Source organism: Alsobacter sp. (genome assembly GCF_059501845.1).
On record NZ_JCACDK010000001.1, the window covers coordinates 799,631 to 855,256 of the forward strand.

Consider the following 55,626-nt stretch of genomic DNA (forward strand, 5'->3'; position numbering starts at 1 on the left):
CGGCATGCGGAACATCGCCGTGGTCGAGCGGGGCTGGCTCGGCGGCGGCAATACCGGGCGCAACACGACGATCATCCGCTCCAACTATCTCTGGGAAGAGTCGGAGGGTCTCTACGAGCACGCCGTGAAGCTGTGGGAGACGCTCTCCCAAGAGCTGAACTACAACGTCATGTACTCCGCCCGGGGCGTGATGATGCTCGCCCACAATGTGCACGACGTGCAGGTCTTCAAGCGCCACGTGCACGCCAATCGCCTCGCCGGCATCGACAATGAGTGGCTGACCCCGGAGCAGGCCCGGGAATTCTGCCCGATCCTGAACATCGACAGGGGCATCCGCTACCCCATCGTCGGCGCAGCCCTGCAGCGGCGCGGCGGCGTTGCGCGGCACGACGCCGTGGCGTGGGGCTATGCCCGCGGCGCCTCGGCCATGGGCGTCGACATCATCCAGAACTGCGAGGTGACCGGCATCGACCGCGACGCGTCCGGCGCGGTATCGGGGCTGCAGACCTCGCGGGGGGTGATCAAGACGAAGCGCGTCGGCGTCGTCGCGGCCGGCCACACCTCCATGGTGATGGCCATGGCGGGCGTCCGCATGCCGCTGGAGAGCTACCCGCTGCAGGCGCTCGTCTCCGAGCCGATCAAGCCGATCATGCCCTGCGTGGTGATGTCGAACACGATCCACGCCTATATGAGCCAGTCCGACAAGGGCGAACTCGTCATCGGCGCCGGCACAGACGCCTACACGTCCTACTCGCAGACCGGCGGGCTTCACATCTCGTCCCACACGCTGGACGCCATCTGCGAGCTGTTTCCGGTGGTGCGCCGCATGCGGATGCTGCGCAACTGGGGCGGCATCGTCGACGTCACGCCGGACCGCTCGCCGATCATCGGCAAGACGCCTGTGCCGGGGCTGTTCGTGAACTGCGGCTGGGGTACGGGCGGGTTCAAGGCGACGCCGGGCTCGGGCCACGTCTTCGCGCACACGGTGGCGCGCGGCGAGCCGCACCCCATCAACGCCGGCTTCACGCTGGACCGTTTCCGCACGGGACGCCTCATCGACGAGGCGGCCGCCGCCGCCGTCGCGCACTGATCCGGGACATCCGAGATGCTGCTGATCCATTGTCCCTACTGCGACGCCGAGCGCCCGGAGCTCGAGTTCCGCTACGGCGGAGAGGCGCACATCGCCCGCCCTCTCGAGCCGGCGACGAAGTCCGACGAGGAATGGGCGGAGTACCTTTACTTCCGCACCAACCCGAAGGGCTGGCACTTCGAGCGCTGGCGCCATGCGTCCGGCTGCGGTCGGTATTTCAACGCGGTGCGGCACACGGTCACCGACAGGTTCCTCACCACCTACAAGGCCGGCGAGCCAAGACCCGACATCGATGCGATGATTGCGGAGAGGGAGGCGGGACGATGAGGTCTCCTCTCGCTCTCACGCTGTCATCCCCGGCCGGAGCGGCTGAGCCGCGCCCGGCGCTGCGTGCCACCGAGGGCGACAAGGCGAGCGGAGGCCGTTCATGACCGCCTCTTTCCGCACCGCGAGCGGCGGGCGCATCGACCGCTCGCGCGTCGTCGGCTTCTCTTTCGATGGCAAGCCGTACTCGGGCCATCCCGGCGATACTCTGGCCTCGGCTCTGCTCGCCAATGGCGTCCACCTGATGGGCCGCTCGTTCAAGTATCACCGCCCGCGCGGCGTGCTGGGCGCCGGAGCCGAGGAGCCCAATGCGCTGGTCGGCGTCGGGCAGGGCGGCGGGCGCTATACGCCGAACCTTCGCGCCACGCAGGTCGAGATCTACGAGGGGCTGCGGGCGGAAAGCCAGAACCGCTGGCCTTCGCTGGAGGTTGATGTCGGCGAGGTCAACGACCTCGTTCCCGGCGTTATTGGCGCCGGCTTTTACTACAAGACGTTCATGGCGCCGTCGGGGGCGTGGAAGTCGCTCTACGAGCCTGTGATCCGCAAGGCCGCGGGGCTCGGCGTCGCTCCGAGGCAACCCGACCCGGATCACTACACGCAACGCTACGCGTTCTGCGACGTGCTGGTGGTGGGAGGCGGCGCGGCCGGCCTCGCCGCGGCGAAGGCGGCGGCGGAAGCCGGCGCTCGGGTGATGCTCTGTGACGAGCAGAACGAGCCCGGTGGCGGGCTCCTGTCCGAGCGCGCCACCATGATCGACGGCATGCCCGCCGCAGACTGGGCCGCGAGGACAGCAGCGGATCTCGCCGCCCGCGACAACGTCACGATCCTGACGCGCACCCAGGCCTTCGGCTACTACGCCCAGAACTTCATCGGTCTCGCACAGCGCCTGACCGATCACCTCGCCAGTGCCGATCATCGCGCCCCGCGCGAGCGGCTCTGGAAAGTGCGTACGAAGCGCGTGGTGCTGGCGACCGGCGCCATCGAGCGGCCCCTGGTGTTTCCCGAGAACGACCGGCCGGGCGTCATGCTGGCCTCGGCCGCCCGGACCTATGCCAACCGCTACGGCGTCAGGCCCGGGACGCGGGCGGTCGTCTTCACCGCCGACGACAGCGGCTATGCCGCCGCGCTCGACCTGGCGGCGGCTGGTGTCACCATCGTCGCCGTGGCGGACCTTCGTGAAGACGCCGACGGCCCGGCTCTTGCCGCGGCTCGGGCCGGCGGGCTCTCGATCCGCCCGCGCGCGGTGCTGACCGGCGTCAGCGGCCGCCTGCGCGTCACCGGCGCCCAGCTCGGCACGCTGACTGCCGAGGGCAGAGTGCGCTCCGGCGAGACGCTCGCCTGCGACCTCGTCCTGATGGCGGGCGGGTGGACACCCTCCGTCCACCTGTTCTCACAGGCGCGCGGGAAGCTGCGTTTCGACGAGGCGCGCCAGATCTTCGTCCCGGGCATCTCCGCCCAGGCGGAGCGATCGGCAGGCTCGTGCAACGGCACGTTCGGCATCGCGGAAGCGATCGAAGAGGGGTACGAGGCCGGCGAGGAGGCTGCGGCAAAGGCTAGCCCAGGCGACGCGGCCAGCGGCACCGCCTTGCGGGAGAGGGTTTTGCCGGACGTGTCGGGCGAAATCGTCGCCTCGGGCGGCTGGCACGGGGCCGTGCCGCATCACCGCAACCCTGCGAAGGTGAAGGCCTTCGTCGATTTCCAGAACGACGTCACAGCCAAGGACATCAAGCTCGCGGTGCGCGAGGGCTTCCGTTCGATTGAGCACGTGAAGCGCTACACGACCAACGGCATGGCGACCGACCAGGGCAAGACGTCCAACATGAACGGTCTCGCCATCGCTGCGGGCGCGCTCGGCAAGGCGATCCCCGAGGTGGGCCTGACGACGTTCCGCGCCCCTTACACCCCCGTGACCTTCGGCACGTTCGCCGGCCACTCGCGCGGGCAGCTCTTCGATCCCGTGCGGCAGACGCCGACCCACGCCTGGGCCGTGTCCCAGGCGGCGGTGTTCGAGGATGTCGGGATGTGGAAGCGTGCCTGGTACTTCCCCAAGGCCGGGGAGGACATGCACGCCGCCGTCAACCGCGAGTGCAAGGCGGTGCGCAGCTCCGTCGGGATCTTCGATGCCTCGACACTCGGCAAGATCGAGGTCGTCGGCCCCGACGCGGCCGAGTTCATGAACAGGCTCTACACCAACCCCTGGGCGAAGCTGGAGCCCGGGCGCTGCCGCTACGGCCTCATGCTCAACGAGGCGGGCTTCGTCATGGACGACGGCGTCGTCGGACGGCTCTCGCCCGACCGCTTCCACGTGACCACCACGACCGGTGGAGCACCGCGCGTGCTCGCCCATATGGAGGACTACCTCCAGACCGAGTTCACCGACCTCAAGGTGTGGCTGACGTCGACCACGGAGCAGTGGGCGGTGGTCGCCGTGCAGGGGCCCAACGCCCGCAAGGTGCTGGAGCCGCTGGTGGAGGGCATCGACATGTCCGGGGCCGCCATGCCGCACATGAGTGTGCGCGAGGGGCGGATCTGCGGCGTGCCGACGCGGCTTTTCCGCATGAGCTTCACCGGCGAGCTCGGCTTCGAGGTCAACGTGCCGGCCGACTACGGGCAGGCTGTTTGGGAGGCCGTTTGGGCGGAGGGCCAGAAGCACGGCATGGTGCCCTACGGCACCGAGTCCATGCACGTCCTACGCGCCGAGAAGGGCTACATCATCGTCGGCCAGGAGACGGACGGCACGGTGACGCCGAACGACCTCGGCCTCGACTGGGCCATCGGCAAGCTGAAGCCCGACTTCGTCGGCAAGCGCTCCCTGGCCCGGCCCGACCTGCAGAAGGCAGACCGCAAGCAGCTCGTCGGGCTGTTCACCACCGATCCCGCGACCGTGCTGGAGGAAGGCGCCCAGATCACCACCGAGGCGGCGCCCGTAAAGGGAACGCCGGCGCTCGGCCACGTCACCTCCGCCTACTGGAGCGAGGCCGCGGGCCGCTCCATCGCGCTCGCCATGGTGGCGGGCGGCCGGGGCCGCATGGGCTCGACGCTCTACGTGCCGATGCCGACGGGCGCCATTGCCGTGCAGGTGGTCGAGCCGATGTTCTACGACAAGGACGGGAGCCGCCTCGATGCATGACGCGACCTCCATGGCCCGCCGGATCGGGTCGCTCGACGGCGCCATTTCGGCGGATGATGTGGGTGGGGTGACCCTCGCCGCCGCGCCTCCGGCCGCGCGGTTCATACTGCGCGGGTCCGCCGCCGTGGCCGAAGCGGTTTCCGCACCCTTCGGAGCCCCGCTGCCACACGCCATCAACACGGCGTCCACTGGCAGCGATGGCCGTGCGGCCTTCAAGATCGGCCCCGACGAGTGGCTCCTCGTGGCGCCCGGCGGTGACGCCGGCGACCTCTTCGCCGCCATCGAGGGGGCAGGCGCAGAACCTCATTCCCTGGTCGACGTGTCGCACCGCCAGACCGCGATCCTGGTCGAAGGGCCGCGTGCCGCGGACACGCTCAACGCAGCGGTTCCGCTGGACCTGTCTCCTGAGGCCTTCCCTGTCGGCATGGCGACGCGGACCATCTTCGAAAAAGCGGAGATCGTGCTCTGGCGCCCGGGGCCGCAGGTGTTCCGGATCGAGGTCTGGCGCTCGTTCTCCCCGTATGTTCTCGGCCTCATCGAGGAAGTGCGGCAGGAGAACGCGGGAGAAGCTGCGTTGAGTTGACGTGATATGCTTAACGAAGCGTCGAATTACGTCTAGCCTCCCCGGAAAGGGGCATCCTGCCCCGCCACAGGGGAGGCCGACATGGGGCTGTTCAAGTTCATCAAATCCGCCGGCGAGAAGCTGTTCGGCGCGAGCGAGGCGAAAGCCGCCGAGCCGGATGCGCTGAAGCAGGAAGCGGCCAAGCACGGCCTCGACGTCGGCGGCGTGCAGGTTCACGTCGACGGCGACCAGGTGAAGGTCTCGGGGACCGCCAAGTCCACCGAGGAGGCGGAGAAGATCATTCTCGCTATGGGCAACACGCTCGGCGTCGACCAGATCCAGAGCGATCTCATCGTCAACAAGGAGGCCCCGGCCGCTACCTTCGTGACGGTTCAGAAGGGTGACACGCTCTGGGCCATCTCGGAGAAGGCGTACGGCAAGGGCCACGGCAAGGACTTCAACAAAATCTTCGAGGCCAACCGCCCGATGCTGACCCATCCCGACAAGATCTACCCCGGCCAGGTTCTGCGCGTGCCGCCGCTCTCGTAGGCCCGTTATGCGCGGGCGCGGCCCTGCACCCTCTCGCCAAGCTTCGAGAATGCGCTAATGTCCTCGCACGACGCCCGTCAGAGGCGTGCCGCAAGAGGAAGAGTGCATGACGGAGCCCGGTCGCGCCCCGCAGGTCGAGAACCTCGACATCGACGCCATCCGGCAGGGTCTCGCTGAGGACTCGATCGTCCTCGTCGACGTCCGCGAGCCCAACGAGTTCGAAGCCGGGCACATTCCCGGCTCGCTGCTCCAGCCGCTCTCGACCTTCGATCCCGCGGAACTCCCGCAGGAGCCGGGAAAGCGGATCGTGCTCTCCTGCCGGTCGGGCAACAGGTCGCTGAAGGCGGCGGCCCTGGCCCACGCCGCCGGCATTCCCGTGGACGCGCACTACGCCGGCGGCTTCCTCGACTGGGTCGCTCAGGGCGCCCCTGTCGAAACCGGCCCCGGCTGAGCGCATCCTTCCACCAGAGTTACTTCCCGATCGCGCGTGTCCCTGCGTCCGGGCTCCCCTCCAGTTCCACTCACTCCCATTCGAGGTTCCCATGTCCGTGAAGAAGTTCGGGATCGGCCAGCCCATCCGCCGGGTCGAGGACCAGCGCCTGCTTACCGGTGGTGGTCAGTACACGTCCGACTACACGCCCGAGCGCTGCCTGGAATCGGTGGTCCTGCGCAGCCCGCACGCGCACGCGAAGTTCAAGGTCACCGACATTTCCGCGGCGATGGCCATCAAGGGCGTGAAACTGATTCTCACCGCCGAGGACCTCACAGAACTCGGCGACGTGCCCTGCCAGGCCGCCATGCCCAACGACGACGGCTCCCAGAACCACGTCGCCCACATCCCGCTGCTCGCCAAGGGCGAAGTGAAGCACGTCGGTGATGCCGTCGCTTTCGTCGTGGCCGAGACGGCCAATGCCGCGCGCGACGCCGCCGAGGCGATCGTGGTCGACTACACCACGTTGCCTGCCGCCGTCGGCCTGCGCGAGGCCATCAAGGCCGGCGCACCGTCCGTATGGCAGCAGCAGAAGGACAACGTCGCATACGACACGTCCATGGGCGACAAGGCCAAGACCGACGCGGCCTTCGCCAAGGCCGAGAAGGTCGTGCGGCTGGAAATCGAGAACAACCGGCTGATCACCAACTACATGGAGACGCGTGGCGTCGTGGCCGAGTACGAGGCCAAGACGAAGAGCTTCCGCGTCACTCTTTCCAGCCAGGGCGTGCACGGCATCCGCGATACCCTGGCCAAGGCGGTCCTGAAGGTGAAGCCGGAGAAGGTGCGCGTGCTGACCGGTGACGTCGGCGGCGGCTTCGGCACGAAGTCCTTCATGTACCGCGAGTACGCGTTGGCAGCCGAAGCGGCCCGCCGGTTGAAGCGCCCGGTGAAGTGGGTGGCCGAGCGTGGCGATCACTTCGTCGGCGACGCGCAGGGGCGCGACAACTTCGCCGTCGCGGAAGTGGCGATGGACCGCAGCGGCCGCTTCCTCGGCATGCGATTCGACATCCTCGGCGACCTCGGGGCCTATGCCTCGCAGTTCGGCCCCTACATCCCCTATCTCGGCGCGACCATGATGACGGGTGTTTACAAGACGCCCGCCATCCATGTCCGCGTTCGCGGCGTCTACACCAACACCGTTCCGGTCGACGCCTATCGCGGCGCCGGCCGTCCAGAAGCGGCGTACCTGCTCGAGAGGCTCGTCGACCGCGCGGCACGCGAGACGGGCATCAAGCCGGACGTCATCCGCCGCCGCAACTTCATCCCGACGGAGGCGATGCCCTACACCACGCCGATCGGTGACCGCACCTACGACACCGGCAATTTCGAGCAGCATCTCGACCGCGCGCTCGAGGCGGCTGGCTACGAGTCGTTCAAGGATCGCCTGAAGACGGCCCGCAAGGACGGCAAGATCCGCGGCCTCGGCATCGCGACCTACATCGAGTGCACGGCGTGGGGCGCGGGCGAGGACGTCGTCGTGCGCCTGGAGAATGACGGGACGGCCACGGTCTATTCGGGCACGCAGTCGAACGGGCAGGGGCACGCCACCGCCTATGCGCAGTTCGCCTCGCAGCAACTGGACCTGCCGCTCGACAAGATCACGGTCGTGCAGGGTGATACGGAACGTGTCGCAACCGGCAACGGCACGGGCGGCTCGCGCTCGATCCCCGTCGGCGGCATCTCCGTGTTCGCTGCCTCGCAGAACCTCGCAGGCAAGCTGAAGGAGCTCGCCTCCGAGGCGCTCGAGGCCTCGGCCGGCGACCTCGAGATCTCCGACGGCAGCGTGCGCGTCGTCGGCACGGACAAGCGCATCAGCTACGCCGACCTGGCGAAGCTGCCGGGCGCGACGCCCGACGCTCTCACGGGCCATGGCGACTTCGTGCCGCCGGCCGCCACCTACCCGAACGGCACGCATGTCGCCGAGGTCGAGATCGACCCGGAGACCGGCGTGACGTCGATCGTGAAGTACACGATCTGCGACGATTTCGGGGTGGCCGTGAATCCGATGCTGCTGGCCGGCCAGGTACATGGCGGAGTGGCACAGGGCATCGGGCAGGCCCTGCTGGAGCGCACGGTCTATGACAGCGACGGCCAGTTGGTCACCGCGAGCTTCATGGACTACACGATGCCGCGCGCCGATGACCTGCCGTTCTTCCACTTCGAGACGAAGAACGTGCCCTCGACGACCAACCCGCTCGGCATCAAGGGCGCCGGCGAGGCCGGCTCGATCGGCTCCTGCCCGGCGATCATGAACGCCGTCGTCGACGCGCTCGACCGCGCCTATGGCGTGCGCGACATCGACATGCCGGCGACGCCGGCGCGGGTGTTCTCGATCATCAAGCAGGCGGCAGCCAAGGCCGCCTGAGGCCCTGGACCGGCTGGTCCAGCCGCTTGACACACGACCGGCGCCACCACCGTGGCGCCGGTCCTTCCTTTTGGAAGGGCGGCGCTGATTTCACAGTCGTGGCAAGTGGTTGATCACGTCATCTTGAGGCGCATGTGAAGCTGCCCAGGGTTTCCTGTTGCGCAATCCTGATATCAGCTTCCTGTCAGCGAAGGCCGGCTAGGGAACTGCATCCGGAAGTCGATGCCGGGGTCGCGAGGGAGAAACGGAATGCTGAAAAAGGGTCTGGCCGCGCTCGCGGCCGTCGTCGTGCTCACGGCCGGAGTGGCCGCCGCGAACGTCATCGAGCAGCGCCAGAACACCATGGAGGGCGTTGGCGACGCCACGAAGCCTATCGGCGCCATGCTGAAGGGCTCTGCCCCGTTCGATCTTGCCAAGGTGCAGGCCGCGTTGAAGACCTACGAGGCCGCCGCCAAGAAGATGCCGGAGCTCTTCCCCGAGAACTCGAAGACCGGCAACAAGACAACGGCCGCTCCCAAGATCTGGGAGGACATGAACGGCTTCAAGGCGTCCTTCGACAAGTTCGGCAAGGACTCGGCGGCCGCGATGGAGACCATCAAGGACGAGGCGAGCTTCAAGGCGACCTTCCCGGGCGTGCTGAAGAACTGCGGCAGCTGCCACGAGCAGTACCGCGTGAAGCAGGGCTGACGACGCCGGCCGGCGCCTCCCGCGCCGGCCTTTTCACGTCAGGGAAGGGCGCATGAAGTTTATCTCGGGCCTTGCCGCCCTTGCCGTCGCCGGGGTGGCCGCTTTCTGGTTCCTCACTGCACCACTCACCTGGGAATTCGTCCGCGGCACGTCCGCCTTGGCCGCCACCGGCCAGCCCAACCTCGAGAACGGCAAGATGCTGTTTCAGGTCGGCGGCTGCGCTTCGTGCCACGCCACGCCCGGCCAGGACGAACGGACGCTGCTCGGCGGCGGGCATGCGCTTAAGACGAACTTCGGCACGTTCCATGTGCCCAACATTTCGTCTGACCCGCAGGACGGCATCGGCTCGTGGTCTGAGGCAGATTTTGCCCGCGCCATGAAGGAGGGGGTCTCGCCATCCGGCGAGCACTACTATCCCGCCTTCCCCTACACGTCGTACCAGCGCATGACGCCGCAGGATGTGGGCGACCTCTTCGCCTACCTGAAGACGCTGCCGGCCGCGAAGGGCAAGGCGCCGCCCCACGAACTCGCCTTTCCCTATTCGCTTCGCCGGGGGCTCGGGCTGTGGAAGCTGGCCTTCCTCGACGGCAAGCCTCTGGCCGAGGATGCCGCGAAGGGACCCGAGTGGAACAGGGGGCACTACCTCGTCGAGGGGCCGGGCCACTGCGCCGAGTGCCACTCGCCGCGCGCCTTCACCGGGGCCATCGAGAGCGGCAAGCGCTTCGCGGGCGGCATGGACGCGGAAGGGAAGGGCTGGGTGCCGAACCTCACCCCGGCCCCCGACGGCCTGGCCGACTGGTCGGCCGGCGACATCGCCGAGCTCCTGAAGACGGGCTTCACCCCCTCCTACGACTCCGTCGGGGGCAGCATGACGGACGTCGTGCGCAACACGTCCCAGCTCTCCGATGCTGACCGGGCCGCCATGGCCGGGTACCTGAAGTCACTCGCGCCGGTCGCCAATCCGAGGCCGAAGAAGCCGTCGGAAGGCTAGGCGCGTTACAGGCGAGAGGCTTCCTGTCTCCCGCCCCTTGCCTCAGTCCATCACCGCCGCCTTGAGGATGCACACCATGGTCGCGTGCGCGGGCTTGTCGGAGACGTTGCGGACGATGTGGGGCCGGTCGCAGCGGTAGCGCAGGGTCTCGCCGGCGCGGGCCTTCTGCACGGTGCCGCCGACCTCGACCTCGAACTCGCCGTCCATCACCGAGAGGCACTCGATCGAGCCGCGCTGGTGCGCGTCAGATTCCAGCACGCCGCCGGGTTCAGCGTGGACGTCGTACCACTGCAGCCACTCGACGGTCTTGATCCACCCGAAGATGTCGAGCCTGACCTTGCCGTCGTCGGAAAAGAGGACGGGCGTGTCGCCGCGGGTCGTCTTCTCAATGAAGGGCTCCTCGTCGCCAGCCGAGAGCACGCGCTCGATGGAGACATCGAGGGCCTGGGAGAGGCGCCAGATGGTGGCGAGCGTCGGATTTGTCTCGTTGCGCTCGATCTGGCTGATGATCGACTTGGCGACGCCAGATTGCTCGGCGAGTTCCGACAGCGAGAGATTGTAGGCCTTGCGGAGACGCTGGATGGTTTTGCCCAGCTGGCCCGACAGCGCGTGAACGCCCATGTCGATCGCCTTGACGCGGTCGCGGCCCTCGATGCCCATCGTCTCACCTGCCCGGATTTCGTGCGGCCCAACGAACGGCCCGCACCGGAGACCACTTTCGCACACCCCGGTTCTCCGCCGCAAGACCGGTACGGCGAAAGCTGAAGTTGCTTATTCATCAGGCAGTTGGACGCAGACAGCAAAGCGCGCGGGCTTCCCGAGGCCACATTGGGCGCGTTGGTCCAGCGTTCGTTATGCCGGACCGCGCCCACCTTGAACAGCCGGGGCGTTGCGCCTGCGAGCGCCGTGCTCGCGCAGCGTGACGAACAGGCCGGCGCAGACCACGACGGCGGCTCCCGCGAAAACATGCAGGGCGGGAAGATCTGCGAACAGGAAGAAGCCCAGCGCGGTCGCCCAGATCAGCGTTGCGTAGTCGAACGGTGCGATCACCGAGGCGGGTGCGAACCGGTATGACGAGGTGAGCAGGATCTGCCCGATGCCGCCCAGGATCCCGGCAGTTACGAGCAGGCCGAGGTCGGTGGGGGAGGGCATTCGCCAGCCCAGGACCGACGTGGCCAGCCCGAGGGTGCTGGCCGTCATCAGGAAGTAGAAGACGATCACGCCGGTCGGCTCCTGCTGGGCCAGCCGCCTGACCTCGATGGACGCAAGGCCGGAACAGCACGCGCCCGCCAGTCCAAACAGGATGCCGACGGGGTCGAGATGACCCTGCGCCCCCGTCAGGCTCGCCAGCAGCGCAGGGCCGAGCATGATCAGCATGCCGCCGAAGCCCGCGGTCACCGCGCCCCAGCGATGCGGAAGCACGACCTCCTTGAGGAGGAACGCGGCCAGCGCCGTGGTGAGGAGCGGTGTCGCGTAGCCGATGGCTGTCGCCGTCGCGAGCGGCAGGGTGGCGAGCGCCGCGAAGCCACAGAACATGGCGGCGGATCCGGCGATGCTACGGCGCAAATGAGCCAGCGGGCGGCTGGTTCGCGCGATGCCGCCCAGATCGCCCCGCCATGCCAGCCAGACGACCAGGGGAGCGATGGCGAAGAAGGCCCGGAAGAAGACGATTTGACCGGTCGGATAGTCCTGCGCGGCTACCTTCACGATGGCGGACATGAAGATGAAGACGATCGTGGAGGCGAGTTTCAGGCCGATGCCGGCGAGGGGGTTCATCGGCCGACCCCGCCGGCGCCGCTCAGAAGGAGGAGCGGAACGACCCGCCGTCGATGAGGATCGACTGGCCCGTGATGTATCCGGCCTGGGCGCTCGCCAGGAACGCGCAGAGCTCCCCGAACTCGCGCGGCGAGCCGAGGCGCCTCGCGGGGATCCCGGCGATCCGTTCGTTGCGCAGGTCGGCAGGGTCGACGTTTCGCATCTTGGCGACGCTGCGGATGTTGTCGTTGATCCGGTCCGTGTCGAACATGCCGGGCAGGATGCTGTTGATCGTGACGTTGTGGTGGGCCACCTCGCGCGCCACGCCGGCGAGAAATGCCGTGAGGCCTGCCCGGGCGCCGGAGGAGAGGTCGAGGCCGGTCAGCGGCGTCTTCACCGAGGCCGAGGTGATGTTGACGATGCGGCCGAACCCCCGCGCAATCATGCCGTCGATGACCCGCTGCACGAGCTCGATCGGCGTGACCATGTTCTGCACCACGCCGTTCAGCATGGCCTCGCGGCCGATCTCCCGGAACGGGCGTGCTGGCGGGCCGCCATTGTTGTTGACGAGGATATCTGGCTCCGGACAGGCGGCCAGCAGGGCGTCCTGCCCCTCGCGGGTGCCGACGTCGGCCGCGACCTGGCGGACCTCGACGCCCGTCGCGCGCGCAATCTCGTCGGCCGTCCGGGCCAGCACATCCGCGTCGCGGCCGTTGAGCACGACCGAGCAGCCGGCCTCGGCTAGGGACGTGGCGCAGGCGCGCCCGAGGCCGCGCGACGAAGCGCAGACGATGGCCTTGCGGCCGGTGATATCGAGATCCATGGCGATGCTCCGCGTCAGGCGAACAGGGACAGCCGCTGCTCCGGAGACAATGCGTCGACGGCGGCAAAGGGTGCGAGCCGCGGATCGACTTCCACGGGCCGCCGCGAGGGCGGCAGCGGTTCAGGGGCGGGCGGCACGGCTCTCGGTGGGGGAGCTGATGCCGGAAGCTGCAGCGACGGCTCAGCGGCACGGGGCGCGAAGTCATCCGTCGCGATGGGCGCGAACACGATGTCGTCGTGGAAGCCGCCGTCCGGGGCACTGATGATTGAATCGGCACGCAACTGGGCCGGTATTTCGTTCGATGGCTCGTCGCCGACGAAGGCGAGCCGGGCGGACCAGCTCGTCACGAGATGCGTCATCCGGGAATCGAGGAAGCGCGTGATGGTGATCAGCGCCCGCAGACGCTGGGTCGTCAGCGCATGCTGGTTGGAGGCGCGGTAGATCTCGGCGGCCTGGCGGTCGAGTTCGGAGGTTGCGCGCGCAATGTCCTGCGTCTCGCGCAGCGCCCACGCGATCTCCTGCACGTGCTCGGCTGCGTTGAATGTGTCCCGGTCCGCCTTCTCGGCGGCGGCGAGCAGGTCGTCCAGCGCCTTCTCCGTCTCCAGGCGGCGGACACCGCGCTCTTCCGCGAGGCTCGACGCGATCTCCCGCTTGGCCCGCTGAACGGCGTCACACATGTCCGCGACCTCGCGGCGAAGGCCGATGTCTTCCGCCGCGATGTGGGAGGACTGGCTGCCCACCATGCGCTCCAGCCGCGCGATGGCTTCCAGCAGCACGGCGGTCTCGGCGTGCCGGTTGCGGCGGGCATGCTCGGCGAGGAACCACCGGCCACGCGCTGTTTCCAGCACGGCACCGAGGATGGCGTCGTAATCCTCGGGCGAGAGAGGCGGCTTCCCTGTGTCGGTCATCGGCGGCGCGCTCGTCCTTGCCAGGGGCTCCGTCACGGATCCGGGTCGCGGCGGAGCTCGCGCTTGATCGCCGCTGACGCCCGTCTACAACGGCCACACCTTCCTTCCTCGCGGACCAGATGTCACCTGATTCGTCCACCGCCCTGCGCCTCGCGGCCCTCTACGCGGCCACGTTCCTGGGACTGGGCGTCCAGCTGCCTTTTCTCCCGGTATGGCTGGCCGGGCGCGGCATCGGGGCGGACGCGATCGCCATGGTGCTGGCGATCCCCATGGTGGTGCGCCTGGTCGTGACCCCCTGGACGGCCGGCCTCGCGGATGGCCGGGTCGGCCCGGTGAGGGTGCTCGCGGCCGCGCAGCTCATCGTCGCCGCGGCCATGCTGGCGTTGCCGGCCGCACGAGAACTCGCTCCCGTCGCGATTCTGGTCGCCGTCTGCGCCATCGCCCAGTCGCCGACGATGCCATTGTGTGACGTGCTCACCATCGCCGCCGTGAAACGGCATCCTCGCCTGCATTACGGACGCATCCGGCTCTGGGGATCGATCGCCTACCTCGCCGCAAATCTCGGAGCGGGGGTGCTGATCGGGATCTGGGGGGCGGGCTCGGTGCCGTTCGCCATCGCCGCATCGGCAGTCCTCGCCCTTGCCGCGGCCCTCTTCGCGCCGAAGTCCCCGCGTGAAAAGCCTGCAGAGCCGGGTCCGGCTTCGCGGCAGAGCCGCCGCATCCCGGCGGTGCTGATGTTCGTCATCGCCGGGGCAGCCATGGTGCAGGCCAGCCACGCCATGATCTACGCCTTCGGCTCGATCAGCTTCGAGGCTGCCGGCTTTCCGCCCTCGGCTGTCGGGGCGCTCTGGGCCGTCGGCGTCTTGGCGGAAATCCTGCTCTTCGCGGCTTTCGGCGGCGCGGTAGGCACCGGTTTCCCCGCCTTCGCGTTCCTCGCCGTCGGGGCGGCCAGCGCGGCAGTTCGCTGGGGGCTCATGGCGGCGGGGCCCTCCGCCTGGCTACTGCCCGTCCTGATGGCCATGCACGGGCTCAGCTTCGGGGCGACGCATCTCGGCACCATCGGTGCTTTCGCGAACTACGCCCCAGAGCTGTCGCGGGCACGCTCGCAGGGCGTGTTCGTCTCGGCCACGGCGCTGGCGACGGGTCTGGCGACGCTGGCGAGCGGGCCGCTCTACCGCGCCTTCGGAGCCGCGGGCTTTGCCGGCATGGCGCCGCTCGGGCTCGCGGGTCTCGCCTGCGTCGCGCTGGCGGTGCGCTTTTCGCGCGGCGCGCCTCAGCCCCAAAGCGCTGGCGACGGAGGCCGGACGACACTGCCTTCGTAGGCGAGGCCGGGCTCGCGGTCCTTTGCCAGAAGAAGCGGCCCGTCAAGGTCGACGAACCTGGCGAAGGGCGTCAGCAGCATGGCGGGCGCCATCGCCAGCGACGTGCCGACCATGCATCCCACCATGATGCCGAGCCCGCGCGCGCTCGCCTCCCGGGCCAGGTCGAGCGCGCCTGTCAGCCCGCCGGCCTTGTCGAGCTTCAGGTTGACGGCGTCGTACCGCTCGGCGACCGAATCGAGCCCTTCCAGCCCGTGCATGCTTTCGTCGGCGCAGACGGGCACGGGCCGGAAGACGCCGGCCAGCATGCCGTCGGACGCGGCCGGCAGGGGCTGTTCCACCATCAGCACGCCGTGCTCGGCGCAACCGGCGAGGAAACGCTCCAGCTGGTCGGGCCGCCATCCCTCATTGGCGTCGACGACGAGGTCGGCGTCCGGCGCCCCTTCGCGAACGGCGGCGAGCCGCTCCATGTCGCCGTCGCCAGCCCCGAGCTTCACCTTGAGGATAGGCCTGTGAGCGGCAGCGCGGGCTGCCTCGCGCATGGCGTCCGGCTCGCCCAGGCTCAGCGTGAAGCAGGTGGTCACGGGAGACAGCCGGTCGAAGCCGGCCAGAACATGGGCGGGAACGCCGGCGCGCTTCGCTTCGAGATCCCACAGCGCGCAGTCCAGCGCGTTGCGGGCGGCCCCGGCAGGAAGGAGCGCGGCGAGGTCCTGCCGGGTCAATCCCGCCGTGATCTTGTCCCGCAGACCGACAAGGGTATCGGCCACCCCCTCGACGGTCTCGCCGTAGCGCGGATACGGCACGCACTCGCCTCGTCCGCGCAGGTGCCCCTCCACGATCTCGGCCACGACGACGACCGCCTCCGTGCGGGATCCTCGCGCGATGGTGAAGGTTCCCGCTATGGGCCAATGCTCGACGGCAACGCTAAGGGTGAGGGACATGTGGGGATCAGGGGACAGGTGCGGCCGAATTTGGCCTGTTGCCAGGGCGAGGGTTGATCGCCAGACGGCGAACCCTCACGATAGTCCTCGCACGAATCCGGCTCAACCGCGCCGGTCGGGAGAACGAACAACACCGCATGGACCCGAGACCGGAGTTTGCGATCGAGCGGCACGGGTCCGACGCCCACGTCATCCTGACCGGGGAGTGGACGTCCCGCGACGCCGAGCGCGTTGAGGCAGAGGCTGCCCGCCTGCCTGAGGAAGCCAAGGGCTATTCGCGCGTGTGGCTTGACATGTCCGGCATTCACCGGCTGGACACGATGGGCGCCTGGGTGCTCGACCGAACGCGCCACGACCTCGAGACCGCCGGTATTCCTGCCCAGTATCACGGGCTGTCGGAAGCCCAGCAGATCCTGCTGCGCGAGACGGCGTGGCATGATCTGGACGGCGGGACGCCTCGCCGGCGCTCGCCGGTCGTCGACATGCTCGCCGATGTCGGTTCGACAGTGGTGGGCGCAGGCAGGGACGTCGGTGGCGGCGTCAGCTTCCTCGGCGCCGTCGTTGCCGCGCTCGGGCGGGTGATCCTCAACCCCCGGCGCTTCCGGTTCACCTCCCTGGTGTTCCAGCTGGAGCAGGTGGGCCTGCGCAGCGTGCCCATCATCTGCCTGATCTCGTTCCTGGTCGGCTGCATCGTCGCCCAGCAGACCATCTTCCAGCTCCGCCGGTTCGGGGCGACGGCCTTCGTCGTCGACCTCATCGGCATCCTCACCCTGCGTGAACTCGGCGTGCTGCTGACCTCGATCATGGTCGCGGGCCGCTCCGGCTCCGCCTTCACGGCCGAAATCGGCTCGATGAAAATGCGCGAGGAAATCGACGCCCTGCGGGTGATGGGCCTCGATCCCATCGAGGTGCTGGTGGTACCGCGCATCCTCGCGCTCATGATCGCGCTGCCGATGCTGACCTTTCTCGCCGACCTCGCCGGCATCTTCGGTGGCGGGCTGGTGTCCTGGATCTACGGCAGCATCAGCCAGGACGTGTTCCTGGAAAGGCTGCGTGCCTCCATCGGGATGAACACGTTTCTCGTCGGGCTCATCAAGGCGCCGTTCATGGCGCTCGTCGTCGGCCTCATCGCCTGCGTCGAGGGTCTCGCCGTCGAGGGCTCGGCCGAGTCGCTGGGACGGCAGGTCACATCGTCGGTGGTGAAGTCGATCTTCATGGTGATTGTCGTGGACGGCATGTTCGCCATGTTCTTCGCGGCGATCCGGTACTGATGGCGATGGCAGGCAACGGAACGACCAACGGCAAGGACGCGGCGAACGGCCGGGAGGCCATTATCTCGGTGCGGGGGCTCGTCGTCAGCTTTGGTGGCGGCCGGCCCGTGATGAACGGGCTCGACATCGACATTTACCGCGGCGAGATCCTGGGCTTCGTCGGTGCCTCGGGGGCGGGCAAGTCGGTCCTCACCCGCACCATCCTGGGCCTCGTGCGCAAGCAGGCAGGCACCATCAAGGTCTTCGGCGAGGACATGGACGAGATGACGCCGGTACGGCGGCAGCAGATCGAGCGGCGCTGGGGCGTTCTGTTCCAGCAGGGGGCATTGTTCTCCTCGCTCAGCGTGCGACAGAACGTGCAGGTGCCCATGCGCGAGTACCTCAAGTTGTCGCAACGGCTGATGGACGAACTCGCCATCCTGAAGCTCGAGATGGTGGGGTTGAAACCCGACGTTGCGGAGAAAAACCCCTCGGAGCTCTCGGGCGGCATGATCAAGCGCGTGGCGCTTGCCCGTGCGCTAGCGCTCGATCCCGAGATCGTCTTCCTCGACGAGCCCACATCGGGACTTGATCCGATCGGTGCGCAGGACTTCGACGAGTTGATTTCGACGCTGCAGAAGACTTTGGGGCTCACGGTTTTCATGGTAACGCACGACTTGGGCAGTCTCTATTCTGTCTGCGATCGAATCGCCGCGCTGGGCCAGGGGCGGGTCATAGCGGCCGGCCCGATCGAAACCATGCTCGCCTCCGACGACCCCTGGCTCCGCTCCTATTTCCACGGGAAGCGGGCCGAGGCGCTCGTCGGTTCCGAGCAGCAGCGGTGAAGGCATGGAAACGCGCGCCAACTACGCCCTGATCGGCCTCTTCACCCTCGCGGTACTCGCCGCCGGGTTCGGATTCGTCCTCTGGTTTTCCGGGAAGGATGCAGGCGCCAAGCTCAACCAGTACCGGATCGTCTTCAACGGCTCGGTTTCCGGCCTCTCGCGGGGCAGCTCGGTGCTTTACAACGGCCTGCGCGTCGGCGAGGTCGTGTCGATCCAGCTCATGCCCGAGGATCCCAGCAAGGTGGTGGCGCGCGTCGACGTGGACGCCACCACGCCGGTCAACGTGGACACCAAGGCGCGCCTCGAGTTCCAGGGCCTGACCGGCGTCGCCTCGATCCAGCTGTCGGGCGGCAAGCCGGGCAGTCAGCCGCTCACGGCGTCGAATGGCCAGCCACCGGTGATCGTGGCCGACCGGTCTGACTTTCAGGATTTGCTGGAAAGCGTGCAGAGCCTGTCGCGCAAGGCCGACGACGTGCTGGGGCAGGCCAGCAAGCTCTTTGCCGACAACACGGACTCCATCAACCGGACCGCGAAGAACATCGAGCAGTTCTCTGGAGCGCTGGCGTCGAACTCCGACGGCGTGTCGAAATTCCTGTCCTCGACGGGCACGGCTGCCGACCGCATCGCCGAACTGTCGGTTGACCTGCGCAAGCTCTCCGACAACGTCGACCAGGTCGTGAAGGCCATCAAGCCGGAGGACGTCAGCCAGATCGTCTCGAACGTGAAGGACGTGACGCAGTCCGTGGCTGAGGACAGGGAGCAGATCAACGCGGCCCTGCGGGATGCCGCCTCCCTGATGTCGCGCCTCAACGAGAGCTCGGGCAAGCTTGACGGGGCCATCGCCGACGCGAGCAGCGCATTGAAGAGCGTCAACAACGCCCTCAAGGACGTCGACGGCGCCAAGGTGGCGCGCACCGTGGACAATATCGACCGCTTCTCGACGGCGCTCGGCAACAATGCCGACCGCTTCGACCAAGCCGTCAAGGACGCGACCGAATTCGCAGGCAAGTTGAACAAGGCGTCCGACCGCGTCGACGGAGTCCTCGCCGGCGCCGACACCGCGCTGAAGACCGTCAATGATGCGCTCAAGGGCGTCGACGGCGCCAAGGTGGCCCGGACGGTCGACAACATCGACAGGTTCTCCACGGCACTCGCCGACAATTCGGCCCGTTTCGACAGCGTGCTGAAGAATGCCGACGAGCTGACCGCGAAGCTGAACAAGGCCTCCGATCGCGTTGACACCGTGCTGGCCGACGCCAGCGGTGCGCTGAAGTCGGTGAACAACACCCTCAAGGAGGTCGACGGCTCCAAGGTGGCGCGGACGGTGGAGAACATCGACAAGTTCACTACCGCGCTCGGCGCCAATACGGGCCGCATCGACCAGGTGTTCCGCGACGCGGCCGAGATCTCGGGCAAGCTGAACGGCACGGCGGACAAGCTCGACACGCTGATTGCCAGCGCCCAGAACGTCATCGGCAACAACGAGACACAGGGCACCCTGAACGAGATCTCGGAGGCCGCGAAATCCGTTCGCCGCCTCGCCGACAATCTCGACAAGCGCACGGCCGAGATCACCGCCGGCTTGAACAAGGCGACCGGGCCGGCACTGCGCGACGTCGAATCCTTCGCCACGGACGGCAAGCGCACGCTGAACGAGCTCAACCGCACGCTGCGCAGCTTCCAGAGCAATCCACAGCAGCTCCTCTTCGGGAGCAAGCCGTCCATCCCCGAATACAGCGGAACGCGATGAGAGCCCTGACCTCGCACGCCGCCGGAGCGGCCTTCCCGTCGGCCTGGCCCCGCAGGGCAGGGGGCCTGTTTGTCGGGGCTCTCTTACTGGGGCTTGCCGCCTGCAGCGGCAGCGCGCCGCCGACCACCTTCGACCTCACTGCGCCGGCCGGCGCGGTCCGCCAGAGCCCCGGCGCACGCCAGCTCGTGGTGGCCGAGCCGACGGCGCTGCAGGCGCTGGACAGCGACCGCATCGTCGTGCGTGGCGCTGACGGGACGATCTCGTTCCTGCCCGGCGCGCAATGGTCGGACCGGCTGCCGCGGCTGATGCAGAACCGACTGATCGAAAGCTTCGAGAATACCGGCCGCGCTGTGTCGCGTGCGGGTGGCAGCGTTTCGGGGGATGCGGGGCTTGTCTGGGACGTGCGCTTCTTCGGCGTCGACACGACCGGCCCGGCGCAGGCGCGGGTGGAGGTGTCCGTGCGGCTCGTCGATGCCACATCCGGCCGCATCGCCCGCGCGAGGGTCTTCCGGGGCGCAGAGCCGCTCGGTGCTGTCGACGGCAAGTCGGCGGCGACGGCGCTGGACCAGGTGAGCGGCCGCGTCTTTGCCGAGATCGTGCGCTGGTCCGCCGGCCCGGTCTCGGCCCCCGCGCCGGTTCCCGCCGCTCCGGCCGCTCCACCGCCGGACGGCCGCGCCGAGGCCCCTGCCGAGAAGCCCGCCGGAACGCTGTAGCGCCCGAGGACGCCGCGGCGCTCGCCCCGCCATCTTTCGACATTGCTCTCGCGGGTTTCCCCGTGAGCGGATCGAAGGCGTGATGACCAGCTTGAAATTTTAGGACGGCGCTGCGGCAGCTTGCCTGAGAGCAGATGAGCCCTTGTCCCGGCCGGCGGAAGAAGGGCTCGTGCTGGCGTCCAGGTTGCCGCGAGGAGGCGCGGCTAGCGGTTACTCGAACCGGCCGCTGGCGTGGGCGAGGATCGTATAGACCTTGCCCTCGTCGGAGGTGAGGATCGAGCGCTGCAGGGCGGCGCCTCGGTCGTTCGGAGAGACCTCGCGCAGGAGTTCCTCGAACTTGTCGACATAGGCGTCGACCGTGTCGCGGAAGTCGGTGTCGCGGCGGTAGCGGCGGCGGAATTCGTCGAACCGCTCCTGGCCCTGCGGCGTGTAGAGCCGCCGGCTGAACACGTCGCGCTCGCCGCGCATGTAGCGGTCCCACACATCCACCGCCGCGTCGTGGTCCACCATGCGGGCGATGTCGGTGGACAGGCTGCCGAGCGAGTCCTCTGCCGCAGGAGAGTTCGCCGGAGCGGCCGGAGCTTCGGGCCGGCGGGCCTCGGGAGCAGGCTTCTTCGGCTCGTCGTCGTCCCGTGAGGCACGGGCCAGCAGCTCGGAGAGCCAGCCGCCCTTGCCGGTCGGGGCAGGCTCACGTGCTGCGGGAGCCTCGGGGGCGGGCCGCTGCGCTGCCGGAGCCGCCGGCGGCGGAGCCGGAGGTTCGCGGCGCTGGGGCTGCGCCGGAGGAGCCGGCGGAGGCGGGGGCGGCGTCACCAGAACGGTCGGGCGCACCGGCGCGGCGGGGCGCGGCGGCGGGGCGACGGGGGCTGGCGGCTCCGGCGCACGGGCGCGGGGAGCCTCGGCCGCGGGACGCACGGCCGGGGCAGGGGGCGCAGGCGGCACGTCGGCCACCGCCGCGGCGGCCCGGCGCGGCGCCTCGTCGGCCCCGGCGCGGGCGATGTCCAGGCCGCGGTCGGAGCGCGCGGCCAGCGCCGAGAGCTCGTTCAGGGCCTTGATCTGGTCGGCCACGACACGGCGCATGGCAGCGGTCGATTCCTGCGTCTCGCGGGGCAGTTCCATGATTCCGCGGCGCAGTTCCGAGCGTGTGTCGTCGAGCTCCTGCTGGATCTGCGAGGCGAGCCCGCGCATCTCTTCCGTGGTCTGGCGGAAGCGGTCCGTCGCGCCGGCGAGCGCACGGCCCATGTCGGACATCGCCTCCTCATAGGCCGAGCGCAACGTGGCTGCGGCACGCTCGCGCTCCTGCGCCGTGGAGGTGCGCAGGCGGTCGAACTGCTCGTCCAACGCATCCGTGCCGGCCTGGGAGGCCTGCGCGATGACACCGCCGATGTCCCGGGCCCGGGTCTCCGCGGCGCGCAGGCTGTCCTCGACGAGCGAGGTGAAGGAGCGGGTGATCGACTGGACGTCGTCGGTCTTCGTGGCAATCGCCTCCAGCATCCCGTCGAGCGCGGAACGCCGCTCCTCGAGGGTGGAAGCAACGCGCTTTTCGACGTCGTCGAGGAGACGCGTGGCACGCAGCAGGGCACCGGCATGGGCCTGCGTGGCTTCCGCGACGGAGCGGCCCTGGGTGTCGAGCTTTTCGAAGAGCTCGGCCGCCTCGCGCAGCGCGCCGTCGGAAATGGCCCGCAGGGCCTCGACCTGGTCTGTCGCCCGGACCGCCGTCGTGTTGGTCTCGTGGGCGACGGTGGACAGCAGCTCCTGCAGCGAAGCGAGACGCTGGCCGAACTCGCCTTCGAGGGCTCCCAGGCTCTGGCCCGCGCCGGCGACGAGGTTTTCGAGCTGCCGGTTGGCGCGCGAGACGCGGTCGAGCGTGTCGCCCATCTCGCCCTTCAGGCGCTCGCTCGCGGCGCCCAGTGCCTCGATCGAGCGTGTGACGCCGCCCTCGATGGTCTCGTGCAGCGTGGCTGCGGAGCCGTCGAGCGTGGTCGCCAGCATGCGGCTGCGGTCCCGCAGCATGTCCAAGATTGCAGTGCTGCGGCCGTCCAGGTTGCGCAGCACGGCGTCGCCGACACCCGCGATCTCCCGGGCCGAATCCTCGGCCACGGCCGCGATGCGTTCGGCCGCCTCGTTGCCGCGGCTCGACACGGTCTCGACGATGGACGTGCCCTGCTCGTCGAAGAGCGAGCGCAGGGCGTCCGCCTGGGAGCTGAACACCTGCGTGAACGTCTGTGTGCCCGTCGCGAAGCGCTCGGCTGCTTCCGCAGTCCGCCGCACGATCTCGTCCACGATCCGCGGGGCGCGCTCCCCGAAGAGACCGGCAAGCGTTCCGCTGTGGCGCTCGAACTCCTGCGTGAAGACGCGCGTCTCGGTGGCGATGCGGTCCGCCTGCTCGGACGCGCGGTTGCCGAGTTCCGCGACGAGCCGGGAGCCGCGCTCGTCGAACAGCGAGACGAGTTCCGCCGACTGGCGGTCGAGGGCCTGGCGGAACACCTCGGTGCCGGTCTCCATGCGGCTCGACACGTCCGTCGTGCGCTGCTCGAGCTCGCCCAGGAAGGCGAGGCTGCGCTCGCCGAACAGGCTGGCGAGCTCGGCGGACTGGCGTTCGAACCTCGTGTTGAAGTCGCGCGTGGTGATGGCGAGGCGGTCGGCGATGCCGGCCGTCCTCTGCTCGACAGCCCCGAGCAGGGTGGCGCCATGCTCGCCGAACGTGTCGGCCAGCATCGCGGCCTGGCGCTCCAGGCGGTCGACAAACTGCTGGGTCGTCGTGTCGATCTTCTCGGCAGCAGCCTCACCTGTCTGGCCGATGCTGCGAACCAGCTGCTGGCCGCGCTCGTCGAAGAGGCGCGAGAGCGAGTTGGAATTGTCCCCGAAGGCCGCGGCGACGGCATCCACGCCGGCCCCGAGCGTCTGGCTGAGCGTTCCCGTCGAGGACGTGAACAGCGTGGACAGTTCTCCCGTCCGCAGCGACAGGGCGGCGGCGACCGACTGGGCACCGTCCGCCAGCGTGTCGTTGAGGGAGCGTGCGCGCTCGTCCAGCGTCGCGGAGACGCTGTCGAGACGGTTCACAACCCGCTCCTCGAAGCGGGTCACGCGGCCGTCGAGCGTCTCGGCGATCGCTGCGGCCTGGTTGCCGAGCGTGGCGTTGATGTCCTCGGCCTTGGAGGAGAGCAGGGACGCCGCATTCTCGGCGCGGCCGGTGATCGACTGCTCGAACTCGGCGATCCGCGTCTCCAGCGCGCCGGAGATCGAACGGCCGCCGCTGCCGAGCGCTTCGGCCAGCTCCAGCGTCCGGCTCGCCAGCGTCTCGGTGAGCAGCCGGGCGCGCGCGTCCAGCCCCTGGTCGATGCGCACGAAGATCGAGTCGAGCGTCTTGGCGACCTGCTCGCCGGACTTGAGCGAGCGCACCTCGAAACCGCGGATATGATCCTCGACGGCCTCGGCTGCGGCGCGGGCCTGCTCGCCGATCTTGTCGGCGAGCGCCTCGCCGTTCTCGCCGAGCAGCGTCTGCAGCTGCCCGAGCCGTGCCTCGACCGCGTTGGTGAAGGCGCGCGTGTCCACGGCGATGCGGTCGACCAGGGCGCCACCGCGGTCGAGCACTGCTTCCTCGAAGGCTTCCAGGCGCGCCGTGAGCGAGGTGGTGAGATCCGCACCCTTGCCCAGAACCTTGCTTTCGAACCCGTCCATGGCACCGGTCAGGGCCACTTCGAGATCCGCGGTGCGGGCACCGAAGGTGGAGGAGAACGCTTCCGCGCGGGTGGCGAGGGTGTCTTCCAGCCGGCGTGAGAGGCCGTCCACGAGCCCGGCGATTTCACCGGCGCGGGCGCCAAGCGCGGAATCGATGGTGGCCGCGCGCTCATCGAGCGCGCCGACGAGCGTCTGCGAGCGGGTCTCGACGATGTCGCCGAAGCGTCCCATGCGCGCCTCGATGGCGGCCGCCGCGGCTTCAGCGCGCCGATCCAGCGTCTGCTCGAACAGACCCGTGCGCTCGTCGAGCGTGCCGGCCAGCAGCTTCGCGCTGCCTTCGACGATCTCGCCGATGCGGCCGACACGGTTCTCGATGGCCTCGGCGGTGGTGCGGGCGCGCTCGTCGAGTGTCTTTTCGAGACGGCTCGTGCGTTCGCCCATGGCGAGGTCGATTGCGTCGGTCCGCTCGGACAGGATGGCGTGAAGGCGGGCCGTCCGCTCGTCCAGGGCCGCTTCGATGATGCCTGCCGTGGAGGCGAGAGTGTCGCCCAGCTGGGCCGAGCGGGTTTCAAGGGCCGTCTGGATGGCCGCGGCGCGGGCGCCCAGAGTCGTGTCGATCACGTCGGCATGGCGGGTCAGCGCCAGCTCGAGGTCTCCCGTGCGCTGCGACAGAGCCGTCTCGACGAACCCCGCATGGTTTTCCAGCGCGCGCTGGATGGCGCCTGAATTGCCGCCCAGCAGGCTCTCCATCCGCTGCGTGTGCTGCTCTAGCGTCTCGCCGAGATGGCCGGAGCGCTGGCCGATCACGTCGGCGATGCGGGTCGTGCGGGATTCGAGAAGGGCTTCGAACTCCTTGATGCGGTCGAGGAAGCCTTGTTCCAGGCGTCCGCCGCCGGAGTGCAGGGTATCCTCCAGGCTCGCAAGCCGGGTGGCGAGCGAACGGTCGAGTTCGGCGCCGCGGCCGAGCACGGACTGCTCGAAGGCGGCGATGGTCTCGGCCACCGTCCGGGTGAGTTCCGCGCCACGGCCGGCAACCGCCTCGGCGAGCCGGTCTGCACTGCCCGTCAGGGTCTCGTGGACGCGCGACGCCTCGTTCGACAAAACGGCGACGGCATCGCGAACGGCGGTGGAGAAGGAGGACTTCACATCCTCGTTGTGGGCGGCGAAGGCGGTCTGCACCTCGGCCGTGCGCGACGCGAGCAGCTCGGCCACCTCGCGCGCGCCCATCTCGAAGGTCGAGCGTGCGCCCTCGACGCGGGTGTCGAGAATGGTGCCGATTCGGGTGGCCGCACCCTCCAGGCCGCGCTCCAGCTCGGCGTTGCGGGTCGCGACGCTCTCCTCGAGTTTTGAGCCGGCCTCCTCGAGGCGGGCCGTCAGGCTCTCGCCATGGTTGGTGATGGTGTCGGCAATGCGCGAGCCCGTGGTCTCGATGCGGGACGCGACCTCCTCGCCGCGCGTGCCGAGGTCGGCAACGAGCCTCTCGCCGGTCGTGCGCAGCGTGTCGTTGACTTCGATGGCGCGGGTGGCGATGGCCTCGGCCACCCCGGCTCCGGTCTCCGTGATCACGCGCGTGACGCGCTCCGAGCCTTCGTTGAGGCTGCGGGTCAGCACCTCGCTGGTCTGCTTCAGCGTCTCGCTGACATGCGCGCCGCGGCCGGCGATCTCGTCGGCGAGGCGTGCGCCTGTACCGGTCAGAAGCTCGGTGATCTCCCGCGCCTTGTCGCCCATCGTCTCGGTGACGGTGACACTCGCGTGGGAAAGGCGGCCGCTGATGTCGTCGCTCGTCGCTCCGAGGCGGTTGATGAGGTCACCGCCGCGGGTGGCGATCTCCTCGATCATATTGTCGCCGGTGCGCGAGAGGGCGCCGGTGATCTCCTCGGCCTTGGCGCCGAGCGTCTGGGTGACGCGCACCCCGGCCTCGCTCACCGCATCGGCGATGCGGCCGGAAGCGGAATTCAGGTCTTCGCGCAAGCTCTCGTGCGAGCTGGAGATGGACAGGCGGACGCGTTCGGCATTGGCGAGGATCGCCTCGCGCTGCGTCACGAGTTCGTCGATGAGGGCGCGGATGCGAATCTCGTTCTCGCCGTACGCCCGTTCGAGCGTGGCGATCTCGGAGTGCACCAGGGTTTCCAGCTCGCCGGCGCGGGCCACGGCGCGCTCGATGCCGTCGCCCATGGCCGCGACTTCGCGGCGGATGGCCTGCGACAGGCTGAGCACAGCGCCCGAGCCGACGTCCTCCGGTTCCGCCAGCCGCAGGGCGACCTGGGTCATGGAGCGGGCGACGAGGCGCATTTCCTGCGCGCGTGTGTAGAGGAGCGCGAGGACGAAGAAGAGGACCACCGGGCCGAACGCCGCAAAAGCGAGCAGGCCGGCCTCCGGCGTCAGCAGCAGCGTGGAAAGAGAGTCTCCGCCGGCCACTGTCTCGCCCCAGCGGGACCACGCATACGCTCCGACGGCGCCGAGCCAGGCGAGCGAAGCGATGAAGGCGAGAACGTTTGGCATGCGCGACGGGCGCACCTGCAGGGTTTGCAGGATCTCGCCGACCGCGCGGCGGTCGTCATTGGCGGGCCTGCCCGGGGAGGGACGGCGCGGCTCCGGTGCCTGCGGCTGGGCCGAGGGCAGCGGCTCGCCCGAGACGCGCACGGAGCGCTCGCGTGAACGCGGCGCGGCGGCGGGGCTCGCAACTTCGGCCCTGGCCTCCGCGAACAGCGGGGAGTCGTCGACTTCCGGCAGGCGCGGCGTCGCGGCCGGTGCCGATGACGAAGGGCCTATCGGCTCCATTGGGGCCGATGGCGGCCGCGTCTCGGGCGTGCGATCGCTGCCGAGATTCAGGGCCTCCTCGATGGCCGACAACGCCGCTTCCGCGGGATCGGTAATCTTGGACTGGGTCGCCATCGTACGCCTCGCATCGGTACGCGTTACTCGGGTCCGCCGTCGGTCGGAATCGCACATCCGCGTTACGGATGTTGAAAGAATCCGGCCGGGGCCTCCGGCGGGAGAGCCGCGGGGCAAGTTAACCAAAATTCAGTGTAAACAAGGGTGAACCCCTTGGGAACCCACGCATCCTCCGCTTTCTCAAACGTCGTTAACGCCTTTTTCACCATGTCGCGTAACGGCTTGGTAACCCTTCCCCGAGCGCGTGCCGGACATGCGCCGGAGGGAAGCCCTTCCTCGACGAACGGCTGATAGCGTGTGTGCACTGCAACCACGAAGGTGCCTCATTCGCACGGTCTCGTTCTTGCAGACGGGATCGCTGGCGAAAGTTGCGAAATTGATCATGAGAGGGCCCGGCGCCGTGTCTGCACCCGAAGAACGGTCGGAAATCCTTGATCTCGCGCATCTTTCCCGCCAGACGATGGGGGACGAAGAGGTTCAGCGCGAGGTCGCTGGCCTGTTCATGGACCAGACCGCCTCGGTGCTGAAGGTGTTGCGGGAAGCGGCGCATGCTCCGCAGCGCGTTGATGCGGCGCACCAGCTGAAGGGATCCGCTCGCGCCGTCGGGGCCTGGCGGGTAGCCGCCGCGGCCGAGATCGTCGAACGGCTGGGGCCCGATGCATCGGACGACCAGCTGATGGAAGCCATGGCCGGGCTGCACGCCAGCGTGGCCGAGGCACGCGCAGCGATTGCCGCCATCATAGGCACTCCGGCAGCCGGCAGCCTCTAGGCCGGCGGCCCTCGCCAAGGCGCGGTCTCTGTCCTAAGTAAGGCGCCGGCCCTGCAAGCGGCCGGTTTCAAGCGGGCGACCCATGACCACCATCACTTTCGTCGACTACCAGGGTACGGCGCGGACCGTCGAGGCCGAGAACGGCTCGACGGTGATGGAAAATGCCGTCCGCAACTCCATTCCGGGGATCGAGGCTGAGTGCGGCGGCGCCTGCGCCTGCGCCACCTGCCACGTCTATGTCGCCGAGGAATGGCGCCAGAAGGTCGGCGAGCCCTCGCAGATGGAAGAGGACATGCTCGACTTCGCGTACGACATCCGCCCGAACTCGCGCCTGTCCTGCCAGATCAGGGTGAAGCAGGAGTTGGACGGACTTGTGGTTCACACGCCCGAGCGCCAGGCCTGACGGAAACCACGTTCACACAAAACACGGGACCAGACGGGAATATTATCTATTTCCCCGTCTGCAATGTTGATATAGGAAGCTGGCTCTCCGGCGGACCATCCGGTGGGGTGCGACCCTCGTCGACTTGCGTCCTCTGGCCTCCTCGGGCAGAGAGAGCCGGGCCCTTGGACACAGACCATGACCGAAACAATCCGCACTGACGTCGTCATCATCGGGGCAGGGCCGGTGGGCCTTTTTGCCGTGTTCGAGCTCGGCCTCCTCGACATCAAGGCCCATCTCATCGACATCCTGCCGAAGATCGGCGGGCAGTGTGCGGAGCTCTATCCGGAAAAGCCGATCTACGACATTCCCGGCTTTCCCATCGTCAACGGGATGGAGCTCATCGACAATCTGATGAAGCAGATCGAGCCGTTCCATCCGACGTTCCATCTTTCGCAGATGGTGACGGGCGTGGAGAGCCTCGGGACGCCGAACGCGCCGGCGTTCCGCGTGACGACCGACGCCGAGACGGTCTTCGAGTGCAAGGTGGTGATCGTGGCCGCGGGCGGCGGGTCGTTCCAGCCGAAGAAGCCGCCGATCGCAGGCATCGAGGCCTATGAGGAGCACAGCGTCCACTACGCCGTGCGCAAGATGGAGCAGTTCCGCGGCCGCAAGATCCTCATCGTCGGGGGAGGTGACAGCGCGCTGGACTGGACGCTGAACCTGCAGCCCCTCGCCGACCGGGTGACGCTGCTGCATCGCCGCGACGACTTCCGTGCCGCCCCCCATAGCGTCGAGCAGATGCGCAAGCTGGTCGCCGACGGCGCCATGGACCTTCGCATCGGCCAGGTCACTGGCCTGGAGGGAGCCGACGGGCACCTGTCCGGAGTGCAGTGCAAGGGCAATGACGGCGCTGCGTTCCATGTCGACTGCGATGCCATGCTGCCCTTCTTCGGGCTGACGATGAAGCTGGGTCCGATCGCGGATTGGGGGCTCAACCTGAACGAGAACCTTATCCCCGTAGACACGGAAAAGTTTGAGACTTCCACGCCCGGCATCTTCGCCGTGGGCGATATCAACCACTATCCCGGCAAGCTCAAGCTCATCCTGTCCGGCTTTCACGAGGGCGCCCTGGCGGCGCAGCGGGTCCACCGGTACGTGTACCCGGAGAAGAAACTCCTCTTCCAGTACACGACGTCGTCGACCAACCTGCAAAAGAAGCTCGGCGTGGCCGTCTGAGCGCGCGGTCGGCGCCGGGCTTGACGTGGCGCAACGCCGTTGCGCCGCGCCGGGCCTAGCGTCCGGTACGCACCGTTCAGGAGAGCCTCCATGTTCAAGACGATCCTCGTCCCCATCGATCTCGCCGAGATGGACGTGTCCCGCCCCGCCCTCGACAAGGCAGTCGCGCTGGCGAAGCAGAGCGAGGCCAGGCTCGGGCTGGTCTATGTCCGGTCCATCCTCCCCGTCACCTTCATGGAATACGTGCCGCCCAGCTTCGACGAGGAGCAGCAGGCCGATGCCGAGAAAGAGTTGAAGGACCTGGCCGCCGGGATCGGCCTGCCCGCCGACCGCGTCTCGACCAGCGTCCGCATGGGGTCGATCTACAACGAGGTCCTCGCCGAGCAGAAGAAGATCGGCGCCGACCTCATCGTGGTCGGCTCGCACCGGCCCGGCATGGCGACCTATCTGCTGGGCTCCAACGCCTCCACCATCGTGCGGCATGCCGAGTGCTCGGTGCTCGTCGTGCGCCTGCCGACGTCGCCCAAGGCCTGAGACGAGGGCCAAGTCTGGACCGCAGCGGCCGACACCGGCCTAGGCCTCCGGCAGGACTCCCTGGGGGGCGGCAAGGGGATCGAACGAACCCGGGCGGTTGCGGGCCAGCAGGGCGTGGGTCTGCCACGTGAAGGCGGCGAGCAGGAGGGTGGTCAGCAGCGCAGCTGTCCAGGTTCCCCGCCACGCGGCGACGGCGATCGCTGCGGCGAGGCCCAGCCCCGCGGCGAGCCCGAACAGCAGGATCGCCGCCCAGCGGACGGGATGCGCTCCGCGCGACAGGACGACGGCCGGGTTCGCCGCCTTCACGCGCGACACGAGATCGAGCACGAACGCCCGGTACTCGCCGTCCCGCCGCCCCGCGAGGCCCCAGCCGCTCCAGGTCAGATTCTCGACCGTGAGCGTCCTGCGCCCGGCGGCGATCCTCGCCCTGTAGGCGCCGCCGGCCGTGTTGGTGGGCCGGTAAGTCAGCGCGACTGCGCGGACCTCGGCGTAGGGGATGCGCTCCGTCCGCCCGGCGCGCTCGACGCGCAGCGCCCCCGGCTCCAGCGCGAGGGTCACCTCGCCGGAGAGCGGCTTGGGGCGGACCGTGTAGGCGTGCTCGCTCAGCGCGCCAGCTCCTTCATCGCGCCTTCCAGGCCGGCGAGGGTGAGGGGAAACATGCGCCCGCCCATCAGCTGGCGAACGAGGCCGATGGAGAAGGTGTAGCCCCACTGGCCCTCTGGCACGGGGTTGATCCAGGCGCACCGGGGAAACCGCTGTGTGACGCGTTCCAGCCAGGCCTGGCCGGCCTCCTCGTTCCAGTGTTCGACCGATCCGCCGGGATGTGTGATCTCGTACGGGCTCATCGAGGCGTCCCCGACGAAGACCACCCGGTAGTCCGGTGGGTAGGTGCGGAGCACGTCGAGGGTCGGGGTGACCGCGTCCCGGCGCCGCCGGTTTTCCTTCCAGACGCCCTCGTAGAGGCAGTTGTGGAAGTAGAACCACTCCATGTGCTTGAACTCGGCCCGGGCTGCGGAAAAGAGCTGCTCGACCTGGCCGACATGCCAGTCCATCGACCCGCCGATGTCGAAGAAGAGCAGCACCTTGACGGCATTCCGCCGCTCGGGGCGCATCTGCACGTCGAGCCATCCATGGCTGGCGGTCTCGTGCACGGTGGCGTCCAGATCGAGCTCGTCGGCTGCGCCGGTGCGGGCGAAGCGGCGAAGGCGGCGGAGCGCCAGCTTGATGGCTCGGGTTCCGAGTTCGACGCCGTCGTCGAGGTCGCGGAATTCGCGCCGGTCCCAGACTTTCACGGCACGGGAGTTGCGGCCCTTCTCCTGGCCGATGCGGATGCCTTCCGGGTTCGTTCCATACGCGCCGAAGGGGGAGGTTCCGGCCGTGCCGATCCACTTGCTTCCGCCCTGGTGCCGGCCCTGTTGCTCGGCGAGGCGCTGGCGCAGGGTTTCCCATAGCTTGTCCCAGCCCAGCTTCTCGAGCGCGTCCCGTTCCTCGGCGCTCAGCACGCGCTCGGCAAGCTTGCGCAGCCATTCTTCCGGGATTGCGGCCGTCACGGCGTCGCTGTCTGAAGCGGGCGAGAGTATGCCCTTGAAGACCTGGGCGAAGACACGGTCGAACTTGTCGAGGTTCTGCTCGTCCTTGACGAGGCAGACGCGGGCGAGGTGGTAGAAGCCGTCCACCGACATATCGGCGACCTGCCTGTCCACCCCTTCGAGGAGCGTCAGGTACTCGCGCAGGGTAACCGGGATCCGCGCCTGGCGGAGCTCGGCGAAAAACGACAGGAACATCGGGGCAGGGTGACGGGCCGGCGCGGCGCGGTCAACGCGTGAGCGGCGGCCGGCTCAGCGCTTTCCCGCGTCGTCGATGACGCGGTACTCGACGTCGATGACACCGTCGGGTGCCGCCTGCCGCCGTTGCTGCTGCGACTGCGCCACGATGTCCGCCATCATGCGCCGCAGGCGCCAGCGTGCGATCAGCAACGCACCGATCGCCACGGGGGCGAGAAGAAGCGCGAGCCCGGCGCCCAGGACCAGGACGACCAGGCCAATGAACGCCGCGCCGACCGCGCCGAGGCCGATGGCCCAGCCGGGCACGGTGGTCACGCGGACCCCGCTGGCACTGCGATCGACGATGCTGGCGCGAAACATTGCAATCTCCCTCACGGGATCAGGTGGCACCGGACCCTGGCGAATTCAAGTCAGGTGCCACCCTTGTCACCTATTGCGGGGGCCAGATGACCCCGTTCCGGCCACCACCGTTCCGGCCGTCGCGCCCGCCGTTCCGGCCATCGCGTCCGCCCACGAGTCCGTCACGCCCGCCATTGCGGCCGTCACGGCCGCCGATCAGTCCATCGCGGCCGCCGATGCGGCCATCACGGCCGCCAACCAGTCCGTCCCGGCCACCGAAGCTGTAGTTCCGGCCGCCAACGCGTCCATCCCGGCCGCCAACGAGGCCGTCCCGCTCGCCGTAGCGCTGGTAGTTGCGGTTGCCGTAGTAGCGGTTTCCGTAGTTGCGATTTCCGTAGTAGCCGTTGCGATAGTTGTGGCGATATCCGTATCCATAGCCATAGGCCGGATAACCTCCGCCATAATAGGACGGCCCATAGTCGTCGTAGACCGGCGCCGGGTAGGCGTAGACGGGCGGATAATCATACACGACGACACGCCGGCCCTGGCGATAGACGACATGCCGCCGCTTCTTCTTGTGCACGGTTGCGTGCTTCTTCTTCTTGACGTGCTTCTTGGCGGCAACGGTATCGACCAGAGCGGGGGCGGCTTCCGTAACGCCGCGCGCCGCTCCGGCCGGGACGCCGGCCGCCGATGCAGCGCCCGTGCAGAGCGCCAGCGCCAGTCCGGCCAGCAGGGCAGGGCGGCTGAGGAACGCTAGCCACCCCCGGTTTTCGTTCACAGACATGGTGGTTCTCCTGAACCCATGGGTGGACGACAGCCACCTTTCCGGGAAGAATACGCACGACACGCGCGAAAGTTTGATCGAGGCACAATCCTCGCGGTGGCGCCTTGCCGCAGAGCGGCGGCCGGGCTACGTCGCCGGCATGGCCTCCGATCCGACCAGCGCCCCAGCCGCCCCGCCGCTCGTCGCCATCATCGGGGGCGGTCCCGCGGGGCTGATGGCGGCCGAGACGGTCGCGGCCGGAGCGGCCGCCGGCGCCCTGCGCGTGGTGGTCTACGACCACATGCCGAGCCTGGGCCGCAAGCTGCTGATGGCCGGACGTGGGGGCCTGAACCTCACCCATACCGAGCCGCTGGACGCGTTTCTGGGCCGTTACGGCGCAGCCGGCGAGGCGTTGGCCCCGTCCGTTCGGGAGTTCCCGCCCGGCGATCTCCGGGCCTGGTGCGAAGGTCTGGGGCAAGAGACGTTCGTCGGGTCCAGCGGGCGCGTCTTCCCCAGGGCCATGAAGGCCTCGCCCCTGTTGCGGGCGTGGCTGCGGCGCCTCGACGCGCTCGGCGTCGGCGTTTCGACCGGAGCGCGGTGGACGGGGTGGGATGACACAGGGGCGCTGCTGTTCCGGCACGCCGGCGGGGAAGAGCGCCGGATCGAGGCCGCAGCCTGTGTCCTCGCCCTGGGTGGCGCGAGCTGGCCGCGGCTGGGCTCCGACGGCGGCTGGACGGGCGTCATCGAGGGGTGCGGTGTACAGGTCACGCCGCTCGGGCCGTCGAACGTCGGCGTCGAGATCGCGTGGTCGCAGAGCTTCCGTGAGCGCTTCGCCGGCGAGCCATTGAAGCCGGCCGCCTTCACGCATGACGGCCGGCGCGTGCGCGGCGAGGCGGTGGTGACGGCCCAGGGGCTGGAGGGCGGGGCGATCTACGCCCTGTCGGCTGGCCTGCGCCGGGCCATCGAGCGGGGAGGGCCAGTCCGCCTCGATGTCGACCTGCGTCCCGACGCGACCCTGGAGCAGCTTGCCGCCCGCCTTGCCGTGATCCCGTCCCGCCATTCGCTGTCGACGGGGTTGCGCAAGGCGCTGAAGCTGTCGCCCGCCGCGATCGGCCTCCTGCGGGAGGACGGTTCCGCGCCGCCGCCGCGCGACCCCGGCGGGCTAGCGGCGCGCATCAAGGCCGTTGGCCTGCAGGTCACGGCCATGCGGCCGCTCGACCACGCCATCTCCACGGCGGGAGGGGTCGCACTCGCCGAGGTGGATCCACACTTCATGCTGCGCAAGCGGCCCGGCACCTTCGTCGCCGGAGAGATGCTGGACTGGGAGGCCCCGACCGGCGGCTACCTGCTGCAGGCCTGCTTCGCCACCGGCCGGGCGGCGGGTGAGGGCGTGTTGCGGTGGCTCGGGGCCGAAAGCCCTGCAGCGGACCACGCGTCTTCAGACGCACAGCCGGCCCGCGACGGACACCAGCGGGTCTGAAGACCCGCGCTCCGCGGCTTGCCGCGTTGCGCACGGGTGCCTAGTTTGCCCCTGTCGCCACCGCGGGACAGATGATGCGCTTTTCCGGCACGGATACCTACGTCGCCACAGACGACCTCGCCATCGCCGTGAACGCCGCCGTCGTTCTCGAACGGCCGCTGCTGGTGAAGGGAGAGCCCGGCACGGGCAAGACGGTGCTGGCCGAGGAGATCGCGCGCGGTCTCGGCGCTCCTCTTCTCACCTGGCATGTGAAGTCGACCACCAAGGCTGCCCAGGGCCTCTACGAGTACGACGCCGTATCTCGCCTCCGCGACAGCCAGCTCGGCGACCCCCGAGTGTCCGACATCGCCAACTACATCCGCAAGGGCAGGCTCTGGGAGGCCTTCGAGAGCCCGGAACGGCCGGTGCTGCTGATCGACGAGATCGACAAGGCCGACATAGAATTTCCCAACGATCTGCTGCTGGAACTCGACCGCATGGAGTTCCACGTCTACGAGACCGGCGAGACGGTCCGCGCGGCGAGGCGCCCCATCGTCATCATCACCTCAAACAATGAGAAAGAGCTGCCCGACGCCTTCCTGCGCCGCTGCTTCTTCCACTACATCCGCTTCCCCGACCAGGAGACGATGGAGCGCATCGTCGAGGTGCACTATCCCGGCATCAAGAAGCGGCTGGTGGCCGAGGCGCTGCGCCTCTTCTTCGAGGTGCGCGAGGTGCCCGGCCTCAAGAAGAAGCCCTCCACCTCCGAACTGCTCGACTGGCTGAAGCTGCTGATGGCCGAGGACATCGGCCCTGATATCCTGCGCGAGCGCGACGCAAGGAAGCTCATCCCGCCACTGCACGGGGCGCTGCTGAAGAACGAGCAGGACGTGCACCTGTTCGAGAAGCTGGCCTTCATGACGCGGCGGGGGTGAGGCTCCTCCAGCTTCCGGTTGCCCGCCTGCTGCGGGCGTCCTAGCCTGCCGCCATGAAGCGCCTCATCATCCTTCGCCACGCCAAGGCCATCCCGCATGGGGCGGCGCCCGATTTCGAGCGGACGCTGGCGCCGCGCGGCCTGTCCGATGCGCAGGCGGCGGGCAAGGAATTCGCCTCCGAGAACCTGCTTCCGGACGTGGTGCTGGTGTCCCCGGCGCGGCGGACGGCGCAGACCTGGGAGCAGGTGTCCGCCGCGCTGCCCGAAGCGGATGTCCGCATGGAGGAGGGGATCTACGAGGCCCCGGCCTCGCGCCTCCTGTCGCTGGTGCGCGCGCTGCCGCTGAAGCATCGCACCGCCATGCTCGTCGGCCACAATCCCGGGCTATCCGACCTCGCCCGCTCGCTGGTCGGCCACGGCGACCGCTACGCCTTCGCCCGGATGCGCGAGAAATTCCCGACCTCCGCCTTCGCCGTCATCGATTTTCCGGTGGAGGAGTGGGGCGACGTCGACCATGGCGGCGGCCGGCTCGACCGGTTCGTCTGCCCGGGCAAGGGGCCGGACTGAAGTCAGGGCACGGGCCCTAGCTCTCCCCGCTCTTGCGGCGGTTCGTCCTCGCGCTCGAATGCGGGCAAAGCGGCCATCAGCTTGAAAGCGCGGGCCAAGTTGGCCGGCTTCGGCCGAAGGATAATCTCCTCGCCCCGTCGCAGGATCTCGAACTCGTCGGCGTCGATTGAGAAGCCCTTGGGCAGGAGCACGAATTGTTCGGCTCCGATACGAACTACCTTCGCGGAATGCATGGTGTACCCCCCGGTAATGCCAGCATCATGCCGCTTCATGCCTGACTGTCCATCCGATCCCCTCGCAATCCTGGGCCGCCATGCTTAGATGCAGGCCCTTCCCGGAGCCCCGTTGCCGCGTTGCCTCCCATCTTCGACTTCGCCGACGACGCCCGCATCGCGGCCCGCTCGCTCGCCGACCAGATTGCCGGGTTCCGCCATCCGACCCTGCGTCTCGGCGTCACCGGCCTGTCCCGCTCGGGCAAGACGGTGTTCATCACCGCCCTTGTTCACGCGCTGATGCGCGGGGCTCGGCTGCCGGTGTTCCGGGCGTGGTCGGAGGGACGGATCCGGGGCTCGGTGCTGGAGCCGCAGCCCGACGATGCCGTGCCGCGCTTCGCCTATGAGGACCACCTCGCGGCGCTGACGGGGCCTGAGCGGCACTGGCCGGAATCGACGCGGCGGATCGCCGAATTGCGGCTGGTCCTGTCGTTCGAGAGCAAGAGCAGCTGGTTCTCTGGGCCGCGCACCCTGACGCTCGACATCGTCGACTATCCCGGCGAGTGGCTCCTCGACCTCGGCCTGCTCGACAAGTCCTACGCACAATGGTGTCGCGATGCGCTCTCGGCGGCGCGTCGCCCGGGGCGGGCAGCGGTCGCAGGTGAGTTTCTTGCTGCCGCGCATGCGCTCGATCCGGCGGGCAAGGCAGACGAGACGACCGCGCGTACCATCTCCGATCTGTTCAAGGCGTCGCTGGCGGCCGCGCGGGCCGAGCCGCTGTCATACTCGGCCCTGCCGCCCGGGCGGTTCCTGATGCCGGGGGATCTTGAAGGCTCGCCTGCGCTCACCTTCGCGCCGCTTGACCTTCCCGATGGCGCGGAGATCCGCTCCGGCAGCCTTGCCGCCATGATGGAGCGTCGCTACGACGCCTATCGCAGCCATGTCGTGAGGCCCTTCTTCCGGGAGCACTTCGCGCGGCTCGACCGGCAGATCGTGCTGGCGGACGTGCTGACGGCGCTGAATGCCGGGCCGGCAGCGGTGGCGGACCTCGAGACCGCGCTGGACGACGTGCTCTCGGCTTTCAGGACGGGCCGCAACTCGCTGATCGCCAGCCTGTTCCGGCCGCGGATCGACCGCGTTCTCTTCGCAGCCACGAAGGCCGACCACCTCCACCATACCAGCCACGACCGGCTCGAGGCGGTGCTGGGGCTCCTGGTCGAGCGGGCCCGCAACCGTGCGGCTGCGCTCGGCGCGACCGTCGACGTTGCAGCCCTCGCCTCGGTTCGCGCCACGCGGGAGGCCAATGTACGCGAGGGCAGGCGCCAGTTCGACGCCATCGTCGGCATTCCACTGCGCGGCGAGGTGATCGCGGGCGAGACTTTCGACGGCGAGACCGAAGCCGCGGTGTTTCCCGGCGAGCTGCCGTCCGATCCCGCCGTCGCGCTGGCCGAAGCCGGCAGCGAGGCGACGCGGCTGCGCTTCGTGCGCTTCCGCCCGCCGGTGGCGAGCCGCGGCGCGGACGGTACGCCGGGCGTCCTGCCTCACATCCGTCTCGACCGCGCCCTGGAATTCCTGCTTGGAGACCGCCTAGCATGAGCGAGGGCCCCCGCGTCTTCCGCCTCGACGATCCCTCTATCGAGGTTTCGCAGGCTTCGGTCCCCCTGCCCGAGGGCGTCCGTGCGCGCGTCAGCGTGACCGAAGCCGAAGACGTGTTCGAGGTGGATGCCGAGGCGCTCGACGCCCGCGACGCGCACAAGGCGGAGCTTTCGCTGGGGCGCCGGATCCTGGGCTGGGGCGGTGTTCTCGCGGGCTCGCTGTTCGGCCTGGTCCTGCTCTGGCTGGGCACCGCGCTGGAGAACTTCATTCTCGGTCTGCTGCAGGACCAGCCGATCCTCGGCGCCATCGCGATGGTGCTCGCTGCGCTGGCGGTGCTGGCGATGCTCGTGCTGGCAGGCCGAGAGATCCGCGCGATCCTGCGCGCCCGGGCCATCGCGGCGCTCAAGCAGCGCGCCGAGCTGGTGCTTGCCAGCGACGACCGGAAGGCGGGCAGGGCGGTCCTGGCCGAGCTGCATTCGCTCTATTCGGGCCGTCCGGATACCGCGCGGGCTCGCGCGCGGCTGGAGGAGACGACGTCCGACATTATTGACGGGGCCGACCTCGTCCGCCTTGCCGAGCGCGAGCTGATGCAGACGCTGGATCGCGAGGCGCGGGCCGCCGTCGCGGCGGCCGCCAAACGCGTCTCGGTGGTCACGGCCATTTCGCCGCGGGCCATTATCGACGTCGCCTTCGTTGCCGCACAGGCGATCCGGCTGATCCGCCGCATCTCGGAGATCTATGGCGGACGGCCCGGCTTCCTCGGATTCCTTAGGGTCCTGCGGGGCGTGGCGGCTCATCTCGCGGTGACGGGCGGCATGGCCGTCGGCGACAGCCTCGTGCAGCAGGTCCTGGGCCACGGCATTGCCGCGCGGCTCTCCGCCCGCTTGGGCGAGGGCGTCCTGAACGGCCTCCTGACGGCACGCGTGGGGATCTCGGCCATCGCGGTATGCCGTCCGCTGCCCTTTGTGGCCGAGCCCCAGCCCGGGCTGAAGGACGTGGCCGGGTTCCTCTTCGAGAAGGATAGCGCGGCAAAGATTTCCCGCTGACGCCCTGCAACTGGAGCTTCTTTCCGCAACTTACTGTTGTGTAAGCTGATTTTGCTGCTGAATTCGCTGGCACCGAGGTTGCTGCGCATCATCTGCCGAGGGGCGCCCAGGAGGGCGCCGCCGTCCAGAACAGACAGGTGCGCAGATGAGTATCTTCACGGCCATGGTGACGGCGGTCACCGGAATGAGGGCGCAGTCCTACGCGATCGAGAACATCTCGGACAACATCGCGAACTCCCAGACGAACGGCTACAAGCGGGTCGACACGAGCTTCATGGACATGGTGATGTCCGCGCCGCTCCGCATGCAGAGTGGCGGGTCCGTTTCGGCCTTCTCGCGCGGGACGCTGACCCTCTCCGGCTCGACCAGCAACTCGGGCGTCGGCACCAACTTCGCCCTGGATGGCAACGGCTTCGTCGCCGTTCGACGCGCCGTCGGCTCGTCCAATGGACGACCGGTGTTCGACGGCTCGACCCAGTTCACCCGGCGCGGCGACTTCGCCGTCGACCGGAACGGCTACCTCGTGAACGGAGCCGGCAATTACCTCATGGGCTATGCCATCGACCCGGCGACAGGCATCACCTCGACGGGTGCGCCCGAAGTCATGTCGATGAACGTCACCCAGCTCCCGGCCCGGGCGAGCACGCGCATGGCCTACCAGGCGACGCTGCCGGTCACCCCCGCCACCAGCAGCTACTCCAGCACCACGCCCAACTCGGATACCTGGGCGCTCGGGCGGGTTCCCGCTGGCGGGCCGTACACCGGCCCCAATGTGATCGCCGCCAACTCGGCGGAATCGGCGTCCTTCGCTCAGAACTCGATCTCCGGCCAGTCCGTTCGGCTCTACGACGGTGTCGGCACGCCGAAGGACGTCCAGGTTCGCTGGACCAAGCTCGAATCCGCCGCGGGCGGCAATACATGGGCGATGTATGTCGACAGCGCGCCTGCCGGCAGCGTCGCCGAGGCGCAATGGACGCGAGCGGCCACGGTCACCTTCGATGCCACAGGCAAGCTCACCGCGCCGCTCGCGCCTGTCGACATCAACATGGCGAGCCGCGGCCTTGGGACGATCTCGCTCGACCTCACGGGCGGGCGCGTGAATCAATACGCACTCGACAGCGGAACGGCGCGCGTCGGCGCGACGGAGCAGGACGGCTACGCCTCGGGCGACCTGACGGGAGTTGAGGTCAGTGAGGACGGCCGGGTGATGGCGCAGTTCTCCAACGGGCGCGCTCTCGCCGTCGGGCAGATCGCCACGGCCCAGTTCAACGCCCCGAACATGCTCAGGCGGGAAAGCGGCGGCACCTTCTCGGCAACCTCGGAATCCGGCGTGCCGCTCTACGGAGCCGCCGACGTGAGCTTCATCTCCGGGTCGCTGGAAGGCTCCAACACCGACGTGGCGGAGGAGTTCACGAAGCTCATCGTCTCGCAGCAGGCCTACTCGGCCAATACGAGGGTGATCAGCGCCGCGCAGCAGCTCCTGCAGGACACGATCAACATCATCCGCTGAGCCTGAGGCACAACTCAGGTGCGGCAATTTTTGCCCCTGCAACCGGAGGGACGGGCCGAATCTTCCGTCGCGGCATGATGAATCCTTTGTTTACTCATTGTTTTTGCTCAGAAATCTCTCTGGCACGGGCTTTGCGCCATCGTTGGCACGAAGCCACGCGGGTTGCCCTCAAGGACGGGGCGCCCCGAACAGGGAAAAAGGTGAGCCGCCATGAGTATCTTCGGCGCGATGGTGAATTCGGTGACGGGCCTGTCGGCCCAGTCCTATGCCCTCGAGAATATTGCGGACAACATCGCGAACTCGCAGACCACCGGCTACAAGCGGGTGGACACGAGCTTCCAGGACATGGTGCCGGACTATCCCCTCCGCCAGCAGGTCGGAGGCTCGGTCTCGGCGTTTTCCCGGGCGACGAACGGCCTCACCGGCACGATCACCTCGACGGGTGTCTCCACCAACTTCGCGCTGAACGGGCCTGGGTTCGTCGCGGTCCGCGACCGGACGGACTATGCCGGCGGCGTCCCGACCTTCTCTGCGAAGAATGCCTACACGCGCCGCGGCGACTTCGAGGTCGACAAGAGCGGGTACCTGGTCAACGGGGCAGGCTACTACCTCGTCGGCTACCCGATCGACCCTGTGTCGGGCAATGTCACGGCGGGCACACCGGACGTGCTGAAGGTCAGCAACGACCTGGTCCCGGCGAAGGCTTCGACCACGCTGAACTACGTCGCCAACCTGCCGTCCACGCCGAAGACGCCCAATTACGATCCTGCGACACCCGGTTCGGACATCTGGGCAGCGGCTGCTGGCACGCCGCCGGCGACGGTCGGCCCGGCCACCACGCCAGACGCAACCTCCTTCTCGTCGAACTCCGTGTCCGGCCAGACGGTCACGATGTACGACTCGCTGGGCCAGCCGGTCGACGTGGAGGTTCGCTGGGCCAAGGTGGCCACCAATGCCGGCACCGGCGCCAACACCTGGGGCATGTATTACAATTCGACCCCGGGCACGACGGTCGGCAACTCCACCTGGACGCTGGCGGGCACCATGGTGTTCAACAATGCCGGCCAGCTGACCTCGCCGACCAGCGCACTGAGCATCGACATGAGCTCGCGTGGCCTCGGCACGGTCACGATGGACGTGACGCAGGGCCAGCTCACCCAGTACTCGGACGTCAACGGTACCGCCAAGGTCAGCACACTGAACCAGGACGGCTATCCGGCGGGCGTGCTCGACTCCGTTTCGATCGAGAGCGACGGGCGCATCATGGCCAGCTACTCGAACGGCCAGGTGAAGGCGCTCGGGCAGGTCGCGCTCGCCCAGTTCAACGCACCGAACATGCTGAAGCGGATGAGCGGCAGCGCCTTCGAGGAGACGCTGGAGTCGGGAACTCCGCTGTTTGGCGCCAATGGCACCACGCTCGAGGGCGGATCGCTGGAAGGCTCCAACACCGACATCGCGCAGGAGTTCTCGAAGATGATCGTCACGCAGCAGGCCTATTCGGCCAACACGCGCGTCGTCACGACGGCGCAGCAGATGCTGCAGGACGCCATCAACATCATCCGGTGAGGCGCTCCGCGCCTCCCGTTTCCTCACTGTGAAAGGCTTGTGTCATGGGTAGCCTGTCCGGTGCGCTCTCATCGGCCGTCTCCGGCCTGCGCTCGACGCAGACGCAGATGGAGATCATTTCCGGCAACGTCGCGAATGCCGGCACCACCGGCTATTCGCGCCGCCAGGCCACGCTGATCGAGACTGCCGGAAACGGCACGGCGGGCGGCGTCCGCGTCGCCGGCGTGCAGCGCCTGCTCGACACGATCCTGCAGCGCGAGCTCAGGACCGAGACGGCAGGCAGCGGCTATTCGGCGGTCAAGGCCGGCTATACCGACCAGATCCAGAAGCTGCTCGGCACGCCCGGCAGTGCCGGCGCGCTCGACGCCACCTTCAACAGCTTCACCAAGAGCCTGCAGGCCCTGTCGTCCAACCCGTCGGACAGCGTGCTGCGCGCCAGCGCGGTGACCGCTGCGCAGACGCTCGCCCAACGCCTCAACTCCGCTTCCAACGGCATCCAGGATCTGCGCAACAACACGGAGCTGGCGCTCTCGGCCGACGTTTCCCGCGCCAACGACCTGCTGGCCGTCGTCGCTTCGACCGATGTGAGGATCGCCGGCAATCAAGGGCGCGATCCCGCGCTTCTCGACCAGCGTGACGCCGCGATCAACGAGCTTTCCAAGCTCATGGATCTGCGCGTCACCCAGAATGGCAACGGGACCGTCTCCATCGCCACGGAAGGCGGCCTGCGCCTCTATGAGAACGGCCAGGCGGCGAGCCTGTCGTTCGATGCCCGCGGCAATCTCGGCCCCAACGCCCTCTACGCGTCCGGGACGGCACGCGGCGTCGGCACGATCACGATCCGCGATGGACAGGGAAACACGATCGACGCGATCGGGCAGAAGCTGATCCGCTCGGGCGAGATCGCCGGTCTGATCGACATGCGCGACACCGTGCTGGTGCAGGCGCAGGACCAACTCGACGAGATGGCTGCGGCGCTGGCGCGCGCCCTGTCCGATACCCCCGTTTCGTCCACCGCCACCACAGGCCTGACTTCTCCCGCCGCCGGGCTCGACCTCGACACCACCGGCCTGCAGGCCGGAAACGTCATCACCGTCGATACCACGGCGTCGCCCGGCGGCGCGGCCCAGCGCTTCAGCTTCATGCGCTCCGACAGCGCGGCGACCACGCTGACGAATTCCGCCACGGCCGATCCGAACGACATCGTCGTCAAGCTGGACTTCAGCTCGGCGACCCCCATTGCCGCGCAGATCCAGGCCGCGCTCCCGGCCGGCCTCGTGGTCTCGATGTCGGGCAACACGCTGCGCATCGTCTACGACACCACGACGGGCCCGCAACTGACCGGCCTGTCGGCCTCGGTCACCAACACGGCGACCACCGACAAGGGCAAGGAGTTGCCGCTCTTTGTGGACGGAGCGTCGGGCAAGGCCTTCACGGGCTCGCTCGACGGCGCCACGCAGAAGCTCGGCTTCGCCGCCCGCATCGCGGTCAACCCGCAGGTGGTCAGCGACCCGGCCCTGCTGGTGCGCTATGCCACCGGAGCCAATGCCACCCTGGCCGGCGATCCCACCCGTCCGACGCTGCTCTACGACCGCCTGACGAAGGCCACCGCCACCTTCTCCGCGACGACGGGGATCGGCCAGGCCAGCGCGCCGTTCACCGGCACTGTCGGCGATTTCATGACCCGCACCATCGAGGCCCAGGCCTCGAACGCCGCGGCTGCCAAGAGCATGGACGATGGCCAGAAGGTCGTGCAGGCCTCCATCGAAAGCCGCTTTGCCGAGACTTCCGGGGTCAATATCGACACCGAAATGGCTAATCTCGTCCAGGTCCAGAACGCCTATGCCGCCAATGCACGCCTCGTCAGCGCGGTGAAGGACATGTTCGACCTGCTGATGCGCATGTGAGGACCGCCGCCATGATCTCCGGACTCTACACGCTCGGCTCCTACTCGGTGGACAGCCTGTCGGTGCGCAACACGGCCCAGCGGCTGACGGATCTGCGCTCCCAGATGGAGGAGCAGAGCCGCAGGCTGTCGACCGGGCTCAAGTCCGACGACTATGCCGGGCTCGGTCCCGACCGCTGGCGCAGCGTCGACCTGCGGCAGACCCTCTCGGCCCTTGACGGCTACGACGCCAACGTGACCGATGCCACCACCCGGGTGAAGATGTTCGACCAGACGCTCACGCGCATGGGAAAGAGCGCGCAGGAGGTGCTCTCCAACATCATGTCGGGTGGCTATGGCGTGAGTGGCAGCGGCAAGCTCTCCCCCCGCCAGGACGGCGAGAATCGCCTCCAGGAACTCGTCGACCTGCTCAACACCGATGTCGCCGGGCGCCGCCTCTATGGCGGCCGCAAGGACAACCAGGGTCCCGTCCTGAGCGCAGACAAGATCCTGAACGGCTATGTCGACGACACCGGTGTGCAGCGCGACGGGCTGCGCACACTCGTGACAGAGCGGGTGACGGCCGACCTCGGCGCCGGCGACGGGCATGTGACCGCCAGCAACACGGGCGGCACAAACGTGGTGTCCCTGGCCCATGACGCCTCGACCTGGGGCTTCGCGATCAACTCCGTCACCGGGTCGACCAATATCGGCGTGACCGGAACGGGGCCCTACGCGATCACCGTCAACAACCAGCCTGTTCCCGGGGAAGCCGTGACGGTGTCGCTGGGGCTGCCCGACGGCACCAGCAAGACGCTCCGGCTGGTGGCCGGGACCGCGGGCAGCACGCCGGCGGCCGGAGACATTCCCTTCGCGATCGGCGCAACGACGGCCGACACGGCCGCCAACCTGCAGGCGGCTCTCCAGGGCGCCGTCAACACCACCGCCGACACCTCGCTGCGGGCAGCCTCGACGAAATTCACGGCCACGGACTTCTTCACCGCGACGACGCCTGTCCGCGTCGCGGGAGGCAATACCGCCCAGTGGTACCAGGGAGATCCAGGGGCGACGGCGAATGCGCGCTCGGCGGCGCTCTACCGGCTGGGCGACACGCTGACGGCGCAGCTTGGCGCGCAGGCCAACGAGGACGGGCCGGCCAGCCTCATGGCGGCCTTCGGCGCCATGGCCTCGATGGATCCGGCTGCGACGGCGACGCAGTGGCAGGATCTCTCCGGCCGCGTCACCGGCCTGCTCAGCGCGGGCAAGACCGGCACGACCGATATCCAGGCCTCGATCGGGCTCGGCGCGGGCACCGTGACCACCGCCAAGGCCCAGAACGCCGCCACCCGCAAGACGCTGGAGGACACTCTCGACGGGATCGAGAAGGCCACTCCGGAGGAATCGGCGGCCGCGGTGCTGGCCCTGCAGACACAGCTGCAGGCGAGCTACCAGGTCACCTCGATGCTCTCGAAGCTGTCGCTGGTGAACTATCTGGGATGAGCGAGGATGTGAGCCGCGCCTTCGCGGCTCGCCCTGGCCGTCGTCAGGCAGCCTGGGCGCGCAGGCCGGCGGCGATGTCGCGGTTGATGTTGACGAGCGGGCGCAGGCCCTCGGGCTTCGGCTCGATCTGCAGCGCCAGCGACTGCTTGAAGATGAAGACGGCGAGCGTGCCGAGGTTCTTCTTGATCGGCGCGGGCAGCGGGTTGGCGTCGTCCGCCACCGCCGATGCGAGGACCGTCCAGAGCTTGCGGTTATAGGCGAGCGCCTCGTCCAGCTCGTCGCGGCGGCGCTCGAAATCGTCGTGCAGCGCCTGGAGTTTCGCGGCCGATTTCAGCAGGAGAGAGGCTTCGAGATCGCGGCCGGAGAGGGTGGCCTTTGAGGCGGAGGCGTAGGCGCTAGCTGCCCTGTGCATGGGTAAGGAGACCCGTCTCGTACTCGATTACGGCTTTTGCGGCCTTGAGCGCTTTGTAGAGATCCCCACTTAAAATTCGGTTATTCACTTCCGCGATGAGCGCAGAAGAGCTCGGTACGGCGTTAATGAAATCTCTTACGAGTTCGAAGTATACGTCATGATGTTTCGAGATGTCGTCGGCCAAGTACATCAGCTGTACGGCCAGATAAATCCTCTTCGCCGGCGTGTCCGCCGTCTCCGCGGTGAGGATATCCTTCTCGCGCAGGATGGGCGCGTGACCCTCGATGAAGAAGCGGGCCCTGTGTTCGCCGTTCCTGATGACGACGTTGCCGACGATGATGCGCTCGTTGGGCTTGAGCTCGACCTTCAGGGCCATCGAATCACTGCTCCACTGCGTTTCTTCGCGGCGGGAGCATAGAAGGCGGCAGCGGCGGCGTCACCGCCGCCGCCGGGCTTAAGTCGCTTGGTCAGGCCGAGCGTGCCACCCCGGCCGCGTCAGGCGCTGGCCCGGCCGGATTGGTGACCTGCGCCGCCAGCCCCTCGGCCACCGTCCTGTTCAGGTTCATGAGGGGCGCCACCGTGGACGGGCGCGGGTCGATCATGGCGAGGTGGGTCTGCCTCAGAACGAAGGCCGTGCAGGCGGCGATGTCCATCCGCAGCTTCTCGGGAAGCACGGAGTCCGCTTCCGTCGCGTCGCTCGCGAACATCGCCCACAGGCGGCGGTTGTCGAGGAGCGCCCTGGTGAAGGCCGAGGGGTCGACCATATCGCCCGCGCTGGCGCGCTCGAGCTCCCCGGCGAGTCTCTGGAGGAGGGCGGCTTCGAGGGCTCGCCCGGTCAGGCCCGTGCGGGCCGTCCTGGCATAGGCTTGGGCTGCGGAATGCATGAGCTGAAACCTCCTTCGTCAATACATGCAGGAAATGGATGCGGCTGGCCGGGCGCGGCCTTGCAATGGCGGCCGTCCTGGAATCGATCAGGGGGGCCACTAGCCCCCCTGACGAAAATGGCGGTCCGGATCAGCGCAGCATCTGCGCGGCGGACATTATCGAGTTGTTCAGGATGCCCATCGCGCTCATGGACAGCGTGTAGCGCATGTCCAGCGCCTTCATCTCGGACGCATCGGCGGTGGTGTCGGACGCCGTGAGCTTGGCGGCGGCATCGCCCAGGGTCTTGGAGATGTCGGCATTGTAGTCCTTGGAGTTCACCAGGAGGCCTGACTGGCCGCCGAGCGAGGAGCGCATGCCGTCGAGCTTGTCGATGGCCTGCTGGACAGCGTTCATCGCGTTCGTCAGGTCGGCGTCCGTGCCGAGGCCACCCGCGAGGAGCGTGTAGGTGGTCGTTCCGGCGTTCAGCTGGAAACCGAGAGTCGGTGTCGATACGCTTTCGCCGAGCGAGATCCGGACCGACCTGCCTTTGTCATCGATCACAGCGTCAAGCGGAGCGCCAAGCAGCAGGTTAGGCTGGCCGGCCACCGAGGCGGTGTCCACAGACGACTGGACAGTGTCGAGGATCTTGGCGAGCGAGTCCGCCGACGCCCTGCGCCTCGGGTCCGCATCGACTCCGGCCACGCCGGCATTGCGGAGATAGGTGATCTTCTTGCCGTAGTCGTCCTTGCGGCTGGTGGCCTGCATCGTGGCGGGGTCGCGGATGTCACCGGAGGTCAGCAGCTTCTCGGCCGACATGGTGGAGGCGAGCTGGCCCGGGTTTGTGCCGGTGGAGCTACCGAAAATCACGTCCAGAGCGTTGGCGGAGTTCTTGATCAGGGGCAGGCCATCCCGCGTTCCCGCCAGGGTTCCGTCGCCGCCATTGGCGATCTGCTCGATTTCCAGCGCCTGGTCTGCATCGAGCTGGAGTTGGAACTGGAACGAACTCGCCGTCGAGCCGGTTCCCCCCGATAGGACCGTCCGCGCCTGGACCTGGCCTGTATTGAACACCTTGTTGATGGCGTCCTGTAGTTCCTTCATGTTCTGAAATGTTTGCGGGTTGTCGGCCGTCAGCCCGTCATTGCCGATGTTCTGGTTGTTGGTCGTGTCCACGGCTTTGAAGTAGGCGGTTTTCGCCTGGCCGTTGGTGGTGTCGACCACGCGCATGCTGAAAACGTCGCCGGCCTGGAAGAGGGTCGGATCCCTCCGCTCAACGTCGGTTGTGGCGACAAGCGACACCGCCGATGCGTCCGCGACGAAGTCGGTCAAGGCTGGGGTCCGTGTACCGACCGTTGTGAAGTTCTGGTTGAAGCCGAAATTGCTGTTGAGAGCCCTCGTATCGGCGGAGGCCCTCGCCGCCGGGATGTCCGCGCCGGAGCCGAACGAGACCGTGGAGCCCAGGGACGAGCGTACTGTCAGATTGCCCGTCTGCTGATCGACGGAGAAGCTCAGGCCCTGGAGGTTCTGCGCCCGCACGAGGGTGTTCAGCTGGTTCGCCAGACCCGTGAGTGTGTTGTTGGCTGCGATATCCGTTTGAATCACGGTGAGATAGGTGGGCGTGGCATTGAGCCCGGGACCCGCGATTTTGACGGCGAGCGTCCCGCCCGTGGCCACGCCGATGGAGCCGCCGTTCAGCCTGCTGTTGTTGGTATCCCACGAGATTCCGTTGTTTGTCGTAACGGCGTCGTCATCGAAGACGCTCCGGGTCGCCATGGCTTGCGCCAGCGCCCCCGTCAGGCCCGGTGGCGTGAAGGTGTCGGCCGAGGGGGGGAGCGAGGTCGTGGCGAAGCTGTTTGTCTGCGCCTGACCAGGCTGCATGGGGCCAAAGCCGAGGCTGTTGTTGAGGTCGTTGTTAGTATTCGCCGGCGAGAACCTCATCTTGAAGTTGAAGGTGCCGGGAGCGCCGCCCGCCGTCTGGGTGCGGATGGCCACGCTGCCGGAGTTGTCGATCGACGCGGTGACCTGCTCTGTCACCGCTCCGACGGTGATGCTGAGGTTTTGCCTGTTGATCTTGCGGACCACGTCCCCAATGGTCAGGTCCTGAAGGTTGCCGGTGGTGGTGTCGTTGGACGTGAAGCTGATGGCGCTGCCGACAGGCACGTTCACACCGGCCGCACCTGCCGTGAACACTTCCAGCTTCAGGCCGTTCGTCTGGTTCAGGCCAAAGTTTCCGTCCGCGGCTGCGCTGGGGCTCGCTGTCGTACCGAAGATCCTGCGGTTGGCCGAGACAGCCTGGCGGCCCGGGTTCGGCGCCGTGCCGGTGACCGTTCCGGTTTCCGTCGTGACCGTCCGAGTGATGCCGCGGATCGTCTCGTTCTGCGCGGCGCCGGTGGTGGCCGCGGCCTGCTGCTTCGTCCCCTGCAGGGTCTTGAGCTCGGTCAGCGAGTTGCTGAGGTCCTTCTTGATCTTGTCAATGCCCGTCTGAGCCGCCGAGACCGCGGAGAGCGTGAGGTCGAGCGACTTGTTGACCTCGAGGAGGTTGTTCGCCCGGGTGTTCAGCCGCTCGGACTGCAGGAAGGCGGCGGGGCCGTCCAGGATGGAGCTGATGCTCTTGCCCGTCTGGATGCGCCCGTTGACGGAGTTCAGGCCGGAATTGACGTCCAGGAGGCCCGAGAGTGCCTGGCGCTGTGAGGCGGTGAGTGCGCTAACCATGATACACCTTCTGATGTCATCGCCCGCCTTCTGCGGGGGCCACGTCATGGAAGATGCTTTGGACCCCTAAATAAAACGTATCGAATTTTATCCGTCGAACGTATTCGTGGTATTTTCAACTTACAGTCTCAAGTATTTAGGTTTGCAACTTTGGGGACGTAGACCTGCGGACCTGCAGCGAAGCGGACGCTGGGGAGGCTCCCGAACGAGCTCAGGCCGTCTTGGCGACGAGGTCGCCGGTGTGCTGGCCGCCGCTGTCCTTCGCCATCATGGAGCGGATATAGGCGCGCAGCTTCAGCTGCTGCTCGTCCGGGATCTGCTGAACGACCTGGCCCGTGGAGCGGCTGGTCACCTTGAGCACGAGCTCGCGGGTCCGCGGATCGGTCTCGAGGTTGCGGTCCACGGCCTGGCGCAGGGCCTCGGCGGCCTTCTGCAGCCGCCTGGCACTGTCGGAGAGGTCGTAGCGGATCGCGTCGCCCGTCGTGGCCGGGGTGACGGTCTTCTCAGCCGGCAGGTCGGTGGGGGTGGACTGCGGCGAGGCAGGCGCAACATCGGTGCGCGCGATCGCCTGCGTGGCGGGCGCCTGCGTCCTGATGGTGATGCCGACGTCCATGGGACGCCTCCCGGTTTCCAGCGGTCACGAGGACCCTGAAAGGACTATGCGTCCACCGGGATAAAGCGCCCGTTGAGGTAAAGCCTCAAATACGAATCAATCGCGTGAAAATCGCGCCGGCAAACGCTGCCTTGGCATTTTATAAGGTGCGCGACACCATGAGCGGAGTCGCCGCCTGCCGCGTGCCCGGCTGACTCCTGCCGCCTGCGCCATAGGTCGTCAGCGTCCGGGGCGCCGCGACCTCGGCCGCGAGGCTGCGCACGATGCCCTCCGACACCGAGCGTGCGGTCGCCAGCACGGCCATGTTGACGCCCAGAGCCTCCGCAAGACGGGCCTGGGCCGCCTTGAGCCTGGCGACACCCTGCGGCGACCAGCGCGCCAGCGCGATCGCATTCGCCTTCAGCGCATCGAGCGCATGCACGTACCGGCGCGCCGCGTCGCTCTTGGCGTCCGCGAGGGCGGCGGCGTCGCGCAGGCGCGACTCCTTCAGCAAGCCGGTCTCATCCTGGATGATGCGCTCCAGCGTCGTGATCTGCTCGACAATGGCCGCGGCGAGGCTCTCGGCATCCGCCGGGCCGCTGACCGACGGGATGGGCTGCTGTTCTGGCGCTGCCATCTCAGGCTCCTTCCTGGACGCGGATGAGTTCGCGGTAGACGTTGTCGGCAATGCCGACGCCGCCGGTCTTGCCGATCTTCTGGGCGTACTGGTCGACGAGCATGCCGCGCCAGATTTCGCCGCCGTCACCCTCGGTGCCGAGAGGGCCTTCGCCCGTCAGGCCGGACGTCATCTGCTTCATGACGTTCTCGAGGAACATCGACTCGTAGTTCTGCGCCACCTTCCAGAGCTTGGGATCGCGGTTCTTGCCGCCCTGTGCGATCGCGGTGGCCGGGGTGAAGGCCGATGACGCGCCTGAGCGGGCGGGGGCATAGGCACTGGCGGAATAGGCGCGCGCTGCGTCCATCACATCACCTCGATTTCGGCCTGGAGGGCGCCGGCGGCCTTGATCGCCTGCAGGATGGAGATCATGTCGCGCGGGCCGATGCCGAGTGCATTCAATCCGTCGACGAGCTCGCGCAGAGTCACGCCCTCGCGCACGACCGCCAGCTTGTTCTTGGACTGCGTGTCGACCTGCACGCCCGTGCGCGGCACCACCACCGTCTCGCCGTTCGAGAAGGGGTCTGGCTGGCTGACGACCGGCTGCTCGGTGACGGTGACCGTGAGGTTGCCCTGGGCGATGGCGACGGTGGAAACTCGCACATCCTTGCCCATGACGATGATGCCGGACCGCTCGTCGATGACCACGCGCGCGCCCTGGTCGGGGTCGACGCGCAGCTGCTCGATCTCGGTGAGGAGCTGCACCATGTTGCCGACGTAGCGCGGCGGGATGGCGATCTGCACCGTCGAGGGGTCGACCGGCTCCGCCGCGTCACCACCGAGGAAGTCGTTGATGGCGGCGGCGATGCGTTTTCCCGTCGTCAGGTCGGGGTTGCGCAGGGCGAGCCGCAGGGTTCGCAGCTGCTTGAACTGGAAGTCGATCTCACGCTCGACCAGCGCGCCGTTGGCGATGCGCCCCACGGTGGGAACGCCGCGGGTGACCTTTGTGGCATCACCTTCCGCCTCGAAGCCGGAGATCGCCACCGATCCCTGCGCCACGGCATAGACCTCGCCGTCGGCGCCGAGCAGCGGGGTGACCAGCAGCGTGCCGCCCTGCAGGCTCTTGGAATCGCCCAGCGCCGAGACGGTGACGTCGAGCCGCGTGCCCTGCGTGCCAAAGGCTGGGTAGTTGGCCGTCACCATCACCGCCGCAACGTTCGCGGTGCGCAGCGTCTGGCCCTTGGTGTTGACGCCCATGCGCTCCAGCATCGCCGTGAGGCTCTGCTTGGTGAAAGGCGAGTTGTTCAGCGTGTCGCCCGTCCCGTTCAGGCCGACGACGAGCCCGTAACCCACGAGCTGGTTCTGGCGGACGCCCTCGACGGAGGACAGGTCCTTGATGCGCGAGCTCGCCTCGGCCCGCGGCGCAAACGCCAGGCCCGCCGCGAGAGCGAGGGCGAGGAGGGCGGAGAGGGGTCGCAGCAAGCGCATCGCACAGGGATCCAGACGGCTTTCGTGCCGCTCAGGGAGGGTGGTTGCGAAAGCCATGCCAGCAGAAAGCTTTCTGCAAACCTCTCTGATTATTGCGAAAACGCGCGGATCTGCCCGGAGCCGGGCGGTGGCATGGCCCGGCTTGCCCGGTCCGGCCGGGCGCGGGCGGCAATTCCTGCCGGGCGCTTAACGATGCCTTAACCATGCAGGGGCAAGGCTGGCGCAGCATCCGCAGGAGAGCGATCCATGCGCGTGGAATCGAAGATTGGCGTCGGCACCCCGGCTCCTGCCGCGCGCCGCGGCGCATCGAGCACATTCAGCCTGAAGGAAGGCGGCCAGAGCCGGCCTGCCGGCGCGGCCGGCGCGGTCGTCGACCTCGGCGGCATCGACGCGCTGCTCCTGCTGCAGGGCGAGGACGATGCCGGGCAGCGCCGCAAGCGGCAGGCCAGGCGCGGGCGCGACCTGCTGGACGGGCTCGACCGGCTGAAGGCCGCCCTGCTCGGAGGCCGCGTGCCGCTGGGCGACCTCGACCGGCTGCGCACCTCGCTCGCTCTGCGCCGCGAGGAGACGGGCGACGCGGTGCTCGACGAAGTTCTCGCCCAGATCGAGATCCGCGCCGAAGTTGAGCTCGCAAAGCTCGAACCGCGCAAATCCTGACGCAGGGCAGTTTCTTCCGGTAAGGCGAATTCGGCGCTGAACCGCGGCGATCATCCGCGCGGCGCCTCAATCGCATGTGGAATCGGCTCGTTTTTCGACGGGACGATGACCATCAACGCCGTTGCTGCGGTTGTGACGCATCGCTATAGTCCGCGCCGCCCGAGGGGGCGCTCCGAGTGACCTCGGACATGGCTGCAGAGGCTGAAAAGGCACCAATGGCGACCATGACACTGGAGGCGGCGTACCGCCCATCCGACGACGAAGCCTTCATGAACGAGCGGCAGCGCGAGTACTTCCGGCGCAAGCTGCTCGCCTGGAAGGAGGAGATCCTCCGGGAGAGCCGCGAGACCCTCGCCGCCCTCCAGAACGAGAGCGAGAACCACCCGGACCTGGCGGACCGGGCATCATCGGAAACCGACAGAGCGATCGAACTGCGTGCCCGCGACCGGCAGCGCAAGCTGATCGCCAAGATCGATGCCGCCCTGGCGCGCATCGAGGACGGCTCCTACGGCTACTGCGAAGAGACGGGCGAGCCGATCTCCCTCAAGCGGCTCGAGGCGCGGCCCATCGCGACCCTGTCGATCGAGGCGCAGGAGCGCCACGAGCGCAACGAGCGCGTCTACCGCGACGACTGATCGGCGGTTGCGACGTCTGCAAGCGAAAGCGGCGCCCCCTGCGGGGCGCCGCTTTGCGTTGGGCCTCCCGCGGGAGCGGGGAGGCCCGGGTGACAGGGCGGCAGGTGGGGAGCGCGCCGCCCCGCCGCCGGTCAGAACGGCAGGATGATGTCCATCACCTGCGAGCCGTAGCGCGGCTGCTGCACGTCGGTGATCTGGCCGCGGCCGCCATAAGCGATGCGGGCCTGCGCGATCTTGGCGCTGTCGATCGTGTTGTCGGACTCGATGTCCTCAGGCCGGATGACGCCGGCCACGATCAGCTCGCGCACCTCGAAATTCACGCGCACCTCCTGCTTGCCCTCGATCACGAGGTTGCCGTTGGGCAGGGCCTGCGTGACGACGGCCGCCACGTTGGTGACGATGTCCTCGGAGCGCTTCACCGATCCCTTGCCTTCGTTCGACATGTCCGACGTTCCGTCGACGAGCTTCCCGGTGTCGGTGCCGTCGGGCAGGTACTGGTCGCTCTGCGTTTCGGCACCGAAGAACTTGGCGACGCCCATCGTCGTGCTGTTGGTGCGGGAGCGCTTGGTGTTGTTGTCGATGTTGGCCTTGTCGGTGATCTTCACCCGCACCGTGACGAGATCACCAATCTGGCGAGCGCGCTGGTCCTTGAAGAAGGCGCGCGATCCCTGCCGCCACAGCGAGTTCGGCGCGTAGCTGACGGGCTCCGGCGTCGGCATCGGCATCTGTACCGGCCGGTAGCCGGGCTGCGAGGTGGGATCCTCGATGGCCGACAGCGCCGGCGCCTTGCCGACGTTCGCGAGCCTGTCCGCGGCGCCGCAGGCCGCGAGAAGCGCTGCCAGTCCGGCAGTGGCAAGGAGGCGGAGGGTGGTGTGGGCGGACATGGAACTGCCTCTCACTGGGCCAGCGCGACGGGACCGGGCATGCTGCCCGACACCGAGACCTGGCCGGGTCCGGTGACGGTGGCCTGGAGTTGCCGCTTGGATTGGGGGTTCACGACGAGAACCGCGTCGCCGAGCCCGCCGGCTTCCAGCGCGCGGGCGCGCATGGAAAGGGACAGGCCGGGGATCCTGTAGACCACGCTGACGATGCTGTTCTTCTGCACGATCTCCTGCTTGGCGGTGTCGGCGTCGCGCAGAACGGCACCGGCCCGCAGTGCCGAACGGGCGACGCGGCCATCCACCAGCCCGGGATCGACGATGGTGCCTGCTCCGGCGATGGACGCGCGGGGGCGGCGCTCCAGCACGACGTCACCGCTGCGGATGGTCTCGCCGCGGCTGATCGAGCGCGCCAGCACCGGAACCTCGACGGAATCGACCACCTGTCCGGAAGCCCGCAGCGGCTTCAGCGTCAGCGCCCGGCTGCCCGGCAGGGTCAAGGTGGCCTGGACGCGCTGCGACTTGGGGTCGAAGACGAGGTCGGCCGCGTCGAGGTCGCCGGTCGAATCCGGCTCGACCCACGCGGACAGCGACGCCGGGTCTCCGGAGAGCTGGACGTCGATCTCGGTCAGGCCGTATCGGGCAGCAAGCGCCTTGCGCAGCGCCTGCTCGATGTCCGCCTTCGCCAGCCGGCGCGCGGCGCGAGTGACGACCACCTGCGTCGACAGGCCGGGTTCGACGGCGATGCCCGCGGTGCGGGCGGCGTCGACGATGCGGGGCGCCTGGATCGTGCCGATCTGCCCGAGGTCGGGGGCCCGGAAGGCAGCGGCGGCGGCTGCCGGTCCGGTCAGGCCCTCGACGAGGTCGCCAAAGGTGACGATGTCGTTCTTGACCACGATGTCGGTGCGCAGCGTGTAGGTGGCCGGGTGAACGGCCGGGGCCTGCTGCTGCGCCATGGCGGGGAAGGACAGCGGCAGGGCGGAACCGATGAGAAGGGCGAAAAGAAGGGGGCGGATCATCGGCTAGCCCCTGAACATCTGCGTGGTGGACGACAGCATCTGGTCGGCGGCGGTCACGACCTTCGAGTTCATCTCGTAGGCCCGCTGCGCCTCGATCAGGTTGGCGATCTCGGTGACGGCGTTGACGTTCGCTTCCTCGAGGTAGCCCTGTTGCAGATTGCCCATGCCGTCGGTACCGGGGTTGCCGGTGGTGGGCTGCCCCGAGGCGGCGGTCTCGACGTAGAGGTTGTCGCCGATCGCCTCGAGCCCGTACTTGTTGATGAAGCGCGTCAGCTGAACCTGGCCGAGCACCTGCGGAGCCGACTGGCCCTGCAGGGTTGCCTGCACCTCGCCGGTCGCACTGATCGTGACGCCGGTGGTGTTCGTGGGGACGGTGATGGCCGGCGAGATCCGGTAGCCGTCATGCGTGACGAGCTGGCCGGTGCTGTCGAGTTCCAGCGAGCCGTCGCGCGAATAGGCGGTGCGGCCGTCCGGCAGCTCGACCGTGAAGAATCCCTCGCCGCGGATGGCGACGTCGTACTCCTTCTCTGTCGGGGTCAGCGTGCCCTGCGACATCACCCGGCCGGTCGAGGCCACTTTCACGCCCGACCCGATCTCGAC

At 68.3% G+C, this 55,626-nt stretch carries 51 protein-coding genes (2 of these 51 only partly in view); 29 read left to right on the forward strand and 22 right to left on the reverse strand.

The genetic code is table 11. The features are described from left to right. The 9 genes from AC5JCN_RS03725 to AC5JCN_RS03765 form a co-directional block, all read left to right on the forward strand. Positions 1-1,090: the 3' portion of a sarcosine oxidase subunit beta family protein gene (locus AC5JCN_RS03725; RefSeq protein ID WP_495753653.1), read on the forward strand. 161 nt of this gene lie to the left of the window's left edge; only the last 1,090 of its 1,251 coding nucleotides appear in the window; its start codon lies beyond the left edge, outside the window; it ends in the stop codon at positions 1,088-1,090. Positions 1,091-1,105: 15 nt separating this feature from the next. Beyond that, positions 1,106-1,417, forward strand: coding sequence for a sarcosine oxidase subunit delta (locus AC5JCN_RS03730; RefSeq protein WP_495753654.1), 312 nt, complete (start codon positions 1,106-1,108; stop codon positions 1,415-1,417). 100 nt (positions 1,418-1,517) lie between these two features. Continuing rightward, positions 1,518-4,544, forward strand: coding sequence for a sarcosine oxidase subunit alpha family protein (locus AC5JCN_RS03735; protein WP_495753655.1), 3,027 nt, complete (start codon positions 1,518-1,520; stop codon positions 4,542-4,544). Then, positions 4,537-5,127, forward strand: coding sequence for a sarcosine oxidase subunit gamma (locus AC5JCN_RS03740; RefSeq protein ID WP_495753656.1), 591 nt, complete (start codon positions 4,537-4,539; stop codon positions 5,125-5,127). The genes AC5JCN_RS03735 and AC5JCN_RS03740 overlap by 8 nt, the downstream gene beginning before the upstream one ends. 81 nt (positions 5,128-5,208) lie before the next feature. Next, entirely contained in the window at positions 5,209-5,655 is a 447-nt protein-coding gene (lysM, locus tag AC5JCN_RS03745) for a peptidoglycan-binding protein LysM (RefSeq protein WP_495753657.1), read from the forward strand. Between the two features lie 106 nt (positions 5,656-5,761). Next, positions 5,762-6,106, forward strand: a complete 345-nt coding sequence (locus AC5JCN_RS03750) for a rhodanese-like domain-containing protein (protein ID WP_495753658.1) — start codon at positions 5,762-5,764, stop codon at positions 6,104-6,106. Between the two features lie 91 nt (positions 6,107-6,197). Further along, on the forward strand, positions 6,198-8,513 hold the full coding sequence (locus AC5JCN_RS03755) for a xanthine dehydrogenase family protein molybdopterin-binding subunit (protein WP_495753659.1): 2,316 nt from the start codon (positions 6,198-6,200) through the stop codon (positions 8,511-8,513). Positions 8,514-8,762: 249 nt separating this feature from the next. Further along, entirely contained in the window at positions 8,763-9,200 is a 438-nt protein-coding gene (locus tag AC5JCN_RS03760; RefSeq protein WP_495753660.1) for a c-type cytochrome, read from the forward strand. A 52-nt stretch (positions 9,201-9,252) separates the two neighbouring features. Beyond that, positions 9,253-10,191, forward strand: coding sequence for a c-type cytochrome (locus AC5JCN_RS03765; protein WP_495753661.1), 939 nt, complete (start codon positions 9,253-9,255; stop codon positions 10,189-10,191). 42 nt (positions 10,192-10,233) lie between these two features. Here the strand turns inward: AC5JCN_RS03765 and AC5JCN_RS03770 are convergent, their stop codons facing one another. The 4 genes from AC5JCN_RS03770 to AC5JCN_RS03785 form a co-directional block, all read right to left on the reverse strand. Further along, positions 10,234-10,851, reverse strand: coding sequence for a helix-turn-helix domain-containing protein (locus tag AC5JCN_RS03770; protein WP_495753662.1), 618 nt, complete (start codon positions 10,849-10,851; stop codon positions 10,234-10,236). Positions 10,852-11,043: 192 nt separating this feature from the next. Beyond that, positions 11,044-11,967 (reverse strand): DMT family transporter, encoded by a 924-nt coding sequence (locus AC5JCN_RS03775; RefSeq protein WP_495753663.1) that lies wholly within the window; start codon positions 11,965-11,967, stop codon positions 11,044-11,046. Positions 11,968-11,989: 22 nt separating this feature from the next. After that, positions 11,990-12,769: an SDR family oxidoreductase gene (locus AC5JCN_RS03780; RefSeq protein WP_495753664.1), complete on the reverse strand. Its 780-nt coding sequence runs from the start codon at positions 12,767-12,769 to the stop codon at positions 11,990-11,992. 14 nt (positions 12,770-12,783) lie between these two features. Then, positions 12,784-13,677, reverse strand: coding sequence for a hypothetical protein (locus AC5JCN_RS03785; protein ID WP_495753665.1), 894 nt, complete (start codon positions 13,675-13,677; stop codon positions 12,784-12,786). Positions 13,678-13,796: 119 nt separating this feature from the next. Between AC5JCN_RS03785 and AC5JCN_RS03790 the strand changes: the two genes are divergently transcribed. Next, on the forward strand, positions 13,797-14,999 hold the full coding sequence (locus AC5JCN_RS03790) for an MFS transporter (protein ID WP_495753666.1): 1,203 nt from the start codon (positions 13,797-13,799) through the stop codon (positions 14,997-14,999). Here the strand turns inward: AC5JCN_RS03790 and dgcA are convergent. After that, the gene (gene dgcA / locus AC5JCN_RS03795; protein ID WP_495753667.1) at positions 14,951-15,937 is read right to left on the reverse strand and encodes an N-acetyl-D-Glu racemase DgcA; all 987 of its coding nucleotides are present in this window, start codon (positions 15,935-15,937) and stop codon (positions 14,951-14,953) included. The two genes, AC5JCN_RS03790 and dgcA, sit on opposite strands and share 49 nt — an antisense overlap. A 137-nt stretch (positions 15,938-16,074) precedes the next feature. Here dgcA and AC5JCN_RS03800 point away from each other — a divergent pair, with 137 nt between their 5' ends. From AC5JCN_RS03800 to AC5JCN_RS03815, 4 genes are read left to right on the forward strand one after another with little or no spacing between them, the layout of a single operon-like run. Further along, complete coding sequence (locus AC5JCN_RS03800; protein WP_495753668.1) at positions 16,075-17,208, forward strand: ABC transporter permease; 1,134 nt, start codon at positions 16,075-16,077, stop codon at positions 17,206-17,208. A gap of 5 nt (positions 17,209-17,213) precedes the next feature. Beyond that, entirely contained in the window at positions 17,214-18,032 is an 819-nt protein-coding gene (locus tag AC5JCN_RS03805) for an ABC transporter ATP-binding protein (RefSeq protein WP_495753742.1), read from the forward strand. Positions 18,033-18,036: 4 nt separating this feature from the next. Further along, positions 18,037-19,782: an MlaD family protein gene (locus AC5JCN_RS03810; protein ID WP_495753669.1), complete on the forward strand. Its 1,746-nt coding sequence runs from the start codon at positions 18,037-18,039 to the stop codon at positions 19,780-19,782. After that, positions 19,779-20,495 carry an ABC-type transport auxiliary lipoprotein family protein gene (locus AC5JCN_RS03815; protein WP_495753670.1) on the forward strand — a complete coding sequence of 239 codons (717 nt, stop codon included), beginning with the start codon at positions 19,779-19,781 and terminating at the stop codon, positions 20,493-20,495. Before AC5JCN_RS03810 ends, AC5JCN_RS03815 begins: the two co-directional genes overlap by 4 nt. Positions 20,496-20,705: 210 nt before the next feature. Here AC5JCN_RS03815 and AC5JCN_RS03820 read toward each other — a convergent pair whose 3' ends face one another. Continuing rightward, positions 20,706-27,068 (reverse strand): apolipoprotein A-IV repeat region-like domain-containing protein, encoded by a 6,363-nt coding sequence (locus tag AC5JCN_RS03820; protein ID WP_495753671.1) that lies wholly within the window; start codon positions 27,066-27,068, stop codon positions 20,706-20,708. Positions 27,069-27,468: 400 nt separating this feature from the next. Between AC5JCN_RS03820 and AC5JCN_RS03825 the strand changes: the two genes are divergently transcribed. From AC5JCN_RS03825 to AC5JCN_RS03840, 4 genes are all read left to right on the forward strand, one after another. After that, positions 27,469-27,837 carry an Hpt domain-containing protein gene (locus tag AC5JCN_RS03825; protein ID WP_495753672.1) on the forward strand — a complete coding sequence of 123 codons (369 nt, stop codon included), beginning with the start codon at positions 27,469-27,471 and terminating at the stop codon, positions 27,835-27,837. 82 nt (positions 27,838-27,919) lie between these two features. Next, on the forward strand, positions 27,920-28,240 hold the full coding sequence (locus tag AC5JCN_RS03830) for a 2Fe-2S iron-sulfur cluster-binding protein (RefSeq protein WP_495753673.1): 321 nt from the start codon (positions 27,920-27,922) through the stop codon (positions 28,238-28,240). A 177-nt stretch (positions 28,241-28,417) separates the two neighbouring features. Next, a complete protein-coding gene (locus AC5JCN_RS03835; protein ID WP_495753674.1) occupies positions 28,418-29,458 on the forward strand; it encodes an NAD(P)/FAD-dependent oxidoreductase in 1,041 nt (346 codons plus the stop codon). A gap of 90 nt (positions 29,459-29,548) precedes the next feature. Beyond that, a complete protein-coding gene (locus AC5JCN_RS03840) occupies positions 29,549-29,992 on the forward strand; it encodes a universal stress protein (RefSeq protein ID WP_495753675.1) in 444 nt (147 codons plus the stop codon). Positions 29,993-30,031: 39 nt separating this feature from the next. Here the strand turns inward: AC5JCN_RS03840 and AC5JCN_RS03845 are convergent, their stop codons facing one another. The 4 genes from AC5JCN_RS03845 to AC5JCN_RS03860 all read right to left on the reverse strand — a co-directional run bounded on the left by AC5JCN_RS03845 (position 30,032) and on the right by AC5JCN_RS03860 (position 32,902). Then, entirely contained in the window at positions 30,032-30,550 is a 519-nt protein-coding gene (locus tag AC5JCN_RS03845) for a hypothetical protein (RefSeq protein ID WP_495753676.1), read from the reverse strand. A 44-nt stretch (positions 30,551-30,594) separates the two neighbouring features. Continuing rightward, positions 30,595-31,776, reverse strand: a complete 1,182-nt coding sequence (locus AC5JCN_RS03850) for a vWA domain-containing protein (RefSeq protein WP_495753677.1) — start codon at positions 31,774-31,776, stop codon at positions 30,595-30,597. 54 nt (positions 31,777-31,830) lie between these two features. Then, positions 31,831-32,136, reverse strand: coding sequence for a hypothetical protein (locus AC5JCN_RS03855; protein ID WP_495753678.1), 306 nt, complete (start codon positions 32,134-32,136; stop codon positions 31,831-31,833). A 70-nt stretch (positions 32,137-32,206) separates the two neighbouring features. After that, positions 32,207-32,902 (reverse strand): hypothetical protein, encoded by a 696-nt coding sequence (locus AC5JCN_RS03860; RefSeq protein WP_495753679.1) that lies wholly within the window; start codon positions 32,900-32,902, stop codon positions 32,207-32,209. Positions 32,903-33,041: 139 nt separating this feature from the next. On the opposite strand from AC5JCN_RS03860, the gene AC5JCN_RS03865 reads away from it, so the two are divergent. The 3 genes from AC5JCN_RS03865 to AC5JCN_RS03875 all read left to right on the forward strand — a co-directional run bounded on the left by AC5JCN_RS03865 (position 33,042) and on the right by AC5JCN_RS03875 (position 35,841). Further along, positions 33,042-34,361 (forward strand): TIGR03862 family flavoprotein, encoded by a 1,320-nt coding sequence (locus tag AC5JCN_RS03865; protein ID WP_495753743.1) that lies wholly within the window; start codon positions 33,042-33,044, stop codon positions 34,359-34,361. Positions 34,362-34,435: 74 nt separating this feature from the next. Beyond that, entirely contained in the window at positions 34,436-35,275 is an 840-nt protein-coding gene (locus AC5JCN_RS03870; protein WP_495753744.1) for an AAA family ATPase, read from the forward strand. A gap of 53 nt (positions 35,276-35,328) precedes the next feature. Next, positions 35,329-35,841: a SixA phosphatase family protein gene (locus tag AC5JCN_RS03875; protein WP_495753680.1), complete on the forward strand. Its 513-nt coding sequence runs from the start codon at positions 35,329-35,331 to the stop codon at positions 35,839-35,841. A 2-nt stretch (positions 35,842-35,843) separates the two neighbouring features. On the opposite strand, the gene AC5JCN_RS03880 is transcribed toward AC5JCN_RS03875, so the two are convergent. After that, positions 35,844-36,113 carry an antitoxin gene (locus tag AC5JCN_RS03880; protein ID WP_495753681.1) on the reverse strand — a complete coding sequence of 90 codons (270 nt, stop codon included), beginning with the start codon at positions 36,111-36,113 and terminating at the stop codon, positions 35,844-35,846. Positions 36,114-36,194: 81 nt separating this feature from the next. On the opposite strand from AC5JCN_RS03880, the gene AC5JCN_RS03885 reads away from it, so the two are divergent. From AC5JCN_RS03885 to AC5JCN_RS03910, 6 genes are all read left to right on the forward strand, one after another. Further along, positions 36,195-37,649, forward strand: a complete 1,455-nt coding sequence (locus tag AC5JCN_RS03885; RefSeq protein ID WP_495753682.1) for a YcjX family GTP-binding protein — start codon at positions 36,195-36,197, stop codon at positions 37,647-37,649. Further along, the gene (locus AC5JCN_RS03890) at positions 37,646-38,695 is read left to right on the forward strand and encodes a YcjF family protein (protein WP_495753683.1); all 1,050 of its coding nucleotides are present in this window, start codon (positions 37,646-37,648) and stop codon (positions 38,693-38,695) included. The genes AC5JCN_RS03885 and AC5JCN_RS03890 overlap by 4 nt, the downstream gene beginning before the upstream one ends. 145 nt (positions 38,696-38,840) lie before the next feature. Next, a complete protein-coding gene (locus AC5JCN_RS03895) occupies positions 38,841-40,205 on the forward strand; it encodes a flagellar hook protein FlgE (protein WP_495753684.1) in 1,365 nt (454 codons plus the stop codon). 210 nt (positions 40,206-40,415) lie between these two features. After that, positions 40,416-41,771 (forward strand): flagellar hook protein FlgE, encoded by a 1,356-nt coding sequence (locus AC5JCN_RS03900; protein WP_495753685.1) that lies wholly within the window; start codon positions 40,416-40,418, stop codon positions 41,769-41,771. A 44-nt stretch (positions 41,772-41,815) separates the two neighbouring features. After that, positions 41,816-43,678 (forward strand): flagellar hook-associated protein FlgK, encoded by a 1,863-nt coding sequence (flgK, locus tag AC5JCN_RS03905; protein WP_495753686.1) that lies wholly within the window; start codon positions 41,816-41,818, stop codon positions 43,676-43,678. A gap of 11 nt (positions 43,679-43,689) precedes the next feature. Beyond that, complete coding sequence (locus AC5JCN_RS03910) at positions 43,690-45,156, forward strand: flagellin N-terminal helical domain-containing protein (protein ID WP_495753687.1); 1,467 nt, start codon at positions 43,690-43,692, stop codon at positions 45,154-45,156. A 43-nt stretch (positions 45,157-45,199) separates the two neighbouring features. On the opposite strand, the gene flaF is transcribed toward AC5JCN_RS03910, so the two are convergent. From flaF to AC5JCN_RS03950, 8 genes are all read right to left on the reverse strand, one after another. After that, positions 45,200-45,568 (reverse strand): flagellar biosynthesis regulator FlaF, encoded by a 369-nt coding sequence (gene flaF / locus AC5JCN_RS03915; RefSeq protein WP_495753688.1) that lies wholly within the window; start codon positions 45,566-45,568, stop codon positions 45,200-45,202. Next, a complete protein-coding gene (gene flbT, locus AC5JCN_RS03920; RefSeq protein ID WP_495753689.1) occupies positions 45,552-45,944 on the reverse strand; it encodes a flagellar biosynthesis repressor FlbT in 393 nt (130 codons plus the stop codon). Before flbT ends, flaF begins: the two co-directional genes overlap by 17 nt. 91 nt (positions 45,945-46,035) lie before the next feature. Further along, positions 46,036-46,452 (reverse strand): flagellar biosynthesis regulator FlaF, encoded by a 417-nt coding sequence (locus tag AC5JCN_RS03925; RefSeq protein ID WP_495753690.1) that lies wholly within the window; start codon positions 46,450-46,452, stop codon positions 46,036-46,038. A 130-nt stretch (positions 46,453-46,582) separates the two neighbouring features. Continuing rightward, positions 46,583-49,141 carry a hypothetical protein gene (locus AC5JCN_RS03930; RefSeq protein WP_495753691.1) on the reverse strand — a complete coding sequence of 853 codons (2,559 nt, stop codon included), beginning with the start codon at positions 49,139-49,141 and terminating at the stop codon, positions 46,583-46,585. Between the two features lie 211 nt (positions 49,142-49,352). Beyond that, positions 49,353-49,754, reverse strand: a complete 402-nt coding sequence (locus AC5JCN_RS03935; RefSeq protein WP_495753692.1) for a flagellar protein FlaG — start codon at positions 49,752-49,754, stop codon at positions 49,353-49,355. Between the two features lie 139 nt (positions 49,755-49,893). Then, a complete protein-coding gene (locus tag AC5JCN_RS03940; protein ID WP_495753693.1) occupies positions 49,894-50,370 on the reverse strand; it encodes a hypothetical protein in 477 nt (158 codons plus the stop codon). A gap of 1 nt (position 50,371) precedes the next feature. Continuing rightward, on the reverse strand, positions 50,372-50,716 hold the full coding sequence (locus AC5JCN_RS03945) for a rod-binding protein (protein ID WP_495753694.1): 345 nt from the start codon (positions 50,714-50,716) through the stop codon (positions 50,372-50,374). Beyond that, positions 50,716-51,837, reverse strand: a complete 1,122-nt coding sequence (locus AC5JCN_RS03950; protein ID WP_495753695.1) for a flagellar basal body P-ring protein FlgI — start codon at positions 51,835-51,837, stop codon at positions 50,716-50,718. Before AC5JCN_RS03950 ends, AC5JCN_RS03945 begins: the two co-directional genes overlap by 1 nt. A 246-nt stretch (positions 51,838-52,083) precedes the next feature. On the opposite strand from AC5JCN_RS03950, the gene AC5JCN_RS03955 reads away from it, so the two are divergent. Together AC5JCN_RS03955 and dksA are read left to right on the forward strand one after the other, a co-directional pair. Next, the gene (locus AC5JCN_RS03955; protein WP_495753696.1) at positions 52,084-52,494 is read left to right on the forward strand and encodes a flagellar assembly protein FliX; all 411 of its coding nucleotides are present in this window, start codon (positions 52,084-52,086) and stop codon (positions 52,492-52,494) included. 215 nt (positions 52,495-52,709) lie between these two features. Beyond that, the gene (gene dksA / locus AC5JCN_RS03960) at positions 52,710-53,129 is read left to right on the forward strand and encodes an RNA polymerase-binding protein DksA (RefSeq protein WP_495753697.1); all 420 of its coding nucleotides are present in this window, start codon (positions 52,710-52,712) and stop codon (positions 53,127-53,129) included. A gap of 131 nt (positions 53,130-53,260) precedes the next feature. Here dksA and flgH read toward each other — a convergent pair whose 3' ends face one another. The 3 genes in view from flgH to flgG are tightly spaced (at most 11 nt apart) and all read right to left on the reverse strand, a layout consistent with a single transcriptional unit that may run on beyond the window. Then, positions 53,261-54,013: a flagellar basal body L-ring protein FlgH gene (gene flgH, locus AC5JCN_RS03965; RefSeq protein ID WP_495753698.1), complete on the reverse strand. Its 753-nt coding sequence runs from the start codon at positions 54,011-54,013 to the stop codon at positions 53,261-53,263. 11 nt (positions 54,014-54,024) lie between these two features. After that, a complete protein-coding gene (flgA, locus tag AC5JCN_RS03970; RefSeq protein WP_495753699.1) occupies positions 54,025-55,026 on the reverse strand; it encodes a flagellar basal body P-ring formation chaperone FlgA in 1,002 nt (333 codons plus the stop codon). A 3-nt stretch (positions 55,027-55,029) separates the two neighbouring features. Beyond that, a protein-coding gene (gene flgG / locus AC5JCN_RS03975) for a flagellar basal-body rod protein FlgG (RefSeq protein WP_495753700.1) crosses the window boundary here: on the reverse strand, positions 55,030-55,626 show its 3' portion. The gene runs 195 nt beyond the window's last position; 597 of the gene's 792 nt are visible here — the last part of the coding sequence; the start codon falls outside the window, past its right edge; it ends in the stop codon at positions 55,030-55,032.

Coding starts and splice junctions, on each gene's coding strand:
- AC5JCN_RS03955 (WP_495753696.1), top strand. CDS start 52,084: ATGCGCGTGGAATCGAAGATTGGCGTCGGCACCCCGGCTCCTGCCGCG.
- AC5JCN_RS03730 (WP_495753654.1), top strand. CDS start 1,106: ATGCTGCTGATCCATTGTCCCTACTGCGACGCCGAGCGCCCGGAGCTC.
- AC5JCN_RS03820 (WP_495753671.1), bottom strand. CDS start 27,068: ATGGCGACCCAGTCCAAGATTACCGATCCCGCGGAAGCGGCGTTGTCG.
- AC5JCN_RS03735 (WP_495753655.1), top strand. CDS start 1,518: ATGACCGCCTCTTTCCGCACCGCGAGCGGCGGGCGCATCGACCGCTCG.
- AC5JCN_RS03930 (WP_495753691.1), bottom strand. CDS start 49,141: ATGGTTAGCGCACTCACCGCCTCACAGCGCCAGGCACTCTCGGGCCTC.
- AC5JCN_RS03765 (WP_495753661.1), top strand. CDS start 9,253: ATGAAGTTTATCTCGGGCCTTGCCGCCCTTGCCGTCGCCGGGGTGGCC.
- AC5JCN_RS03895 (WP_495753684.1), top strand. CDS start 38,841: ATGAGTATCTTCACGGCCATGGTGACGGCGGTCACCGGAATGAGGGCG.
- AC5JCN_RS03900 (WP_495753685.1), top strand. CDS start 40,416: ATGAGTATCTTCGGCGCGATGGTGAATTCGGTGACGGGCCTGTCGGCC.
- AC5JCN_RS03780 (WP_495753664.1), bottom strand. CDS start 12,769: ATGGATCTCGATATCACCGGCCGCAAGGCCATCGTCTGCGCTTCGTCG.
- flgK (WP_495753686.1), top strand. CDS start 41,816: ATGGGTAGCCTGTCCGGTGCGCTCTCATCGGCCGTCTCCGGCCTGCGC.
- lysM (WP_495753657.1), top strand. CDS start 5,209: ATGGGGCTGTTCAAGTTCATCAAATCCGCCGGCGAGAAGCTGTTCGGC.
- AC5JCN_RS03940 (WP_495753693.1), bottom strand. CDS start 50,370: ATGGCAGCGCCAGAACAGCAGCCCATCCCGTCGGTCAGCGGCCCGGCG.
- AC5JCN_RS03945 (WP_495753694.1), bottom strand. CDS start 50,716: ATGGACGCAGCGCGCGCCTATTCCGCCAGTGCCTATGCCCCCGCCCGC.
- AC5JCN_RS03755 (WP_495753659.1), top strand. CDS start 6,198: ATGTCCGTGAAGAAGTTCGGGATCGGCCAGCCCATCCGCCGGGTCGAG.
- AC5JCN_RS03870 (WP_495753744.1), top strand. CDS start 34,436: ATGCGCTTTTCCGGCACGGATACCTACGTCGCCACAGACGACCTCGCC.
- dgcA (WP_495753667.1), bottom strand. CDS start 15,937: ATGTCCCTCACCCTTAGCGTTGCCGTCGAGCATTGGCCCATAGCGGGA.
- AC5JCN_RS03740 (WP_495753656.1), top strand. CDS start 4,537: ATGCATGACGCGACCTCCATGGCCCGCCGGATCGGGTCGCTCGACGGC.
- AC5JCN_RS03830 (WP_495753673.1), top strand. CDS start 27,920: ATGACCACCATCACTTTCGTCGACTACCAGGGTACGGCGCGGACCGTC.
- AC5JCN_RS03925 (WP_495753690.1), bottom strand. CDS start 46,452: ATGCATTCCGCAGCCCAAGCCTATGCCAGGACGGCCCGCACGGGCCTG.
- flaF (WP_495753688.1), bottom strand. CDS start 45,568: ATGCACAGGGCAGCTAGCGCCTACGCCTCCGCCTCAAAGGCCACCCTC.
- flbT (WP_495753689.1), bottom strand. CDS start 45,944: ATGGCCCTGAAGGTCGAGCTCAAGCCCAACGAGCGCATCATCGTCGGC.
- AC5JCN_RS03750 (WP_495753658.1), top strand. CDS start 5,762: ATGACGGAGCCCGGTCGCGCCCCGCAGGTCGAGAACCTCGACATCGAC.
- AC5JCN_RS03935 (WP_495753692.1), bottom strand. CDS start 49,754: ATGGACGTCGGCATCACCATCAGGACGCAGGCGCCCGCCACGCAGGCG.
- AC5JCN_RS03875 (WP_495753680.1), top strand. CDS start 35,329: ATGAAGCGCCTCATCATCCTTCGCCACGCCAAGGCCATCCCGCATGGG.
- AC5JCN_RS03790 (WP_495753666.1), top strand. CDS start 13,797: ATGTCACCTGATTCGTCCACCGCCCTGCGCCTCGCGGCCCTCTACGCG.
- AC5JCN_RS03910 (WP_495753687.1), top strand. CDS start 43,690: ATGATCTCCGGACTCTACACGCTCGGCTCCTACTCGGTGGACAGCCTG.
- AC5JCN_RS03865 (WP_495753743.1), top strand. CDS start 33,042: ATGGCCTCCGATCCGACCAGCGCCCCAGCCGCCCCGCCGCTCGTCGCC.
- AC5JCN_RS03785 (WP_495753665.1), bottom strand. CDS start 13,677: ATGACCGACACAGGGAAGCCGCCTCTCTCGCCCGAGGATTACGACGCC.
- dksA (WP_495753697.1), top strand. CDS start 52,710: ATGGCGACCATGACACTGGAGGCGGCGTACCGCCCATCCGACGACGAA.
- AC5JCN_RS03805 (WP_495753742.1), top strand. CDS start 17,214: ATGGCAGGCAACGGAACGACCAACGGCAAGGACGCGGCGAACGGCCGG.
- AC5JCN_RS03890 (WP_495753683.1), top strand. CDS start 37,646: ATGAGCGAGGGCCCCCGCGTCTTCCGCCTCGACGATCCCTCTATCGAG.
- AC5JCN_RS03815 (WP_495753670.1), top strand. CDS start 19,779: ATGAGAGCCCTGACCTCGCACGCCGCCGGAGCGGCCTTCCCGTCGGCC.
- AC5JCN_RS03860 (WP_495753679.1), bottom strand. CDS start 32,902: ATGTCTGTGAACGAAAACCGGGGGTGGCTAGCGTTCCTCAGCCGCCCT.
- AC5JCN_RS03775 (WP_495753663.1), bottom strand. CDS start 11,967: ATGAACCCCCTCGCCGGCATCGGCCTGAAACTCGCCTCCACGATCGTC.
- AC5JCN_RS03760 (WP_495753660.1), top strand. CDS start 8,763: ATGCTGAAAAAGGGTCTGGCCGCGCTCGCGGCCGTCGTCGTGCTCACG.
- AC5JCN_RS03835 (WP_495753674.1), top strand. CDS start 28,418: ATGACCGAAACAATCCGCACTGACGTCGTCATCATCGGGGCAGGGCCG.
- flgH (WP_495753698.1), bottom strand. CDS start 54,013: ATGTCCGCCCACACCACCCTCCGCCTCCTTGCCACTGCCGGACTGGCA.
- AC5JCN_RS03880 (WP_495753681.1), bottom strand. CDS start 36,113: ATGAAGCGGCATGATGCTGGCATTACCGGGGGGTACACCATGCATTCC.
- AC5JCN_RS03950 (WP_495753695.1), bottom strand. CDS start 51,837: ATGCGCTTGCTGCGACCCCTCTCCGCCCTCCTCGCCCTCGCTCTCGCG.
- AC5JCN_RS03850 (WP_495753677.1), bottom strand. CDS start 31,776: ATGTTCCTGTCGTTTTTCGCCGAGCTCCGCCAGGCGCGGATCCCGGTT.
- flgA (WP_495753699.1), bottom strand. CDS start 55,026: ATGATCCGCCCCCTTCTTTTCGCCCTTCTCATCGGTTCCGCCCTGCCG.
- AC5JCN_RS03840 (WP_495753675.1), top strand. CDS start 29,549: ATGTTCAAGACGATCCTCGTCCCCATCGATCTCGCCGAGATGGACGTG.
- AC5JCN_RS03810 (WP_495753669.1), top strand. CDS start 18,037: ATGGAAACGCGCGCCAACTACGCCCTGATCGGCCTCTTCACCCTCGCG.
- AC5JCN_RS03770 (WP_495753662.1), bottom strand. CDS start 10,851: ATGGGCATCGAGGGCCGCGACCGCGTCAAGGCGATCGACATGGGCGTT.
- AC5JCN_RS03800 (WP_495753668.1), top strand. CDS start 16,075: ATGGACCCGAGACCGGAGTTTGCGATCGAGCGGCACGGGTCCGACGCC.
- AC5JCN_RS03855 (WP_495753678.1), bottom strand. CDS start 32,136: ATGTTTCGCGCCAGCATCGTCGATCGCAGTGCCAGCGGGGTCCGCGTG.